Below are 53026 nucleotides of genomic sequence, written 5' to 3' on the forward strand. Positions count from 1 at the left end.
AACCCGATTTCGATAATCACCCCGGCGCTGTGAAATCGCCCATGGTCGGCACGGTCTATCTGCGCCCCAGTCCGGACGCGGACGTCTTTGTGAAAGAAGGCGACAGCGTCAATGAAGGCGACACCATCCTGCTGATCGAGGCGATGAAGACCTTCAATCCCATCGCCGCGGCCAAATCCGGCAAAGTCACCCGCCTGCTCGTCACCGATTCCCAGCCGGTAGAATTCGGCGAACCGCTGTTCACGATCGAATAGGCATGTTCGAGAAGATCCTTATCGCCAATCGCGGCGAGATCGCCCTGCGCATCCATCGCGCCTGCAAGGAAATGGGCATCGCCACGGTCGCCGTGCATTCAGAGGCCGACGCCAACGCCATGCATGTGCGCCTGGCCGATGAAAGCGTGTGCATCGGCCCCGCCCAGGCCGCGCAAAGCTATCTGAAAATCCCGAACATCATCGCCGCCGCGGAAATCACCGGCGCGCAGGCGATTCATCCGGGTTACGGCTTCCTCTCCGAAAACGCCAAATTCGCGGAAATCGTGGAGGCGCACGACCTCGTCTTTATCGGTCCGACGCCCGATCATATCCGCCTGATGGGCGACAAAATCGCCGCCAAGAAGGCTGTGGCCGAGGCGGGCATCCCTACCGTGCCGGGCTCCGATGGCGGCGTGGAAACCTTCGAGGATGCAAAGAAGGTCGCATCCACGATGGACTTCCCGGTGCTGATCAAGGCCGCCTCCGGCGGCGGCGGCCGCGGCATGAAGGTGGCGCAAACGCCGGACCAGTTGAAAGAGGCCTTTGATACGGCCCGCGCCGAGGCGATGGCCGCTTTCGGCGACGACGCCGTCTATATTGAGAAATATCTCGGCAAGCCGCGCCATATCGAGATCCAGATCATCGCGGATGAACATGGCAATGTGGCCCATCTGGGCGAGCGCGACTGCTCCCTGCAGCGCCGCCACCAGAAAGTGCTGGAAGAAGCCCCCTCGCCCGCGCTGAATAAAGAACAGCGCATGGAGATCGGGGAAATCACGCGCCAGGCCGTCGCCAAGCTGGGCTATCGCGGCGCCGGCACCGTGGAATATCTCTATGAGGACGGAAAATTCTACTTCATCGAGATGAATACCCGCCTACAGGTGGAGCATCCCGTCACCGAGGCAATCACCAATATCGACCTGGTGCGCGAACAGATCCGCATCGCCGCCGGCATGCCGCTCTCCTTCAAACAGGAGGACGTGCAGTTCAATGGCTGGTCCATTGAGTGCCGGATCAATGCCGAGGATCCGCGCACCTTCGCGCCCTCGCCCGGAGAGGTCACGGACTTCCACGCCCCTGGCGGCCTTGGCGTGCGTCTGGATTCCGGCCTTTACGCCGGCTACCGGATCCCGCCCTATTATGACAGCCTGATCGGCAAGCTGATCGTGCGCGGCGCGACGCGGGAAGAAGCCCTGATGCGGCTCCGGCGGGCGCTGGGCGAAATGGTCATCAATGGCGTGAAAACGACCGGGCCGCTGTTCGAGGAACTGTTGCACGAGCCCGATTTCATCAGCGGAGACTATAATATCCGCTGGCTGGAAAACTGGCTCAGCGAGACCGAGCCCAAGTCGTAACAGGATACCATGCGCGCTTTCGGACCCGACGCCCTGCTGAATTGCTACAGGCGCGGCGTGTTTCCCATGGCGGAAAACCGTGACGATCCGCGGCTTTTCATCATTGATCCGGATCAGCGCGGCGTCTTCCCGCTGGAGGCGTTTCACGTCCCCCGCCGGCTACGGAAGACGGTGCGCAATACCGATTGGCGCGTGGTCTGCGATGTCGATTTCCGCTCCACGATCGAGGCCTGCGCGGAAGAAACCGCAGAGCGCGACGCCACCTGGATCAATGACTGGATCGTCGATCTCTATTGCGAGCTGCACGAGCGCCAATGCGCGCACAGCATAGAGGTCTATGACGGCGGCAATCTTGTCGGCGGGCTTTACGGAGTCAGTCTCGGCGGGGCCTTTTTCGGCGAATCCATGTTCAGCCGCGCCACGGACGCCTCCAAGATAGCGCTGGTTCATCTGGTCGCCCGGCTGAAGCTGGGCGGTTACCGCCTGCTCGACGCGCAATTCATCAGCGACCACCTGCTTCAGTTCGGAGCAAAGGAGATCGGCCGCGCGGATTTTCTGGACAGGCTGGCCCCGGCCCTGGAAGCCGAAGCGGCGTTTTACTCGGCCTCGCCGGCCGGTTCCGGCATGACCGGACGCTCGGCGATCACGCACTCCACCGGCCAGACATCGAAAACCGGATGCTCCAGCCCGTGAAGACCGGGGCTGGAGCCCAGCATCCAGCCTGAGAAGATTTTCTCGCCATACTGCGTGGTTTCAAGACCATCCAGGCGGCGGTCGAAAATTTCCAGAAACACGAAGGTTTCCGGAATGAACTCCGGCGGACGCCGCGAACAATAGCGGGCGATAACCGTCAGCGAACCAAAGCGGATCGGCTGATCGAACTCGGCCTGAAAGTCCGTCACGCTGGCCGTCACCTTGTTCAGGCCGCGCATCTGCACGCGTTCGCCGGCGACCACGGATTCAAACGTCTCTTCGGTTTCGTCTTGCGGCAGGCCGAACAATTCCTCGATGGATTGCTCTTCCGCCGGGTCCGCGTCAGCTTCGCCTTGCTGTTCCTCGCCAATCGCAGGCTGATCGGACACGAAGCCCTGATCGCGTTCGGACTCTGGCGGCGCTTCCGGCGCGAATTCCGACTCGTCGGGCAATTCCTCGACATCCTGCGCAAGCGCGGGCGTGGCGAGCAGCATCAGGGCCGGAAGAACAAATCGAACCATGATCGTGAATTTCTGCTTCCAGTAGGGCGAACTTATGGCGCAACCGGTGCGCGGTCGCGGTCAGCCGGCTCCACCTCGCCCGCGTCCGGGTTCCAGGACTCGTAATCGCTGGATGTCGGCGCGCGGTCCTCCGACCGCCACAGGCTGCCGCGCGGACGGTAAGCCCACAGCGTTCCGGTCAGGTTCGGCTGATGCTCGGTTTCCCATTTCTGGCGGCGCAGCGGGGCCTCGCTGGGCGCTTCCGCGAACGTGTGGTGCAGCCAGCCGTGCCAGTCGGACGGCACGCGGGAGGCGTCGGCATAGCCGTTATAGACCACCCAGCGGCGCGGACGGCCGTTAAAGCTGGCGCCCTTCTTCTGTTCGAAATAGCGGTTGCCGTAATCGTCTTCGCCCACGAAGCGCTGCCCGCGGAGCGTCCAGAGCAACCCGATGGTCGCGCCTTCCCACCAGGCAAAAATGCGTTTGATGAAGAGCATGTCGTCCTGCGCCGTCTGATCGGATGGTGAGTGCATTGATTGCGCGCGAATATGGCCTCTCAGCGCGGCTTGGTCCAGCGCGGCGCGCGGTGAGAAAAGAACAGCGCAATTTCATCAAGATATAGCGCATTCGACATCAACAATACCTATATCTGTTGCGTGGAAGGCGCGGACCGCTAGGCTCGGGAATCTGGCGCGAAACGCAGAAAAATGGGACATTAGGGCATGCGCATAGACCGGGTTTTCACGAAGGACGTCGCCGACCCCTATCACGGGATCGCATTTGAACCGCGCCATTGCGAACTGCGTGACGCCGATGGCGAGGTCAATTTCGTCCTGGATGAGGCAATTTTCCCGGCCGGCTGGACCCAGACGGCCTGTGACGTCCTGGCGCGCAAATATTTCCGCAAGGCCGGCATTCCGGCCTTCACCAAGCCCGACCCGAAAGACGAATCGCCAGACTGGCTGAAGCGAAGCATCGCCGATCAGGCCAAGCTGGACGCCCTGCCCGAGTCAGAGCGGAAAACCGGCGAATCCGACGCCCGCGCGGTTTTTGACCGTCTCGCCGGCGCCTGGACATGGTGGGGCTGGAAGCTCGACTATTTCGATAGCGAGGACGACGCCCGCGCCTTTTTCGATGAGCTCCGCTTCATGCTGGCGCACCAGATGGCCGCGCCCAACAGCCCCCAATGGTTCAATACCGGCCTGAACTGGGCCTATGGCGTCACCGGCGACGCTCCCGGTCATTTCGCGCCTGATCCCGTCACAGGGGAAGTGCGCCCGGTCGAAACCGGGTTCGCCCGGCCACAGGTCCATGCCTGTTTCATTCAGGGGCTCAAGGACGATCTCGTCGGCGAAGGCGGGATCATGGACCTCTGGACGCGCGAGGCGCGCCTGTTCAAATACGGCTCCGGCGCCGGCACGAATTATTCGTCTCTGCGCGGCGAAGGTGAGCCGCTGTCGGGCGGCGGCGAATCCTCCGGCCTGATCAGCTTCCTGCGCGTGGGCGACCGCGCGGCGGGGGCCATCAAGTCCGGCGGCACCACCCGCCGCGCGGCCAAAATGGTGGTCGTGGACGTCGACCATCCGGACATCGAGGATTTCATCGACTGGAAGGTCAGCGAGGAATCCAAGGTCGCCGCGCTGGTCGCCGGCTCCAAGGTCCTACGCCGCCGTCTGCCCGCAATCCTGCGCGCCTGCATCAATTGCGATGGCGATGCAGCTGACTGTTTCGACCCGGCCAAGAACGCGGCCCTGAAGCGCGAAATCCGCGCCGCGCGCCGAGACGGCGTGCCGGAAGGCGCGATAGCGCGCACGTTGGAGCTGGCCCAGCAAGGCGTTGAAGATCTCGATCTGCCCGATTTGACGGTCGACTGGGACTCCGGGGCTTACGCAACAGTTGCCGGGCAAAATGCCAATAATTCCATACGAATAAGCGATGAATTTCTGGCGTCGGTCGGACATGATGAAACGTTCGATCTGATCCGGCGCACCGACGGGGCCGTGGCGAAATCGGTCCGCGCCCGCGATCTGTGGAATCGCATGGGCCGCGCCGCGTGGACTTGCGCCGATCCGGGCGTGCAGTTCTCCGACACCATCAATGCCTGGCACACCTGCCCGGAAGACGGTGCAATCCGCGCCTCCAATCCGTGTTCGGAATATCTCTTTCTCGACGATACGGCCTGTAACCTCGCCTCCCTCAACCTAGTGAAGTTTCTGGGCGAGGATGGCGGCTTCGATACGGCCGCATTCGAGCACGCCAGCCGGCTCTGGACGGCGGTGCTGGATATCTCGGTCTCCATGGCCTCCTACCCGTCGAAATCTATTGCGGAGCGGTCCTGGACCTATCGCACGCTGGGGCTGGGCTTTGCGAACCTCGGCGGCCTGCTGATGCGCTCCGCCCTGCCCTATGACAGCGACGAGGGCCGCGCCGCCGGCGCCGCGATCTCAGCTCTGATGGGCGCAGCGTCCGCCCGCGCCTCGGCAGAGATGGCCGAAACGCTCTCACCCTTCCCGGGCTTCAAGAAAAACCGCAAGGCCATGCTGCGCGTGATGAAAAATCACGCCCTCGCCGCCGCCGGTGAAGCAAACCTTGCCGCCTATGACGGCCTGAATATCGCGCCGCAGCCGCTGGACCATCAAAGCTGCCCGTTCGGCAATGTCAGCGCCCGCGCGGCGCAGCTCTGGGGCGAGGTGGTCGAAAAGGGCAAGAAGCACGGCTTCCGCAACGCCCAGTTCACCGCCATCGCGCCCACCGGCACGATCGGCCTGGTCATGGATTGCGATACGACCGGCGTCGAACCGGACTATGCGCTGGTCAAATACAAGACGCTGGCCGGCGGCGGGGCCTACAAGATCGTCAATGACGCCATCCCGGCGGCGCTCCAGCGCCTTGGCTATGACGACAGCGAAATCGCCGATATCTGCGCTTATGCCGTCGGGCGAGCCACGCTGAAAGGCGCGCCGACGATCAATCATGAATCCTTGCGGCGTAAGGGGTTCAGCGATCACGAGATCCAGATCGTCGAGAAGGCTCTCAAGAGCGCGTTCGATCTGCGTTTCGTCTTTACGCCCTGGCAGCTCGGCGACGGCTTCTGCAAGGACGTTCTGAGCCTCAACGACGAACAGATCGCCACGCCCGGCTTCGACCTTCTGAAAGCCATCGGCTATACGCGCGACGAAATCCAGCAGGCCAATGTCTGGGCGTGCGGCGCGATGACCGTGGAAGGCGCGCCCTTCCTGAAGGATGAGGACCTGCCGGTCTTCGATTGCGCCTCGCCCTGCGGGCGGCTCAGCCAGCGTTATCTGTCAACGGAGTCGCATATCCGCATGTGCGCGGCGGTTCAGCCCTATGTCTCGGGCGGCATTTCCAAGACGATCAATATGCCGCATTCCGCCACGATCGACGATTGTTCGGACGCCTACAGCCTGTCCTGGCGTCTCGGTCTGAAATCCAACGCCCTCTATCGCGACGGCTCCAAACTGTCCCAGCCGCTCAATACGGCGGTATTTGGCGACGCCGAACTGGACGATATCGAGGACGCGGCAGAAGAGAACGCCACCGAAAAAGCCGCCCGGACCGCCGAACGCATTGTCGAAAAAGTGGTGGAGCGGGTCGTGGAGCGGCCCGCCGAACGCCGGCGACTGCCCCACAGGCGTAAGGGCTATATCCAGAAAGCCACTGTCGGGGGCCACAAAGTCTATCTGCACACCGGCGAATTCGATGATGGCGAGCTGGGCGAAATCTTCATCGACATGCACAAGGAAGGCGCCGCTTTCCGCAGCCTGATGAACAATTTCGCCATCGCGATCTCTATCGGCCTGCAATATGGCGTGCCGCTGGAGGAGTATGTCGACGCCTTCGTGTTCACCCGTTTCGACCCCGCCGGGCCGGTTACGGGCAACGATTCGATCAAGCACGCGACCTCGATCCTCGACTATCTGTTCCGCGAACTGGCGGTTTCCTATCTTGGCCGGGACGATCTGGCCCATGTTCACCCCGGCGCGCATGACGGGCTGGGCGGCGGAGAACGCGAAAGCGCCATGCTGAAAGACGTCGACGAGACCGCGCAGCGTTATATTTCGCGCGGTTTCAGCCGCGGCCTGGCGCCCGCCAACCTCATTCAGCTGTCCGATCACACCGCGCGCCGCGGCAATGACCGCGACGATGAGGATGGCGAGGCCGGAATAGAGGCTGAAAACGACGCCGGGGAGAGCGAAATCGAAGCCAGCGGCGGCGGTTCCGGCGCATCCCGCGTGATCATCGGCGGCGATTCCGAATCCCGAAGCCGTGGCTATACGGGGGATCCCTGCCCCGATTGCGGGCATTTCACCCTTGTTCGCGCCGGGGCGTGCATGAAATGCGACACGTGTGGAGCTTCCACCGGCTGCTCATAAGGGCTCCGGCGTAAGGATTGCTATTCACTCTGCACGCGAATTTCATCGTGCAGGAGCGTAAGAAAATGACACGGTTTTCGGTTTTTCTGGCGGCATTGGTGACGGTTTCGGCCGGTTTCGGGGCGCATGCCCAGGATCCCGGACAGATTGAAAGCGTGCGCAACGGCGCGAAATCCTGCACTGGCTGCAATCTCTTCCAGGCCGATTTCGCCTATCAGTCCATTACGGACGCCAATCTGTCGGGCTCCCGCCTACGCCAGGGCGATATGACCGCGGCCACGATGGACCGCACCAATTTCAGCGGCGCAAACCTGTCGGTGGTCGAGGCGTTCGGCGGCCGGTTCACGCGCGCCAGTTTCGCAAACGCGGACCTTAGCGACGCCAGCTTTGTCGGGGCGTATCTTGGCTACGCGAATTTTGCCGGCGCCCGCATGAGCGGCGCGGTAATCTCGGGCGCAAACCTGGAAGGCGCGCGGGGCCTGACCCAGGCTCAACTGAACGAAGCGTGCGGTGATTCAGGCACGATACTGCCCAGCGGACTTCGTGTTCCCTATTGCGGATAACGCCTGAATTACAGCAATTTAAGTCGTCATTCCGGTACAGGCGGAATAAGTCTGATCTGACTGACTGGCTAAATTCGCATTCAAATCAGGCATGATGAAATTTTCGCTCTTCCTTTCCGCGCTTGTAGCGCTGACCGCCGCCCCGGCCATGGCCACCGGCGGCGACCCGCACAAGACGCTGAATCTGGGCGGCGTGTGCACCGGGTGCGATCTGTCAGGCAAGGACCTCAGCGGCGCGCGGCTGACGGGCAGCAATTTCTCCGGCGCGGATTTTTCCGGCGCCGATCTCAGCGGCGCCGTCCTGACCGGAAGCCTGTTCAGCGGCGCCATGTTCAAGCGCGCGGACCTGACAGGCACGCAGCTCAATGGCGCGGTATTCAGCAAGGCAAATTTCAACGGCGCCAGCCTTGCCGACGCCGAGGCTGTCGGCGTGAACCTCAGCTACACCGACATGACCAGCGCCGATTTCACAGATGCGCAGCTGCAAGGCACCAATTTCTACAAGGCCAAGCTGATCAACGCGGACTTCACGGACGCCAACGCGCCGGGCGCGAACTTCAAGGCGGCCTTGGTCAAGGACGCCGATTTCACGGACGCCCAGCTCGCCGGAGCGAATTTTCATGAAGCCGTTCTGGATGGCGCGGACCTGACGGATGCGAACCTCAAAGGCGCCAACCTGTCATCAGCCAGCCTGGCCAATGCGGTCATGGAAGACGCCAGCCTTCACCAGACGATCCTGAACGGCGCCAATCTCTCCCGCGCCAGCAACCTCACTCAGGAACAGCTGGATCAGGCCTGCGGAGATGACACGACGGCCCTGCCCCGCAATCTGACAGTGCCGCAATGCCCCGCGGTTACGCGTATCAGCGTCAATGGCGAAACATATGTCTACCAGTATGATCTGGGCGAACGCGACATGGATGAGTTGAACCAGAAGGTTCGCGAGGCCGTGGAGCGCGCCGCGCGGGAAAGCGCGCAGGCCAACTGGACCGTGCGCTTCAAGCAGCGCGCCGCGATGGACGAACTGGCCCGCGCGATGCGCGAACTGGACGCCGAATTCCGCATGCGCGAGCGGGAGTTACGCGGCCGCGAGGGCGAAGCGGAAGAGATCGAACGCGAAATGAAGATGCTGGAACGCGAGATGGAGCGCGCCGCGCACGCCATCGAGCGCCAGATCATTGTTGAGCGAGTCGCGCCCGAACCGCCGGAGCCCCCGGCGGCGCCGGAACTGGCCGGAGGCCGGGGAGACTAGCTCTCCCCGCCAGCCTTCTTCGGCGGCTCCACCACCCGGATATTCAGCTCTTTCAGCTGTTCCTTTGACACGTTGGAAGGCGCGCCCATCATCAGGTCTTCGGCCTGCTGGTTCATCGGGAACATGATGACCTCGCGCAGATTCTCCACGCCGGCCAGCAGCATGACGATGCGGTCGATGCCCGGCGCGATGCCGCCATGCGGCGGGGCGCCATAGCGGAAGGCGTTCAGCATGCCGCCAAAGGCTTCCTCGACATCGTCCGCGCCGTAGCCGGCGATCTCGAAGGCTTTCAGCATGATTTCCGGGCGATGGTTCCGGATGGCGCCCGAAGACAGCTCCACGCCGTTACAGACGATGTCGTACTGATAGGCGAGGATATCCAGCGGGTCCTGCGTCTCCAGCGCCTCCATCCCGCCCTGCGGCATGGAGAACGGGTTGTGCGAGAAGTCCACGACCTTGCGGTCCTCGTCCCACTCATACATCGGGAAATCGACGATCCAGCAGAAGCGGAAAACGTCTTTCTCGAACAGGTCCAGCTCGCGGCCGACCTGGTTGCGGGCACGGCCGGCGAAGGCCATGAAGTCTTTCGGCTTGCCGGCGACGAAGAACACGGCGTCGCCATCGCCAAGGCCCAGCTGGTCGCGCACCTGCGCAGTGCGCTCCTCGCCGATATTCTTGGCGACCGGTCCGGCTCCCTCGCCTTCGCGGAAGAAGATATAACCCAGACCCGGCTGGCCTTCCTTCTGCGCCCAGCCATTCATGCGGTCACAGAAGGCGCGGCTGCCGCCGGTCTTGGCCGGGATCGCCCAGACCTCCACCTTCGGGTCTTTCTCGATCATGCCGGCGAACACCTTGAAGCCGGAATCGCGGAACACCTCGGTGACGTTTTCCATCACGATCGGGTTACGCAGGTCCGGCTTGTCGGAGCCGTATTTGCGCATGGCTTCGGCGTAGGGAATACGCGGGAACGGCTTGTCGGCCGCCTTGCCCTCGCCGAACTCGTCGAACACCCCGGCCAGCACCGGCTCGATGGCCTGGAAGACGTCTTCCTGCTCGACGAAGCTCATCTCCATGTCGAGCTGGTAGAATTCGCCCGGCGAACGGTCGGCGCGGGCGTCCTCGTCGCGGAAACACGGGGCGATCTGGAAGTATTTGTCGAACCCGGCGACCATGATCAGCTGTTTGAACTGCTGCGGCGCCTGGGGCAGCGCGTAGAACTTGCCCGGATGCAGGCGGGACGGGACCAGGAAGTCCCGCGCGCCTTCGGGAGACGACGCGGTCAGGATCGGCGTCTGGATTTCCAGGAAGCCGGAATCGGTCATGCGGCGGCGGATCGAAGCGATGATCTGGGAGCGCAGGACCAGGTTCTGGTGCAGCGTGTCGCGGCGCAGATCGAGGAAGCGGTACTTCAGACGCGTGTCTTCCGGATAATCCGGCTCGCCAAAGACCGGCAGCGGCAGCTCGCCGGCCTCAGACAGAATTTCCATCGTATCGACGCGCAGCTCGATCCCGCCGGTCGGCAGGTTCGGGTTTACCGTCTCGTCGCTGCGGGCCAGCACTTCACCGGTGACCTGGATCACGCTTTCCACGCGCAGACGCTCCAGCGTCTCGAAGAACTTGTTCTCCGGCTCCAGCACGCACTGCGTCAGACCGTAATGGTCGCGCAGGTCGACAAACAGCAGACCGCCATGGTCTCGCTTGCGGTGAATCCAGCCGGAGAGACGAACGGTTTGACCAACGTCTGACGGGCGGAGTTCGCCGCACGTTTTCGTACGATAGGCGTGCATGAGCGCTAAATCCCGATTTCTTTAAAGCGGTATGGAGTTGCGCGGCAAAAAGCGCAGCGCGGGGCCGCCTGTCAAGCAGAGGCCGCCGCGACAAGACAAGCATGATCGGCTATAGCGCCAGACATGAACCTGATTTCCTCGACCGACGCGCTCCGCAAAGCCTGCGAGAACCTCGCAAAATCCGAATACATCGCTATCGATACCGAATTTATGCGGGAATCGACCTATTGGCCGGAACTGTGCCTGATTCAGGCCGCGGGCGGCGATGAGGAGGTGGTGATCGACCCGCTGGCCGAGGGCATCGACCTCTCCCCCTTCTGGGACCTGTTGAAGAACGAATCGATTCTGAAAGTGCTGCACGCGCCGCGTCAGGACATGGAAATTTTCGTGCAGCGTCTGGACACGGTTCCTGCGCCCATCTTCGACACCCAGACGGCGGCCATGGCGCTCGGCCTCGGCGACCAGATCGCCTATGACGCTCTGGTCCGCGAATTTCTGGATATTCATATCGACAAGGGCTCGCGCTTTACCGACTGGTCGCGCCGCCCCTTGAGCGACAAGCAGCTCTCCTACGCCTTGTCCGACGTCACCCATCTGCGTGATCTGTTCCCGCAGCTTATGGCGCGACTGGAAAAGCAGGGCCGCACAGCCTGGGCGGAAGCCGAGATGCAGGCCTTCTATGACGCCGGTCTCTACGACACGAAGCCCGAGGACGCCTGGCGGCGCCTGAAACTGCGCAAGATGAAGCCGAGCTGGCTGGCGGCGCTCAAGACCGCCGCGCATTGGCGGGAGGCCGAGGCGCGCGAGCGGAACACGCCCCGCAACCGCATCATGAAGGACGAGGCCCTCTACGCCATCGCCCAGTCCGGCCCGACATCCGAAGACGGTCTGGCGCAGATCCGCGGCGTGCCAAAAGGCTTTGAACGCTCAAGGGCGGGCAAGTCCCTGATCGAGGCGCTGAAGACCGCGATGTCCGACCCCAAGGCGCACGCGCCCGAGGTCGAAAAGCGCAAGCCGCTGCCGGCCGGAATCGGCCCCACAGTGGAGCTTCTGAAAGTGCTGCTGCGTCATGTCAGCGAAGCGCGGGGCGTATCGCCGCGCATGATCGCCACCGTCTCCGACCTGGAACAGATCGCGGCCTGGGACGAACCGGACGTGCAGGCCCTGAAGGGCTGGCGCCGCGAAGTGTTCGGCGAGGAAGCCCTGAAGCTGAAACGCGGCGAGACGGCCTTGCTGATCGAAAACGGCGAAGTGGTGACGCGTCCCGTCTAGCGGTCGCCGATCACGATCTCGTTTTTGACGCCCAGCGCATCGGCCAGCTGTCCAAGCCGCTTTTCGCTGGTGTCCGCCGCCAGTTCCCGTGCGCTCTGGCTCAATTCCAGACGCAGCGTGCCGTCTTCCAGCGTCAGGGTGGTCCGCGCCAGCAGGTTCTTGGTCCGCGCCGACAGGACCGCCCCCAGCCGCAGCGCCAGTCCCAGCTTCAAGGCCGCATCCAGCTGTTCCTGCGTCAGCAGGCGGGCAATGGTGGAATCCGGCGCAAGGCTGGTCTTTCCGGCGTATCGGTGGTGCAGCGCCGCGGCCAGAAAACTGCGCTCGTAATGATCCAGCCCGGCGAACGGCGCATAGAGCACCTGGTCGGCGACAAGGGCGGCGCGGTGATCGGGATGCATGGCCGCGCCGATATCGGCCAGTGAGGCCGCCGCGGCCAGCAGAACCGTATCGCGTTCCCGCGAGAACGCGCTGGCCTGTGCGGTAAAGACCGGCTCCACCCAGTCCGCCAGTTCGGCGCCGAAATAGGGCGTCCCGCTCAGCCGGCGCGCCAGCGCCACGGTGCTCGCCAGAAGCGGCTCCAGCTTACGGACCTTGCGCGGAAGCCGGTTGAAAAGCGCGCCCTCCCGCACCCCGTAGGCCGACACGAAAACGGTTTCCAGCCCGGCGCGTTCAATCAGCGCCTTCAGAAGATAGGCGGCATAGGGAAGGGTCGGCGCGCGCCGCGAAGACGCGCCGGGAATTTCGCTGAGCGAGGCCGGGCTCTGGCTGATCGCGAAGTCCGTCATCTTGAGAGCTTCGGCGCGCGGCATTTCGTAGTGATGCAGCACGTTCAGCGGATAATCGCGCAGCATCATGTCGATGCGCGCCAGGTTTCGCCATGCCCCGCCCACGGCGTAAAAAACCGGCGGCGCGCCGTCCAGAAGGTCCGAAATGTGGTCGAACTCCGCATCAATCGCCTTGCGGGCCGCCTTCTCGTCAAAGGACTCGTCCATCATCAGCGCCAGCGGTCCCAGCGGCAGGCTGACGCCCTGGCCGGGCTTTTGGTCCGCCACATCGGTCAGCTCAAGGCTGGATCCGCCCAGATCCCCGACCAGAAAGCGCTCCTCCGCCCCGCCCGCGATCACGCCAAGGGCCGTCAACCGGGCCTCATCGGTCCCTGAAAGCACCTTTATGGAAAAGCCGCACTCTTCGCGAACCTGGTTCCGGAACGCCTCGCCGTCTTCCGCATAGCGAACGGCCGCCGTGGCGAACGCCGTCACCTGCTGGACTTCACGTGCGTCAATGATCTGGCGAAAGCGCCGCAATGTGGCCAGGGCGGAGCGGACGCCGTCCTCGTTCAGGCGCCCTGTTTCGGACACCCCGCGCCCCAGACCCGCCAGGGTCTTCTCGTTGAAAATCGGCCAGGAAGCGCGGCCGTCCCGCCAATAGATGACCAGGCGGACCGAGTTGGACCCGATATCGATTACCGCGGCCTGTGAAACAGTCTTGTCCGGTTCCGGGGACTGAGCCGCGGCGAGACTGGGACCGAGCAGCGTTTCGCTCATGCCTCGCGCCTGTTCTCCCGGGGCTCCGCCACGCTGAGCACGGGCGGCGGATCATAGGCCAGCGCCTCGCCGCGCCCGGACAGGCTGGGATTGTTCATGAAATAGCGGTGGGCGCTGAACGGGCGCTCCAGCTCGCTGCAATCGACGCGGATATAGGTTCCGTCCGGCTGCATGATCCAGCTCTGCTCTTCGTCATTCAGATTCGACACCATGATCTGGTTCAGGATCTGGCGGTGGACGGTCGGATTGTCGACCGGCACGAACTGTTCGATCCGCCGGTCCAGATTGCGCGGCATCCAGTCGGCCGAAGAAATATAGACCCGCGCGGCCGGTGACGGCATCGGCTCTCCCCGGCCGAAACAGGCAATGCGCGAATGTTCCAGAAAGCGGCCGACAATGGATTTGACCATGATGTTGTCGCTCATCCCCGGAACGCCCGGCCGCAGCGAACAGATGCCCCGCACCACTAGGTCAATCCGCACGCCGGCATTGGACGCCTCATAGAGCTTGTCGATGATCACCGGGTCCAGCAGCGAATTCATCTTGGCCCAGATCGTGGCCGGTTTGCCCGCGCGGGCATAATCCATCTCGTCGTCGATCAGCTCCAGAAGGGTCTTCTTCAGGGTGATCGGCGCCAGTTCGATCTTTTCCAGCTTCTGGGGCTGGGCGTAGCCGGTGACGTAATTGAATACCCGCCCGGCGTCCCGGCCCAGCTCTGGGTCGGCGCTGAACAGCGACAAATCGGTATAAATCTTCGCCGTTACAGGGTGATAATTGCCCGTGCCGTAATGGGTGTAGGTGCGCAGCTCCCCGCCTTCGCGGCGGACCACCAGACTGACCTTGGCGTGCGTCTTGTAATCGACGAAGCCATAGACGACCTGCACGCCCGCGCTCTCAAGGCTGCGCGCCAGTTTCAGGTTCGCTTCCTCGTCAAAGCGCGCCTTCAGCTCCACCAGCGCGGTAACATTCTTGCCGCCCTCCGCCGCCTCGATAAGGGCGCGGACGATGGGGGAGTCCTTGCTGGTGCGGTAGAGCGACTGCTTGATCGCCACGACGCTCGGGTCGCTGGCCGCCTGCCGCAGGAAGCGCACCACCACGTCGAACGACTCATAGGGGTGATGAACAAGGATGTCCTTGGCGCGGATGGCGGAGAAGCAATCCCCGTCATGGTCGCGGATCCGTTCCGGGAAACGCGGCTCATAGGGTTTGAAGGTCAGGTCCGGGCGCTGGTCCAGTATCAGCTGCGCCACCTGCCCGAGGCCCAGCAGGCCGTTGGTCGGGATAACGTCCCGCGGTTCGGCGTTCAGCTCCTCGGCGATGAAATCCTGCAATTGCTGCGGCGTGCGGGAATCGATCTTCAGGCGGACCAGCACCCCCCGGCGGCGCTGTTTCAGCGCGGACTCAAACTCGCGGACCAGATCCTCCGCCTCTTCCTCGATCTCGATATCGGAATCGCGAATGATCCGGAATGCGCCCTGCGCGTCCACCTGATAGCCGGGGAACAACACGTCGACGAACAGGCCGATCGCATCCTCCAGCGCGATGAATCGGCGGACCTCGCGGCCGTCATGCTCGCCGGTCGAAGCCGGCAGCTCCACGAAACGCTCCACTCCGCTCGGGATCGGGATCAGGCCGTTCATATGGCCGCGCTCGCCGGGACGGATCAGCTTCAGCGCCAGCGCAAACCCCAGATTCGGAATGAACGGGAACGGATGCGCCGGGTCCACCGCCAGCGGCGTGATCACCGGCAGAATGCTCATCAGATAGTCTTCGCGCAGCCATTCGAGTTCGGAAGCGCCCAGGTCCCCACCCTCGACCACCTCGATCCCGGCGTCCGCCATTTCAGTTTTCAGGACCCGCCAGCGTTCCTGCTGCTTGTCCATCAGTTCATTGGCGACGATGGAAATTTCGTCCAGCTGCTGTTGCGGGGTCAGGCCGTCCTGGCTGGGCACAATCACGCCCGCCCTCACCTGCGCCCGCAGGCCGGCGACGCGCACCATGTAGAATTCATCCAGATTGCTGGCGGAGATAGACAGGAAGCGCAGCCGTTCCAATACCGGGTGCGCCGGGTTCTCCGACTCCTCCAGAACGCGGAGATTGAATTGCAGCCAGGAGAGCTCGCGATTGATGAACCGCTCGGGCGAGTTCAGCAGGCTGGACGGCTCAACTTTCCGCGGCGCGCCGTGCTGTGCCTGAGGGCTGTCCATCATTGCGTCGTTCATTCCGCGTCCGCTTTCTCGCCGTCTGAAAAATAATCCCGGGCCAGCGCCATATTGATGCGTTCCCCGCGCGCCGCGGCGGCGCGGTCAAGCCGCTCCACCAGATCACGCGCGCCGCCGGGAGATCGTTCCATACGGCGCAACAGATAATCGATCAGGCGTTGTCGCGGACGCACATGACGATCACGTAACAGCTTGCTGAGGATTTGCGCCAGCTCCGCCTCGCCCGGCGCCTCGATCTCCACGAAAGACAGCGCCCGCAAGCGCGAATCCAGGTCCGGCAGGCGTGAGGGCCAGGTCACCGGGCGCGTGCGCGCCGTGAACAGCACCGCCTCCATGCCGCCATTCATGGCGTTGTTGATCAGCGAGAACGCCAGCTCATCGTCCAGATTGCGGTCCGCGTCTTCATACAGCGCCACGCCCTGCCCCGGCAGGCTGTCGCCCGGACTCACGGCGCGCGCGCCGGCGGCATCCGCCCAGATATGCGCCAGATGGGTCTTCCCCGCGCCAGAGGGACCAATCAGCGCGAAGGCCCCGTTTGGCCAGCCGCGCCACGCGGACAGGGCCGACTCGGCCGGGGCGCTGGACGGGCTGGCGACAAAGCTGGTCGCGCTCAAATCCGCCCGCGCCGGCCATTCGAGTCGAAGCTGGCCCGTCATAGGCCTCTGTCGAAGCGTTCTTCGCGCTGGCCGGAGGCGTCGCCGAAACGGTCGTCCCGCCGGTTATCCATCATGCCGTCATCATCCTCGCCAAACCGCTCATCCTCGAACGGCCGCCAGGTCAGGGCGTGAACCACCTCTCCCAGCTCATGGCTGCTCTGCATGCGCGCGCCGCGCTTGTAGAGGTCGCCCATCAGCTGTTCGCGCAGACCGCGATAGGTCACGGTCATCAGCGCGCCGTCACGGGAAATGCCGTCCAGCCGCGCATCGGCGATGAACGGCGAAGCGCCGATCGCCGACCGCAGCTCCAGCCATTCGGAGATATTGCGGTACATGACGGTCAGCTGCACTTCCGTCTTCTGCTTGGCCCGAACGATGGCGGTCTGTTTCCAAAGCTCGGCGAGCTGGATTTGCGAGCGATCGGCCGCGATCTCCAGAATATTATCGCCTTCGTCGCGATTGACCCGCACGGGATCCAGCGGCGTCACGACAGGCTCAAAATCATCGCCGAAGGCGCTTTTCTCACCGTCCTGATCCATGTCGCCGGTTCCGGGCTCATCCATCAAATCATCATCGAAGGAGGGCTCCTGCCGGCGCAGTTTCTCCTCGCGCAGCCGCTCAATTTCCTCGAACTCCGGCTCGGTGCGGATAAAGGTCAGATCAACGCGCGCATTACCCTGATCCGGCCGCGCGACAGCGACCAGGACCCGCTCGACATTGTAGAGCCGGGCCAGGGCGCGGATCGCGTCCGTGTCCAGATCACGCGCCTTTTGCGCGGTCAGAATGTCGTTGTCGGTATCGAAGCCGTCGGCCAGCATGACCGGCGTGAAGGTCGCTGCATAACGGTCCTCGTCCCAGGCATCGCCCCAGGGATTGGCCTCCCACAGCCGCGCCCGGCCGCCGGCGTCCAGAACCGGCAGGACCAGCGTCGGCGGGGCGGCGGACTCCACGAAGGCGATGCCGCGATTGCGCAGATATTGCGAAACGCCCACCGGGTCGAAAGACACGGTCAGCAAGCCGCGATAGCGCGTCGGGGAGCGCAATTCGTTATCAATCTGGAAGCCCGTCGCCAGCGATGTCGCCGTGGACGGCGCAACGCCGGGCAGCGATCCGTGATCCTCGCGCAGGGTCAGCCGCTCGAACAGCTTGCGCATGGCCTTGGCGGAACCTTCCGCGATGGCCGCCTGCCGCGCTTCCGTAGCGGTTTCGCCCGAAGCATCGATCTTCACGCCGGAGATCGTGAACATGTCGATATCGTCCTGGGCCTGCGCCGATACAGCGGCAAATCCGGCCAGGATCAGTATGCAAATGGCTCGAAGCACGGCGGTTCCCCTTTGATTTGCGTCTTCTGCGAAACTATAGCGGCGGTGAAGCGCGGGATCGATATCTTGCGCAGCCATTCTCTTTTAAGCTCCGCTCTTAGCCGATTCAGCACCAGAGACGATCCCCGATGGCCGAAGACAAGAAAACGCCTCTCACCTACAAGGATTCCGGGGTCGATATCGACGCCGGCGACAAGCTTGTCGACCTGATCAAGCCGCTGGCCAAGGCCACCCGCCGGCCCGGCGCGGAAGGCGACCTGGGCGGTTTCGGCGGCGCGTTCGACCTGAAGGCCGCCGGTTATCAGGATCCCGTCCTGATCTCCGGCACGGACGGCGTCGGCACGAAGCTGAAAGTCGCCATCGACAGCGGCCGCTTCGACGGGCTGGGCGCGGACCTCGTGGCCATGTGCGTCAATGACGTTCTGGTTCAGGGGGCCGAACCGCTCTTTTTCCTGGATTATTTCGCGACCGGGGAGCTGGACCCGACGCACGCCGCCGAAGTCATTGCCGGAATCGCGTCCGGCTGCCGCGATGCGGGTTGCGCCCTGATCGGCGGCGAAACGGCGGAAATGCCGGGCATCTATGGCAAGGGCGAATTTGACCTGGCCGGCTTCGTGGTCGGCGCGGTGGAGCGCCACGCCATCCTGCCGCGCGAAAAGGACATGGCGGCCGGCGACGTTCTGATCGGCATCGCCTCGTCCGGCGCCCATTCCAACGGCTATTCGCTGATCCGCCGCGTGGTGGAGCGTGAAGGCCTCGCCGTCTCCGACCCCGCCCCGTTTACCCAGGGCTCCACGCTGGGCGATGCGCTGCTGGCCCCGACGCGCATCTATGTCCGCTCCGTCCTGCCTCTGCTGAAGGCCGGCAAGGTGAAGGGCGCGGCCCACATCACCGGCGGCGGCCTAACAGAGAACCTGCCGCGCATGCTGCCCAAATCCCTGAACGCCGAAATCGATTATGACGCCTGGCCGCGGCCGGCCCTGTTCAGCTGGCTGCAGGAGGCCGGGGGCATTGAGGAAGCTGAAATGCGCCGCACCTTCAATCTGGGCGTCGGCATGGTGCTGTGCGTGGCCGCCGAAGACGCCGACAGCACGATTCAGGCGCTGGAAGACGCCGATGAATGCGTCTGGAAAATCGGCAAGCTGGCCGCTGCAAAATGACCGCCCGCATCGCCATCCTGATATCGGGGCGCGGATCGAACATGCGCGCATTGCTTCAGGCCTGCCAGGATCCGGATTTTCCGGCAGAAGTCGCTCTGGTCCTGTCGAACAAGGCTGGCGCAAAGGGGCTGGAAATCGCGCGGGATATGGGCGCGCCGACCGCCGTGCTCGGTCACGCCGACTATCCGGACCGCGCCGCGTTCGAAAACGCGCTGGACACGCGCCTGAAGCAGGAAAAAATCGACTTTATTTGCCTCGCCGGCTTCATGCGCCTGCTGGGCGAGGAATTCGTCAAGGAATGGCGCGACCAGATCCTGAACGTGCACCCCTCGCTCCTGCCCGCCTTCCGCGGCCTGAACACGCATGAGCGCGCCATCGACGCGGGCGTCCGCATCCATGGCTGTACGGTTCATTTCGTCAGGGAAGACATGGATGACGGCCCCATCGTGGGACAGGCCGCCGTGCCGGTTTTCGAGGAAGACGAGCCCGCTGACCTCGCCGAACGGGTTCTGGCGGCGGAGCATCTGCTCTATCCGGAATGCGTCCGCCTGGTGGCGGAGGGCCGCGCCAGCGTGCGCCGGGAGCGCGTGGTGCTGGAGCTGGAAAACGGCAAGCCCGGCGCCGGGCCTTTATTCTACCCGGCGCCGCACAAGCTACAGGCCGGCGATTAGCCGACGATCTCTTCGTCCTTGAAGAAGAACGGAATTTCGTTCGCCGCGGTTTCCGGGGCGTCCGAACCGTGGACGGAGTTTTCACCGATGGATTCGGCATGCTCCGCGCGGATCGTGCCCGGCGCCGCTTCGGACGGGTTGGTGGCGCCCATCACTTCACGATAGCGGGCAATGGCGTTTTCGCCTTCCAGAACCTGGACCACGACCGGGCCGGAAATCATGAAGTCGACCAGTTCGCCGAAGAAGGGGCGTTCCTTGTGGACTTCATAGAAGCCTTCCGCCTGCTCGCGGCTCATCTGAATCCGCTTCTGGGCAATGATACGCAGACCGGCTTCCTCGATCAGGGCGTTGATACGTCCCGTCAGGTTCCGCTTGGTCGCGTCGGGCTTGATGATGGACAGGGTGCGCTCGACCGCCATCGCTTCTCTCCTCTTGAGATAAAGTATTTGGGAAATGTCGTCGCGGCCTCTAGCAACGGCCCCTGACCCTGTAAAGCAGTCCGCTGCCGAACCCCAACAGTCCGACTCGATAAAATGCTGCACATCAACGATCTGGAATTCACGCTGGAGGGGCGAAAACTCTTTGACGGGGCCAGCGCGCACATCCCCGCGTCGGGCCATGTCGGTCTTGTCGGGCGCAACGGCACGGGCAAGACCACCCTTCTCCGCCTGATCCGCGGCACGCTCGCCCCCGATGGCGGCTCTGTGCGCGTGCGTCAGCGCGCGCGCCTTGGCTGGGTCGATCAGGAAGCGCCGGCCGGCGAGGTTCCGGTCATGGACTTCGTGCTGTCGCAGGACACCGAGCGCGCTTCGCTGCTGGAAGAAGCGGAAACCGCCACCGAGCCCAACCGCATCGCCGAAATTCAGACGCGCCTTGCCGATATCGAGGCCTATTCCGCCGAAGCGCGCGCCGGCGCGATCCTGAACGGCCTTGGCTTCTCGCACGAACAGCAATCGGCGCCGTGCAAGACCTTCTCGGGCGGCTGGCGGATGCGCGTGGCGCTGGCGGGCGCTCTGTTCGCGCGGCCCGACCTGCTGCTGCTGGACGAACCGACCAACTATCTGGACCTGGAAGGCGCGGTCTGGCTGGAGCGCCACCTGTCGCGCTTCGAGGGCGCGGCCCTGATCATCTCCCATGACCGAAGCCTTCTGAACAATGCGTGCGACCGCATCCTGCACCTGATGGACGGCAAGCTGACCGCCTATGAGGGCGGCTATGACGATTTCGAACGCCAGCTGGAGGAACGCCAGCGCCTCGACCTGAAGCTGCGTGACAAGCAGGAGGAGGAGAAGCGCCGCCTGGGCGAGCTGATCGACCGCTTCCGCTACAAGGCCAGCAAGGCGCGGCAGGCGCAGAGCTGGATCAAGCGCATGGAGCGCATGAAGCCGGTCGCCACCTCCATCGCCCACCCGGTCGCGCCCTTCTTCATTCCTGAAAGCACGCGCCGCATGTCGCCGCCTCTGGTGCGCTTCGATCATGCAACGCTGGGGTACGAGCCGGGAAAACCCGTGCTCAGGGACATCAGCCTGCTCATCAATGGCGATGACCGTATCGGACTGCTGGGCCGCAACGGGTCAGGCAAATCCACCCTGATCAAGGCGCTGACCAGCTTGCTGCCGCCGCAGGAAGGGCGCGTCGGCTCTCACAAGAAGTTGCAGATCGCCTATTTCGCCCAGCATGCGCTGGACGCCCTGAACCCGAAAAAATCCGCTTACGAGCACGTTGTCGAACTGATGCCGGAAGCCACGGAGGCTCAGCGCCGCGCGAAGCTCGGCTCGGTCGGCCTGCCGCAAGCCAAAGGCGAGACGCCGGCGGGCGAACTCTCAGGCGGCGAGAAAACCCGCCTGCTGATGTTTCTGGCGACTTTTGAGGGCGCGCATTTTCTGGTTTTCGACGAACCGACCAACCATCTGGATATCGATTCCCGCGCCGCGCTGGCCGACGCCATCAATAATTTCCCGGGCGCGGCGATCATCATCAGCCACGATTTCCATTTCCTCGCCTCGGTCTCCGATCGTCTCTGGCTGGTGGAGAATGGCGGCGTCGAAGCTTTCGATGGCGATCTGGACGATTACCGCCGCTATGTCCTGAGAGGCGAAGACAACCCGGACGGCCCGGCAAAGCCGCAGAAATCCGAAGACGCGCGCTCTGTCCGCCGACGCGACGCCGCCGCCCGCCGGGCCGAAATCGCGCCTCTCAAGAAACGCACGCAGGACATTGAAAAAAAAACTGGAAAAACTGCGCGCCGAGATCGAGGAACTGGACAGCTTGCTGGCCGCGCCGGACCTCTATGAGAAACAGCCAGCAGCCGCCGCGAAGCTCTCACAGTCGCGCGGGCAGACCGTCAAGAAGCTCGAAGAGCTGGAAACCGAATGGCTGGAAGCGGCCGAGACCTATGAACAGGCCAAGGCCGAAATCGAGGCCTAGCCGCAGCGCACGCTTTTCACGCGATCATCGCCATCCAGATAGATGTTCAGGCGATCCGGACGATGGTCCTGCGTGATCATGTCGTCCGGGCCGATGATGCGGTAAGGCGTCGGCAGGCTCGGCTCATGGATCTCGCCTTCCGGCTGGCCCACCATGCTCTGGAACATGGCCGCGCCGCAGGAACCCCGATCAGACGGCGGAGGCGGCGTCTTTCCGGTATTCATATCACCGTCCATGGCCGTGCAGCCATACAACACCGCGATCATGGCCGCGCCCGCAATTATCCCGCCTTTGTCCATCGTCCGTCCTCCGATTGCCGCCAGTAGCTGACGGCCGCATCTTTTGACCGGGCCTCTTTCCATCGCTCGCGCGCGGCGGCGACCGAGTCCTGATCGTTTCCGTCGAACACAAGCGCCACGCGCTCGAATTGTTCCACATCGAACGCGGCGGAGGGGTCTGTGAGGAAAAGAATCTGGGCCGAATTGGCGTTGTCGGCGTCCAGCGTCAGCAGGATCGGCTGACGCTCGGCATCCTCGGAATCAAACCGGCCATGCGGCAGGAACGATTCATCACGATAGGTCCAGAGCAGGCCGTCGAGGGAATCCAGCCGCTCCTGAGAGCCGACGCGCACCAGGGCGCGCCAGCCCTTCTGGAGTGTCTTCTCAAGCAGCGAGGGGAGCGTCTCGTTCAGCGAGGCGCGCTCAAGATGGTAGAACCAGACCTCCCCCATCGCCTCAGCCTATTTCTCCCGGGACGCGGCGAAGCGGTCCAGGATGCGCACGCCCCAGCCGGTGCCCCAGACGGGCTCCCGCGGGTCGTCGCGCTTGTCCTTCATCGCCACGCCCGCGATGTCGATATGCGCCCAGTCGCGGTCCTTGTCGATGAAACGGCCAAGGAACTGCGCCGCGGTGATCGAACCGGCCGCCCGGCCGCCGATATTCTTCATGTCGGCATAGTCAGAATCCAGCAGACGGTCATAGCCATCGGCCAGCGGCAGACGCCAGACCTGCTCCGATCCGTTCTTGCCGGCTTCTTCCAGACCGCTCCACAGCGTGTCGGAATTGGTGAAGACGCCCGCATATTCCTGCCCCAGCGAAATCACCATCGCGCCGGTCAGCGTCGCCATGTCGATCACGCAGGCCGGATCGAAATGCGTCTGGCCGTACCAGAGCGCGTCGCTGAGCACGAGACGGCCTTCGGCGTCGGTATTCTGAACCTCGATCGTCTGACCGCTGGCCGATTTCACGATGTCGCTCGGGCGCGTGGCGTCGCCGTCGGGCATGTTCTCGACCAGTCCGACAATGCCTATCACGTTGACCTTGGCCTTGCGCCCCGCGATGGCGCGCATCGCGCCTGTGACGCCCGCGGCGCCGCCCATGTCAGCCTTCATGTCCCACATGCGGTCGCCGGGCTTCAGCGAGATGCCGCCCGCGTCGAAACAGACGCCCTTGCCGACCAGAAGGATCGGCTTCTCGTCATTGTCGCCGCCCATCCATTTCATAATGGCCAGCTTGGATTCCTTGCGGCTGCCCTGTCCCACGCACAGCAGGGCGTTCATGCCCAGCTCCGCCATCTTCTTCTCGTCCAGGACTTCAACTTCGACGCCCTGCGCCTCAAGCGCCTGACAACGCTCGGCAAAGGCGGCGGGGAACAGCACGTTCGGCGGTTCGCCAACCAGATCGCGGGCCAGCGACACGCCTTCGGCGATATGCTGGTAGCGGCTCCAGGCGTCCTCGCCCGCCGCCGCGTCATCGACAGCAATCTGGAAGGATTCCAGGGACGGTTTTTTGTCGGCGTCCAGATTGGTGCGGTAATGATCGAACCGGTAGGCGGCCATGTGCGCGGCCACCCCGGCGGCCGCCGCATCGTCTGCGCTGACCTTCACGCCGTCCAGACGCAGCGTCAGGGATTTCTCGCCGGAGGCCAGAACGCGTTTCACCGCGCTGGCGGCGATCCGCTCCAGCGCGTCACGGTCCAGCTTGTCCGCCTTGCCGGCGCCGACCACCAGGACCCGGTCCGCTTCAACCCCGCCCGGGGCCAGGATTTCGGCGATCTGGCCGACCTTGCCGCGGAAACGCGAAGCGCCGGTCGCGCGCATCGCCGCGCCGCCGGTCGAATCATTCACGGCGCTTGCAGCAGAGCTCAGGCCGTCGTCTTCAAATGAAAGAACCGCCAGCGAACCTTTGGCGTCAGAGGGATCAACGAAACTTATTTTCATGGCGTCCTCACAATATCGCTTTATTTCGGCGCAGTATGAATTTTCAGCGCCGCATCATTCATATGGGCGTTATGCGCTGTGGTATCCGATCCGGGGCTAGGTTAGAACCCCGCCAACCCGCCTCTGTCAGCCCCGCCCGATGAAGCACCTGCAAGCCTATTTCTTCCGCCAGATCCTTTGGCCTTTCATCGTGGCGCTCGCCGCGCTGACCGGCCTTGCGATTCTGACCCAGAGTCTGGCGAGCATATCCCTGCTCGTGGAGGAGCAGCGGGGCCTTTATATCTTCGTCTATGTGACGGTTCTGGCGATGCCACAGCTGCTTTCGCTGGTCATTCCCATCGCCCTGTTCATCTCGGTCACATACGCCCTGCACAGGCTGCACACGGAGAGCGAGCTGGTGGTCGCCTCCGCTTCCGGCATGTCGCGCTGGGGCGTGGTTACGCCGGCGCTCAGACTGGCCCTGCTGGCCGCGGCGGCGCATCTGGCGATCATGCTGTGGGCGCAGCCCTTCTCCTACCGAGAAATGCGGCGCACTCTGTACGACGCGCAGGCCGATCTCGCCGCCACGCTGGTCAAGCCGGGCGAATTCGTGAAGCCCAGCGACGACCTCACCCTTTATCTTCAGGACGTGCAGCCGGGAGGTCAGCTGACCGGCCTGATGATCGAGGACGCGCGCGACCCGTCCAAGCCGGTGGTCTACATGGCCAAGACCGGGCGGCTGGTGCAGAGCGCGGTGTCGCCGCAGATCATCCTGCAACAGGGCAGCATCCAGCAGATCGAGGATGACGGCCGCCTCTCCTATCTCGATTTCGACACCTACCCGTTCGACCTCACCCGCTTTGTCGAGCCGCAGGGGGAGCTGGTCTACAAACTTTCCGACCGATACCTGCACGAGCTTCTGTTCCCGGACCCCACCGATCACTGGGAAGCGGCGAACCGTGACGAGATGCTGGCTGAAGGCCATTCGAGGATCGCCACGCCCATCCACGACATTGCCGTGGTCCTGATCGCCATTCTGGCCCTGATAGGCGGTGATTTCAGCCGGGTCGGCTATGCCCGGCGAATATGGATCGCCACGGGCGCTGCGCTGGCGGTCCGGTTACTGGGCTTTGCGGCGCAGTCAGCCGCCAATGACGACCCGCTGCTGAATATCCTGCAATACGCCGTGCCGCTGGCCGGCGGCGGCGTCGCCATCGTCATGCTGCTCAACCCCAAAAGACGGGCGCCGCACCGCAACCTGTTCAAGAGGGCGACCGCGTGATCCTGCTCTTCTCCAAGCTGGGGCGTTACCTCTACTCGCAGACGCTGCAGGGGCTCAGCCTCGTGCTGGGCATCGTCCTGACGCTGATTCTGCTGGTCGATTTTGTGGAGCAGACCCGCACCGTCGGAGCGCGGGCGGAGAACGCCAACCCGTTCGCGCTGGGTCAGCTGACCCTGCTCAAGACCCCGATGCTGGTCGAGACCACCCTGCCCTTCATCATCCTGTTCGGCACCATGTACGCCCTGTTCCGGCTGAACCGGCGGTCGGAGCTGATCGTGATGCGCGCCGCGGGCCTGTCCGCCTGGCGCTTCCTGACGCCGCCGCTGGCGCTCGCCATCATTATCGGCCTGCTCGCCCCGGTCGCGCTGAACCCGATCGCGGCCGAGATGAACGCAGAGTTCGAGCAGCGCCGCGCCGAAATGGTGCGCGGCGAAACCCAGACCCAGGTGGTCAGCCAGGGGCGGCTCTGGCTGCTGGGCGGCTCGCCGGGGCAGAAAACCATTATCCGCGCGACCGCGGTCGATCAGGGCAATGACGAACTGATCAACGCCACTTTCTTCTTTTACGAGCCCGATATCGACGGCCAGATGAGCTTTGTCGAACGCATCGACGCGGAGCGCGCCGCCCTGCGCGCCGGGTTCTGGCAACTGGAAAACGCGGTCGAATCATCGCCGGGCGCGCAGCCGCGCGCTCTGGAGGCGGTGTCTTTTCCCTCAAATATTGATTCTGAAACCGTCTTCGATCGGGAGGAACAGGCCAAGTCCCTGTCCTTCTGGCGCCTGCGGGACGCCATGCGCACGGCCGAATCCTCCGGCGCGTCTAGCCGCAATTACGAAATCCGCTTTTTCAGCCTTGCGGCGATGCCCCTGATGCTGGCCGCCATGGCGATGATCGGGGCGGCGGTTTCCCTGCGCCTGGCCCGTCTTGGCGGGGCGCTTCCCCTTGCCGTGCTGGGCGGGGCGGGCGGTTTCCTGCTGTTTTTCACCGACGATCTTCTGGCCGCTATCGCCGAAAGCGGCAGCCTGCCTCCCGCCCTTGCGGCCTCCGCGGCGCCGCTGGCGGCGCTGTTCCTGGCCACCGCCTTTATCGCTCAGATGGAAGACGGATAAGTGTCTGGCCCGTGGACGCGCGCGCCGAGGTCGGCTAACGATCAGGTCTGGCTTAAATACCGTGCGTCGCGGGGAGGATGATCGCCAAATCATGCGGCTGAAATCTACGCTGAAATACGCCGTCGCCGCGACCGCGCTCGCGATTGGCGCTTTCCAGGCCGCGCCGGCCCTCGCACAAGCTGACAGTTCGTTCTTCGCGGAAGGCGGCGTCTATCTGGAAGCCGACTCCGTCACCTATGAGCGGGAGAACGGCCGCTACATCGCGGAGGGCAATGTCGAGGCGCGCTACGAGGAACGCGTGGTCCGCGCCGGACGCGTCGAATACCTGCCCGCGACCGGACAGGTATTCGCCAGCGGCGGCGTCACGATTATCGAGGCGAACGGAACCGTCGAATACGCCCAGGATGTCGAGCTGACGGACGATCTCAGCACCGGCCTGGCTGAAAGCTTCTCCATCCGCCTGCCCAATGACGGCAAGGCCATGGCGTCCTACGCCTCGCGCGAGGGCGAGAAGAACCAGCTGACCAACGCGGTCTATACCGCCTGCCCGATCCCCGAGGACATCTCCGCCAAGCCGACCTGGCGCCTGCGCGCCCGCAAGGTCGTGCAGGATAACGAAGAGGAGATGATCTATTACCGCGACGCGGTGTTCGAGGTGAAAGGCGTCCCGGTCTTCTACACGCCCTTCTTCGCCCACCCCGACCCGGCGGTGGAGCGCAAATCCGGCCTGCTGATGCCGACCTTCGGCCTGTCGTCCAAGACCGGCGCCTGGTACCAGCAGCCGGTCTACTGGGCCGTCACGCCCAGCCAGGACCTCACCGTCACGCCGCGCGTGATGACCAACGTGAATCCGCTGATCGGTTTTGAGTACACCAAGCGATTCTTCTCCGGCATCGTGGAAATGGAAGGCAGCGGCACCTACGAGCAGCTTTTCGATTCCCAGGGCGACAAGTTCGGCGACGAAAAACTGCGCGGCCATATTTTCGGCAGCGGCCTGTTCAGCATCAATGAGGACTGGTCCTGGGGCTTTGGCGTCGAGCGCGTTTCCGATGACCTCTATCTCGACCGGTACGACCTCAATGAAAGCGACACGCGCCGCGGCATCTACGCCGCAGAGCGCAAGCGCCTGATCAGCCAGCTCTTCGTGGCCGGCCAGGACGAAAATTCCTACAACACCGCCGCCGTCGTGGATTTCCAGGGCCTGCGCGCGAACGAGGATGACGACACGCTTCCGCAGGTTCTGCCGATTGTGGAATCCCGCCATTTCTTCGATCTGGATTCTTTCGGCCGGGTCGAGACCGTTTTTGACGGCGTCGCCCTCACCCGCTCGGACGGGGTGGATTACCGCCGGGCGACCGGAGAGCTGGACTGGAAGGCGCGCTGGGTCAGCAGCGGCGGCTTCGTGGCCGAACCGTTCGCATTCGGGCGTGTCGATTTTTACGATATCTCCGATGCGATCGACCCGATCACGCGCGACGAAACCGATGACGATTTCAGCCGCTTGCTCGGCCTTGCCGGGGTCGACCTGACCTATCCGTTCTACCGCCCCGGCGAGTCGGTGGACTGGATGATCGAGCCGCGGGTGCAGCTGATCGCCGCGGCCGGCGACAATGACGATTTCCTCAGCCTGGCGAGCGGCATAACCGCCGGCACCGCAAATCTGGTCAATCAGGACAGCCTGACGCTGGATCTGGGCGAGTCGAACCTGTTCCAGCTGAACAAGTTCACCGGCTTCGACCGCTGGGAAGAAGGTCTGCGGGCCAATTACGGCGCCCGGGTCAGCGCGCTGTGGGGCCGCGACGCCAAGGCGACCCTCTTCCTGGGCCAGAGCCTGCGCGACAACACCGATTTCCTGCCCGAGGAATCGGGGCTGGCCAGCAAGCGTTCCGATTATGTGGTGGAAGCCAGCTATGAGCCGGATCGCCGCTGGAAGCTCGGCACCCAGGTTCGTCTGGACGAAGATGATTTCGAAACCCAGCGTCTGGCGGTCAACGCCCAGTATCGCGGCGAATTTATCCGCGCCTCCGCTGAATACATCAACTTCTCCAATGACTTCTCCCGCCGCGGCCCGCAGGAAGAAATGGACGCCTCGCTGGAATGGTGGGTGCGGGAGAACTGGTCCATCGGCTATGGCGCGAAGATCGACATGGATGAGGGCGAATTCCGCCGGCAATATCTCTCCCTGGGATACGAGGATTGCTGCACGGCCGTCCGGCTGGTCTATCAGGACAACAATGTCTCCGACCGCGCGCTGGGCCCCTCTGAATCGATTGTCCTGCGGTTTTCGCTTAAGAGCCTTGGCGCGTTCGGCACAAGATAAAGCCGCCCCGCAGGGCGCCCGCAAACATTGCGTGAAGCTATGCTTTGGCTATGTTTTCGCGCCGATCACGGTATTTGAATTTCTCTGAACGAAGCGTGTTCCGACCATGAAGCCTATCTGCCTGATTATTGCTTTGGTTCTGTCGCTCGGCGGCGTCGCCGGCGCACACGCTCAAACCGGCGAGGCCGTTGCCGCGGTCGTCAATGACGAGCCGATCTCCACTTTCGACGTGCGCCAGCGCATGTTGCTGATGATCGCCACGACCGGCGCCCAGCCGGACGAGGAAACCCTCACCCGGATGGAGGATCAGGCCCTCCGCTCTCTGGTCGATGAGAAACTCCAGCTTCAGGAGGCCCGCCGTTACGAGGTGGAGGTCACCGAAGAGGAAGTGGACGGCGCTCTTGGCCGTCTCGCACAGCAGAACAATGTCACGGTTGACGACATCCTGGCCGATCTGCGCGCCTCGGGAATCTACCCAAATACGCTGCGCGACCAGATCAAGTCGGAACTGGCGTGGCAGTATCTGGTGGACGGGCGTTATGGCGGCCGGGTTCGCGTTTCCGACGACCAGATCGCGGAAACCCGCGAACGCATCATCAATTCACTGTCCAAGCCGCGCTACCTGATCGCCGAAATTTTCCTGCCGATCCAGAATGTCGGGGAAGAACAGGAAGTCCGCCAGCTGGCCAATTCACTGATCCAGCAAATGGTCGATGGCGCGGAATTTCCGGTTCTGGCGCGTGAATATTCTGCCTCGGCCACGGCTGAGTCTGGCGGCGATGCGGGCTGGGTTCTCTCCGGCGAATTGCGCCCGGAAGTGGAATCGGTGCTGCGCGAGATGCCGGCCGGACGGGTCAGCCCGCCGATCCGTGTGCCGGGCGGCGTCTATCTGATCGCCCTGCGCGCCAAGAATGAAGGCGGCGTGGTCAATCAGCTGCGCCTGCAGTCGATCACCCTGCCGGTGCCGGAAGACGCCACGGCGGAGGAACGTCAGCAAGCTCGCCAGGCGCTGGCGGAAGTCGCCGCCGGCATTGACAGCTGCGACGCCGTGGAAGACGCCGCCGGACAACTGGACGGCGCATTCCCGACCAATCTGGGCTCGCTGTCCGACAACGCCCTGCAGCCGGAAATCAAACAGGCGGTCAGCGGCCTGCAGCCAGTCTCCGCGACCGCCCCGCTGGACACCGCCCTGGGCCTCCAGAGCTTTGTCCTGTGCGACCGTCAGCAATCGGCTGACGGCGTGCCCAGCGACGAGGAAATCGCCAGCCAGCTTCGCGGTCAGCGCCAGTCGCTTCTGGCGCGCGGCTATCTGCGCGATGTTCGCCGCGAATCCACTGTCGACGTCCGGTGACCGCCTCTGGCGACCTGATTGCCCTGACCATGGGCGACCCGGCCGGTATCGGCCCCGAAATCACATTGTCCGCCTGGCGCGCCTTGCGCGAAACCGGCCCCGCCTTTGTCCTGATCGGCGACCCCGAAACGGCGCGCGCGGCGGCAAGGTCCGCCGGCATGGACGCGCCGCGCCTGATTGAAACCGTTAGCGAGGCGGCTGATGTCTTTTCGGACGCCCTCCCCGTTCTGGCCTGTCCGGCCGCGCGGCCTGTGACGCCCGGCAAACCGGACCCCGATAATGCGCCGGCCGTTCTGGACTCCATCCGCCGCGCCGTGCGCCTGACGCTGGATGGGGAAACCGTGGCGGTCGCCACAAACCCCATCGCCAAGTCCGTTCTTTACGCCCACGGTTTCGCGTTTCCCGGCCACACGGAATATCTCGCCCACCTGACCGAAGGCGCCGCCTGGGATGGTCCACGCGGCCCGGTGATGATGCTGTCCGGCGGCGGCCTGCGCACCGCGCTGGTAACCATCCATGTCGGACTGGCCGAAGCCGCGCGCACCATCACCCAAAGCCGTATCAAGGCCGTGGCCCGCGTGGTCCATGACGCCTTGAAGCGGGATTTCGGCATTGCGGCCCCGCGCATCGCCCTGGCCGGCCTCAACCCCCATGCCGGCGAAGGCGGGCGGATCGGCGTCGAGGAAAAATCCATCATCAACCCCGCCGCCGCCGCCCTGCGAAGCGAGGGGATCGACATTTCCGACGCCCGTCCCGCGGACACGATGTTCCATGAGGAGGCCCGCGCGAGCTATGACGCGGCCATCTGCATGTATCACGATCAGGGCCTGATCCCGGTGAAAACGCTGGATTTCCACGGCGGGGTGAACCTGACCCTCGGCCTGCCCATCGCCCGCACCTCCCCCGACCACGGCACGGCCTTCGATATTGCCGGACAGGGAAAGGCGCGCGCGGACAGCCTGATAGCGGCGCTCAGACTGGCGGGCGAGACGGGCGCGCGGCGGCGCGCGGCATGAGTCTGGATACGCTGCCCGGCGTCCGCGACATGGCCGACGCGCACGGTCTGCTGGCCCGCAAATCACTGGGTCAGCACTTCCTCTACGACCTGAACGTCACCCGCAAGATTACCCGTCTTGCCGGGCCGCTTGATGGCGCGCGGGTGATGGAGGTCGGCCCCGGTCCCGGCGGCCTGACCCGCGCCCTGCTGGAAAGCGGCGCGGAAAAGGTCTTTGCCGTAGAAACGGATGAGCGTTTTCTACCGCTGCTGGAAGACATAAACCGCGCCTCCGGCGGGCGGCTGGACGTGATTCACGCGGACGCTTTGACAGTGAATCCGCGCGATTATCTGGGGGACGGGCCATCCGCAATCGTCGCGAACCTGCCCTATAATGTCGGAACTCCGCTGCTGACCGGGTGGCTGACGGCCGATCCGCCGCCCGCGCCATCCATGTCCCTGATGTTCCAGAAGGAGGTCGCGGACCGGATCGCGGCCTCGCCGGGCGGAAAAGACTTCGGAAGGCTGGCTGTTCTGGCGCAGTCGCGGTGCCAGGTTCGGCTTGAAATGACTATCCCCGCACGCGCCTTTACGCCTCCGCCCAAGATCGATTCTGCGGTCGTCCGGCTCGATTTCCTGCCGGAATCAGAGCGTTTTTCGGACATTTCCGCACTGGAAACGGTCACGAAAGCGGCGTTTACGCAGCGTAGAAAGATGCTCCGCAAATCACTTTCAACGCTGGGCGACGCCCATAAACTGCTTGAAATGGCAGAGATTTCCCCTGAGACGCGTCCGGAAACGGTGTCTGTGCAGGCGTTTCAGAGGCTCGCGAAAGTCTGGCGCGAATCTATTTCTGGCTGAGAAGCTGGCCGACAAACTCCGTCAGCCATGTCTGCCGGAAGCGTTTCAGGCGTTCGGCGCGCAGGATCGTGTCCATCTTGGCGGCTGTCGCGTCAAAATCACCGTTCAGCAGGACGTAATCATATTCCGCCCAGTGCGTAATTTCGTCCGCGGCGCCTTCCAGACGCCCCTGAATCACCGCGTCCGTGTCCTGTGCGCGCTTTCGCAGACGCGATTCCAGCTCCGTCATGGACGGCGGAAGGATGAAAATGGAGACGACATCCTTGTCGCGATGCTGGTGAAGTTGCTGTGCGCCCTGCCAGTCTATGTCCAGCAGCACGTCGCAACCGCGCTCCAGTATCTCGATAACCGCCTGTTTCGGCGTGCCGTAATAATTGCCGTGGACCTTCGCCCACTCATAAAACCAACCCGCATCCTTGCGCTTTTCAAACTCGGATTCGGACAGGAAATGATAGTGAACCCCGTCCTTTTCACCCTCGCGCGGGGGCCGTGTAGTGGCCGAAACGGACAGGGTGAGCTCCGGATGACGGCTCATCAGCTCCGATGACAGGGATGATTTCCCGGCCCCGCTGGGGCTGGAAACAACCAGAAGCAGGCCGCGGCGGGTCCGGATCTCGTCCTTATTCGACATTGGCCGTCTGCTCTTTCATCTGATCCACCACCGCTTTGAGGTCCAGCCCGATGCGCGTGAGCTCCATATCGGCGGATTTGGAGCACAGCGTATTGGCTTCACGCATCAATTCCTGGATCTGGAAGTCCAGCTTGCGGCCGCAGGGGGAGCCCTTTTCGATCAACGCCCGAGCCGCTTCAACATGGGCGGTGAGGCGATCCAGCTCCTCCCGGACATCCGCTTTCAGGGCCAGCATGGCTGATTCCGTTGCCAGACGCTCCTCCGGCAGGTCGCCTTCCAGCAGATCGGCCAGCGCGGTTTTGATACGGTCCCGGATCGCAGCGGGTTGCGCCCCGGCGCTGCGGGCGGCCTTTTCCGCCAGCGTTTCGACCGAGGAAAGGTGGTCAAGCAGAACGGTTTTCAGCGCCGCGCCTTCGCCTGCGCGCCCTTCCGCCAGCTCCGACAACGCGGTTTTCAGACCATCAAGCAACGTGGAATCGAGCGCCTTCAGAGCCTCTTCGTCATCGCTTTCCTCAGCGGAGAGCAACATTCCCGGCAGGCCCAGCAAGCCATCCAGCCGCGGTTTGGCGACCTTTCCGCTCTCGATCAGCGGGCCGGCGGCGTCCAGAAGGGCGTTTAGCGCGTCTTCATTGACCGCGGGCTGCGCCTGGGACGCGTCCTGACGAAGCTGCAGATTGGCCTGGATGGAGCCGCGCGCGAAGGTTTTGCGGATCATTTCCCGCGCGGCCGGCTCCAGTCTTTCATGGCCGCCGGGCAGGCGCAGGCGCGCATCCAGCCCCTTGCCGTTGACGCTGCGGACCTCCCAGCGCCAGACCAGCGCGCCGGCCACGCCATCGGCGCGCCCAAAACCGGTCATTCCGTTCAGGCTCACCGGCGGCGCTCCCGTTCAATCTGGCGCCACCGCGCGACATTGCGTTGATGTTCGCGATAGCTGGACGCGAAAACATGCCCGCCCGTGCCGTCTGCCACAAAAAACAGATCATCGGTTTCCGGCGGATTGAGAACCGCCCGGATCGCATCCGCGCCGGGATTGGCGATCGGCGTCTTGGGAAGGCCGGTAATCTGGTAGGTATTCCAGTCTGTTACGGCATCAATTTCCGAACGCCGGATGCCCCGGCCGAGGGGGCGTCCCTGCGTTACGCCGTAAATGATCGTGGGGTCGCTTTCCAGCTTCATGCCGCGCTTGAGGCGGTTCACGAAAACGCCGGCCACGTGGGGCCGTTCAGCCGCGATTCCGGTCTCTTTCTCGACAACCGAGGCCAGAATGATGGCCTCTTCCTGTGTCTGGAAGGGCAAGTCCGGGTCACGGGCGGCCCATAAATCGGCCAGAAGCCGGTCCTGAGCGGCCCGCATCTTGTCCAGCAAAGCCGCACGGTCCGTCCCGCGCTGGACCATATAGGTCTCGGGCAGGATCGTGCCCTCTGCCGGCGGCTCCACCGGATCGCCGCTCAGCACGTCGGCTTCATTGATGATGTCGGCGACCATGACGCTGGGCCAGCCTTCCGGAATGGTTACCGGATGCTGCAACACCCGCCCCTCGCGGATCTGGCGGTAGAGATCGTTTATGCTGGCGCCGGACGGGAAGGCGTATTCGCCGGCTTTCAGGGCGTTTTCACCGCCATCGATTCGCACCGCCCATTCGAAGAATCGCGCATCGGTAACCGCGCCCTCCGCTTCCAGCGTATCGGCAATACGGCCAAGGTGGGAGCCGCGCTCCAGCACCACGATCCGGGGCTGGTTATCGGGCGTTTGCGGCCCGTTTTCAGCAATCTTGTTGTTGAACCAGGCGTAGCCGGCAAGGCCCGCGCCCGCGATGGCGACAGCCAGCACAATCGCCGTGACCAGGAAGGTCAGGAAAATCCGGAAACCGCCCCGGCCGCGCTTGGGCTTTTCGCTCACGACGGAGCGACTAGCACCACCGAGGCGTTGGTGCCGCCGAACCCGAAGGAGTTCGAAAGCGCCGCCTTGACGGGCTTCTCAACCTTTTTATTCGGGGCCAGATTGATCCGCGACTCAACGGACGGATTGTCCAGATTGATGGTCGGCGGACAGACGCCGTCACGGATCGCCAGCGCGCAGAACGCGCCTTCCACAGCCCCCGCAGCGCCCAGCAAGTGGCCGATGGAGGACTTTGTGGAGGACATAACCAGATCGGCGCTGGCGGCTTCGCCGAACAGTCGCTCGACAGCCCGCAATTCGATCTCGTCGCCCAGCGGGGTCGAGGTGCCGTGCGCATTGATGTAATCGATGTCGCCCGGAGCCAGCCCGGCGTCCTCCAGGGCCGCCTTCATGGAGCGGTACCCGCCATCGCCATCCTCGGCCGGGGCCGTGATGTGATGGGCGTCGCCCGAAAGGCCGTAACCCACTACTTCGGCGTAGATCTTCGCGCCGCGCGCCTTGGCGTGCTCCATTTCTTCAAGCACGAGAATGCCGGCGCCTTCGCCCATCACGAAACCGTCGCGGTCCTTGTCATAGGGACGCGAGGCCTCCGTCGGGCGGTCGTTGAAATGCGTGGACAGCGCGCGGCAGCCCACGAACGAGGCGATGCCCAGACGGCAAATCGCCGCCTCCGCGCCGCCTGTAATCATCACGTCCGCATCGCCCCGCTGAATGAAGCGGCTGGCGTCGCCAATGGCGTGCGCGCCCGTGGAACAGGCCGTCACCACGGCGTGGTTCGGACCCTTGAAGCCGTAACGGATGGAAACCTGACCGGAGGCCAGATTGATCAGGAGCGAGGGAATCACGAACGGGCCGATCCGGCGCGGTCCGCTTTTCTCCAGCTCCAGCGCCGCGTCATTGATGGTCTGGAGACCGCCAATGCCGGAGCCGATCAGAACACCGGTGCGCAAACGCGATTCTTCATCCTCTGGCGTCCAGTTCGCGTCCTTGACCGCCTGATCGGCGGCCGCGATGGCGTAGAGGATAAATTCATCGACCCGGCGTTGCTCTTTCGAGGAAAGAGTCTGTTCCGGGTCGAAAACGCCGGCCATGTCAGCCGCGCCGCCGCCGCGCCCGTCAACGCGCGGCACCTGGGCCGCGATCTGACAGGCGAGGTCGGACGCTTCGAAATTTTCGATTTTGTTGGCCCCGGACCGCCCTTCAAGAAGGCGCGACCAAGTCTCTTCGACGCCCGTTGCGAGCGGCGTGACAAGGCCCAGTCCGGTAACCGCAACGCGGCGTTTCATGATCGAGGCTAACGCGTCTGCTTATTTCTTTTCTTCGATGTATTTAACGGCGTCGCCGACCGTCTGGATGTGCTCGGCTGCGTCGTCCGGGATCTCGATGTCGAATTCTTCCTCGAACGCCATGACCAGTTCGACATTGTCGAGCGAGTCCGCGCCGAGGTCGTCGATGAAGCTGGCTTCCGGCTTCACCTTGTCTTCTTCAACGTCGAGATGCTCGACAACAATCTTCTTAACGCGCTCCTGAACGTCAGACATATCAAACCTCTGCTGTGTTTATTGAAGACGCCGGTCTAGGCCGGCCTTTTCCCTGAGGCGACCGCGCGGACTGCAATCCTGTGACCGCGTGATCTGTGTTTCGATTTGTGGCTTACCATGCCTTTTCCAGCTTGACCAGCAAGCCCGAATGGCGCCTCGCAAGGCGCTTTATATCATCGCCATGCCGCCATTCACATGCAGTGTCTGGCCCGTGACATAGCCCGCCTCCTCGCTGGCCAGATAAACGGCGGCGGAGGCGATCTCGTCTCCCGTGCCCAAACGGCCCGAGGGGATTTTCTGCAGGATGGCGTCGCGCTGCGTCTCGTTCAGCTCGTCGGTCATGGGCGATGCAATAAAGCCCGGCGCGATGCAGTTCACCGTCACGCCGCGGCTGGCGACTTCCTGCGCCAGCGATTTCGAGAAGCCGATCATGCCGGCCTTGGAGGCCGCATAATTGGCCTGTCCCGGATTTCCCGTGACGCCGACAATGGAGGTGATTCCGATGATCCGGCCCCAGCGCCCCTTCATCATGCCGCGCATGGCGGCCTTGGAGAGACGGTAATAGGCCTCGAGATTCACCTTGATGACCGTCTCCCAGTCATCGTCCTTCATCCGCATCAGCAGCTGGTCGCGGGTGACGCCGGCATTGGAGATCAGAATATCCAGCCCGCCCATCATTTCGGACGCCTGCCCCGGCAGAGCATCCACGGAGGCGGGATCGGAGAGATTGCATGGCGCGACATGGGTGCGCTCGCCCAGATCCTTCGCCACGTCCTGCAGCTTTTCCTCGCGCGTGCCGGACAGCGCGACCTCGGCGCCCGCGGCGTGAAGCGCCCTGGCGATAGAGCCGCCAAGGCCGCCGGTCGCGCCGGTGACCAGCGCGAGTTTTCCAGTCAGGTCAAACATGTTGTTGCTCCGATTTTTTTCGGGTTCTAGAGCGATTCAGCGAAAGCCTCGAGTTCCTCGGGCTTGTTGATCGTGGTCAGGGTGGCCGACGGCGCGATGCGCTTCACCATGCCGGTCAGCACCTTGCCGGCCCCGACCTCGATGAACTGGTCCACGCCCGATTCCGACATCCATTCCACGCTTTCGCGCCAGCGAACCCGGCCGGTGACCTGTTCGACCAGCAGCTTGGCGATCCGTTCCGGATCGTCTTCCGAGTGCGCGCTGACATTGGACACAATCGGCGCTTTCAACATGCGGAAGCGCACGCTGTTCAGGGCCGCCTGCATTTCCTCCGCCGCGGGGCGCATCAGGGCGCAGTGGAAAGGCGCGGAAACCGGCAGCAGCATCGCCTTCTTCACGCCCAGGCTCTTGGCCGCGTCCAGCGCGCGCTCGACCGCCGGCTTGGAGCCGGAAATCACGATCTGGCCCGGCGCGTTGTCATTGGCGATTTCGCAAACGCCCATATTGGAGCCGGCGGCGCAGGCCCGGTTGGCCTGATCGTAATCGGCGCCCAGCAGGGCCGCCATGGCGCCCTCGCCCACCGGCGCGGCGCGTTGCATGGCCTCGCCCCGGCGTTTGAGCAGCTGGGCGGTTTCGCCGATCGACAGGGCGTCGGCCGCGGCCAGCGCGGAATATTCGCCCAGGGAATGGCCGGCCAGATAGTCAAAGCGCTGGGCGCGGACATGGAATTCCTTGTGCAAGGCGTTGATGGCCGCGAGGCTGACCGCCATCAGGGCGGGCTGGGCGTTTTCGGTGAGGCGCAGCTCGTCCTCGGGGCCTTCGCTGATCAGCTTGAAAAGCTTCTGGTCCAGGGCGTCGTCGACCTCGTCAAAGACCTCCCGGGCGGACTTGAAGCTGTTGGCCAGATCCACGCCCATGCCGACGTGTTGACTGCCCTGCCCCGGAAAAATCAAAGCCATGCCCATAATCGCCGTCTCGCCTCGCTGTTTCGTATTGTTGGAAAAGGGTTCTAGCACGCGCCGGGCGGGCGGCTAAAGCACAGTTCATACGCCTTGAAATAGATTCGGCGACATGTATAACCCCGCGCTTCACAAAGGAAACCGTGGTCTGCCTCCATTGGTCAAAGTCCGTCGCGTGGTGCGGCGGCGGGATGCGCAGAGCCAACGCGGGATTTCAGGCTTTCCCTGGCCTGCCTGCGCCACGGTTCAATGAAAGGGTGAAGCATGCCGCTTTACGAGCATGTCCTGATCGCGCGTCAGGATATTTCTCCCCAACAGGTCGACGAGATCGTTGAGGGACTGAAGTCCGACATCGAAGGCGCTGGCGGCTCGGTCAAGAAGACCGAGTACTGGGGTCTCCGCAGCCTGGCTTTCCGCATCAACAAGAACCGCAAGGGCCACTACGCCTTGATCGGCATGGAAGCGCCGACAGACTTCATCGAGGAAATGGAGCGCAAGCTGCGCATCCACGATGACGTGCTGCGCTACATGACCGTCAAGGTGGACGAGATCGACGAGGAAGAGCCCTCCGCGATCCTGTCCAAGCGCGACACCGGCAAGAAACGCCGCGACTAGGAAAGGCTAGAAAATCATGGCGAAATCAGACGTCAGCATTGAAAACCTTCCCGCGCGCCGCTCGTTCCAGCGCCGCCGGAAAGTGTGCCCGTTCTCCGGCGAGAACGCGCCGAAGATCGACTATAAAGACCCGAAACTGCTGGGCCGCTATGTGTCCGAGCGCGGCAAGATCGTGCCCGCGCGCATCACCGCGGTTTCGGCGAAGCCTCAACGTGAGCTGGCCCGCGCCATCAAGCGCGCGCGCTATCTGGCGCTGATGCCGTACTCCAGCCAGTAGGGAAGGACAAAGACCATGGAAGTCGTACTTCTCGAACGCGTGGAAAACCTCGGCGGCATGGGCGAAGTCGTCCGCGTCAAGCCGGGTTACGCCCGCAACTTCCTGCTGCCGCAGAACAAGGCGCTGCGCGCGACCAAGGCCAATATCGAGCGGTTCGAGCGTGAACGCGACGCCCTCGAAAAGCTGAACGACGAGCGCAAGGCCGAAGCCCAGACCGACGCCGACAAGATCGACGGCAAGGACTTCATCCTGATCCGTCAGGCCGGCGACACGGGCCAGCTTTATGGCTCCGTTTCTTCCCGCGACATCGCCGATGCGGTGACCGGGGAAGGCCACAAGGTCGCCCGTTCGCAGGTCAAGCTGGACATCCCGATCAAGACCATCGGCGTCTACGAGATCGAGATCCGCCTGCATCCGGAAGTCTCCGCGACGATCCGCATCAATGTGGCGCGCACGGCTGACGAAGCCGAGCGTCAGGCCGAAGGCGAGGACATCATCGCCGCCGAGCGTGACGAAGACCGCGCCGCGGCCATCGCCGAGAAGACCGGCCTTTCCGAAGAGGAAGCGGCCGAAATCTTCGAGGAAGGCGCCGAGCCTGAAGAACTCACCGCCGCCGAAGGCGACGTTGAGGGCGAAGGCGAGGAAGCCGAGGCGGAAACCGCCGAGGCCGACGCTGAAGATGCTGACGAAGTTGAGGACAAATCCTGAGTTAGGGATTTGCCAGCAGCTTTAAGACGTTAAGGCGGGTCCCTAACCGGGCCCGCCTTTTCTCTTTGCAGAACAATCCACAGGCTCTCTGCGCGCGGAATTTTCCGTGACGCGGGAAAGGCGTCATAACAAGTCCATGTCCGACGTTGCATTCAAAACAGAGCCGCCAGCTGAAATGGCAGCCAAGAGCGATCGCGCCCCGCACAATCTGGATGCGGAACAGGCCCTCTTGGGCGCGCTGTTGCTGGACAACGAAGTCTACAACCGTATCGGCGACTATCTGCAGGCGCGGCATTTTTATGATCCCGTGCACGGGCGCATCTTTGCCGTGGCCTCGGAAATGGTCGGCAAGGGCGCGCTGGCCGACCCGATTACGCTGCGCGAGCGTTTCTCGGCCGATGAGGGCCTGTCGGAAATCGGCGGCGTGGAATACCTGGTCAGCCTGGCCGACGCCCCCTACCCGTCCACCGCCGCCCCCGAATATGCCCGCCTGATCTATGACCTCGCCCTGAAGCGGGAACTGATCCGCATCGGGCAGGAAATCTCCGAAGACGCGGCCGACCCCGACATGGAAGACGGCGCGCGCGGCATGATCGAAAGTGCGGAGAAGAAACTCTACGCGCTGGCCGAGACCGGGGCCGCGACCGGCGGGTTTCAGGATTTTTCGCTGGCGCTGGAGCAGTCGGTCACGATGGCGGCCGCGGCCTATGAGCGCGATGGCGGCCTTTCCGGCATTTCCTCCGGCCTGCGCGATCTGGACCGCAAGCTGGGCGGTTTGCATCCGTCGGATCTGGTCATCCTCGCCGGGCGTCCGTCGATGGGTAAAACCTCGCTGGCGACCAATATCGCTTTCTATATCGCCCGCCAGTACCAGTACGAACTCTTGCCCGAGGGCGGCCGCAAGACGGTCGATGGCGGGGTTGTGGGGTTCTTCTCCCTCGAAATGTCGTCAGAGCAGCTGGCGACCCGCCTGCTGGCGGAATATTCCGGCGTGCCGTCCGACCTGATCCGCCGCGGCGAAATCCGCGCCGACCAGTTCGAACAATTGCGCGAAGCGGCGCTGGAGCTGCAATCCATCCCGCTGCACATTGACGATACCGGCGGCATCTCCATCGGCGCGCTGGCCGCGCGTGCGCGCCGGTTGAAGCGTATTCACGGCCTGGACCTGATCGTGGTCGACTATCTGCAGCTGGTCACCGCCTCGTCCGGGCGCAGCGAAGGCCGGGTGCAGGAGGTCAGCCAGATCACGCAGGGGCTGAAAGCGCTGGCCAAGGAACTGAACGTGCCGGTGCTGGCCCTGTCCCAGCTTTCCCGGCAGGTGGAGCAGCGCGACGACAAGAAGCCGCAGCTTTCGGACCTGCGCGAATCCGGCTCCATCGAACAGGACGCCGACGTTGTGATGTTCGTGTACCGGGAGGCCTATTACAAATCCCGCATGGAGCCGCGCGAAGGGTCCGCGGAACATCTGGAATGGCAGGAAGAGATGAGTCAGATCGGCAATGTCGCCGAAGTGATCATCGGCAAGCAGCGTCACGGTCCCATCGGCACCGTGAAACTGTCCTTCCACGAGGCGCTCACCAAGTTCGGCAATCTGGACACGACCGGACGCTACGAGGACGAGTACCGTTAAGCCGCCCGCCGTTTCCCGCCCGCGCCTGAATATCGATCTGGACGCGGTTGCGCGGAATTACCGCTTCCTGGCCGAACAATCGGGCCGCGCCGAGACCGGCGCGACGATCAAGGCCGACGCCTACGGGCTGGGCGCGGAGCGGATTGCCCCGGTGCTTGAGGACGCGGGCTGCCGCACGTTTTTCGTGGCCCACGCGCAGGAAGGCGCCGCGCTGCGGACCTTCCTGAAACAGCCCGACAGCGTCATCTATGTCTATAACGGCCTGTTCGAGAGCGAGGAGGATTACTTCTTCGCCCACCGGCTGCGTCCCGTGCTCAATTCCCTGGACCAGATTGATCTCTGGCGCGCGGTGTCGGCCCGCGCCGCAGGCGGCCCGCCCGCCGCGCTGCACATTGATACAGGGATGAACCGGCTGGGGCTGTCGCCGGAGGAAACGCGGGCGCTGGCCGCTGAGCCGCAACGGCTGGAGGATGTGCGGCTTTCCTTGCTGATGAGCCATCTGGCCTGCGCCGACGAAGCGGCTCATTCGATGAACCCGCGTCAGCTGAAGACCTTCAGAGAGGCCGCGCGCGCCTTGCCCGAGACGCCGCGTCTGAGTCTCGCCAATTCGGCCGGCTGTTTTCTGGGGGAGGATTATGGTTTCGACCTGACCCGCCCGGGCATCGCGCTTTATGGCGGCAATCCGGTTTCCGGAGAGACGCCGGCGCTTTCGCCTGTGGTCAGCGTGGCGGCGCCTATTCTCCAGACGCGGCGCCTGAAAGCGGGCGATCCGGTGGGATATGGCGCGGAGTTCACCGCGCCGGGCGACATGCTCGCCGTTACCGTGGCGCTGGGCTATGCGGACGGGTTCCTGCGCGCCGGGGCGCATGGCGGTTACGGGACGCTTGAGGGCGCGCGCCTGCCGATCATCGGCCGCGTATCCATGGACTTGATCGTTCTGGATGCGTCCTCATGCGCCGGCATCGCCGAGCCGGGGCGCCGGGTTCGCTTCTTCGGCGGCGATCTGGAAGCGCAGGCGGACGCGGCGGGGACAATATCCTATGAGCTTCTCACCCGGCTGGGCGAACGCTTCGACCGTGTTTATGAGGGCGGCTGACGCTTGTTCGGACAGCCCCGAAACCCGATGCTGCGCCCCCCTGACATGACCTGATTCGAATTTTATGGCCCGTTCTGCTGTCCAATTTGTCTGCCAGAGCTGCGGCGGCGCGCACCCCAAATGGTCCGGGAAGTGCGAGGCCTGCGGCGAATGGAATACGCTGGTCGAGGAGTCCGTCTCCGCGCCCGTCGGAACCCAGGCGACCAAACCCAAAACCCGCAAACCGGGACGCGGAATCGAATTCGTAGATCTGGGCGCCGAAACCGAGGATGCGCCGCGCTTCTCGACCGGCGTGTCGGAGCTGGACCGCGTGCTGGGCGGCGGACTTGTGCCCGGCTCCGCCGTGCTGATCGGCGGTGATCCCGGCATCGGAAAATCCACCCTGCTTCTTCAGGCCATGGCCTCTCTGGCCAGCGACGGCGTGCGGACAGCCTATATTTCCGGTGAGGAAGCCGTGGACCAGGTGCGCCGCCGCGCCAAGCGGCTGGGGCTGTCGGATTCGCCTGTGGCGCTGGCTTCCGAGACTGCGCTTGAACCGACTCTGGACGCCCTGAAACGCGACAAGCCGCAGGTCGTTGTGGTCGATTCCATCCAGACGCTCTGGACCGACCAGCTGGCCGCCGCGCCCGGAACCGTGGCGCAGGTGCGCGCCTGCTCGCAGGAGCTGGTGCGCTTTGCCAAGCGCCGCAACGCCGCGGTGATTCTGGTCGGCCACGTGACCAAGGAAGGCCAGATCGCCGGGCCGCGCGTGGTCGAGCACATGGTCGACGCCGTGATTTATTTCGAGGGCGAGCGCGCGCACCAGTTCCGCCTGTTGCGCTCGGTCAAGAACCGCTTCGGGCCGACCGACGAGATCGGCGTGTTCGAAATGTCCGAACAGGGCCTGACCGTGGTGGAGAACCCGTCCGCGCTGTTTCTGGACGGCCGGGGGGAACCTGCCCCCGGCTCAGCCGTCTTTGCAGGCATGGAAGGCGCGCGTCCCGTTCTGGTGGAAATACAGGCGCTGGTCGCCTCCGCCGCGTTCGGCACGCCGCGGCGCGCGGTCGTCGGGTGGGATTCCGGGCGGCTGGCCATGGTGCTGGCCGTGCTGGAGGCCCGATGCGGCCTTGGCTTCGGACAGCGCGACGTTTATCTGAACGTCGCGGGCGGGTTGAAGATATCCGAACCCGCGGCTGACCTGGCCGTAGCGGCGGCGCTGGCCAGTTCGGTGTTCGACGTGGCGCTGCCCGCCGATTGCGCGGCGTTCGGGGAAATCAGCCTGTCGGGCGAGGTTCGCCCGGTGGGCCGCGCGGACGCGCGAATGAAGGAAGCCGCGAAGCTGGGGTTTCAGAGGGCGATTGCCCCGGTATCGCCGGACTCCGGCGCCAATTTGTCGGTTCTGGGCGTGAAGACGCTGGCGGACCTTGTTGCTATGGTTGAAGCGGGACAGTTCGGGGAGGACTAGATGGAGCAGCCCATTACGGCATTCGACTGGGCGATCCTCGCCGTTCTCATGGCGTCGGGCCTGCTGGCCCTGACGCGGGGCTTTATCCGCGAACTCCTGTCGGTTTCGGCCTTTGTGGCGGCCGCCTTTGTCTCCCTTTTCATGTTTCCGGTGCTGCGCGAACCCGCGCGCGCCATGATCCCCGCCGGATGGGCGGCCGACCTGGCCGCTATCGGCGTGGTCTTCCTGCTGGTCTATCTGGCGGTCACGCTGGTCACCTCCAGCCTCTCCAAACGGATGCGCGGCGAAGAAGAGCCCGGCCTGATCGACCGGCTGGCCGGATTTGCCTTTGGTCTGGTGCGCGGCGTCGTGGTTCTGGCCCTGTTCGTGATCGTGGTTCTGGCGATCAGCCCGCCGGACCGCCCGCCGGGCTGGATGGTTGAAGCCCGCCTCTACCCCATGTTGAATTCCACCGCCGTTGCGCTGCAGGATCTTGCGCCGGAGGGGTCGAAAGTTGCCGAAGGGCGCTTATCTAACCCGTCACAAAAGCGTAATGAGCCGCAGCCCGAAGCTGCGCAAACGACTGCAGAGACGGAAGACTCCGATGGCGAGCCCGGCTATGAGCAGCGCCAACGGCAGAGCCTGGACCAGCTGATTACCACCAAGTCCGATGGCGACAAGGAGGACGAGCGTTGACCCTTCCCCCCGCTGATGGCGCAAGCGCCTTCTTCGATCCTGACGAGGACCGGCTGCGCGAGGAGTGCGGCGTATTCGGAGTTTTCAACGCGGACGACGCCGCCGTCCTGACGGCGCTGGGGCTTCACGCCCTTCAGCATCGCGGTCAGGAAGCCTGCGGCATCACCGCCTTCGACGGGCGGCGCTTCCACAATGAGCGCCATCTGGGTCTGGTCGGCGATAATTTCACCGGACAGGACCTGACCGCCCGCCTGCCGGGCCAGTCAGCCATCGGCCATGTACGCTATTCCACACAGGGCGCGACGGTTCTTCGCAATGTCCAGCCGCTGTTTGCCGACCTGAACGCCGGCGGTTTTTCCCTCGCCCATAACGGCAACCTGACGAATTCCCGCGTCCTGCGCGAAGAGCTGGTCCGCGACGGCGCGATCTTCCAGTCGACCTCCGACAGCGAAGTGATCCTGCAACTGGTCGCGCGCTCGCGCGCCGGCAAGACAATCGACCGCTTCATCGACGCGATCCGTCAGATCGAAGGCGCCTACGCCATGGTCGCCCTGACCAACAAGAAGCTGATCGGCGTGCGGGATCCACTGGGCATCCGCCCGCTGGTTCTGGGCGATCTGCAGGGCGCGCCGGTAATGGCGTCCGAGACCTGCGCGCTGGACATGATCGGCGCGAAATTCGTCCGCGATGTCGAGCCCGGCGAAGTCGTCGTTGCGACCGAGGACGGTATCCAGAGCATCAAGCCCTTCCCGCCGCACCGCCCTCGCCCCTGTATTTTCGAATTTGTCTATTTCGCGCGCCCCGACTCCATCGTGGACGGCCGCTCCGTCTATGAAGTGCGCAAGGAAATGGGCCGCAAGCTGGCGGCGGAATGGCCGGCGGAGGCAGACGTGGTCATCCCGGTGCCGGACTCCGGCGTGCCGGCCGCGCTGGGCTTTGCGCAGGCCAGCGGCATTCCCTTCGAGCACGGCATTGTCCGCAACCACTATGTCGGCCGCACCTTCATCCAACCGAGTCAGCAGATTCGCGACATGGGCGTGCGCCTGAAACATTCCGCCAATCGCGGCCAGATCGCCGGCAAGCGCGTGGTGCTGATCGACGATTCGGTGGTGCGCGGCACCACCTCCCGCAAGATCGTGCGCATGGTGCGCGAGGCCGGCGCCAGCGAGGTTCATTTCCGCTCGGCCAGTCCGATGATCCAGTGGCCGGACTATTACGGCATCGATACGCCGATCCGCGACAAGCTGATCGCCGCGACCCACACGCTCGAAGAGATGCGTGAGGAATTGAACGCCGACAGCCTCGGCTTCCTGTCTGTCGATGGCCTTTACGAGGCCATGGGCGAGGAAAAGGGCCGCGACAGCGAGCACCCGCAATTCACCGATCACTGCTTTACGGGCGACTATCCGACCGGTCTGACCGACCGCACGAACGCCCTGGAAGACAAGGATCGCCAGCTTTCCTTCCTGCACGAGGTCGCCTGACCTTCCATGACTGACAAACTGACCCAGAAGGGGCGCGTGACCCTGGTCACCGGCGCTTCCCGCGGCATTGGCTATGAGACGGCGCTGGAAATCGCCCGGCGCGGCGGCGAGGTCATCGCCCTGGCGCGGACGCAAGGCGCGCTTGAGGAACTCGACGACGCGGTAGCGGACCTTCCCGGCGCGACCATTCTGGTGCCGCTGGATCTGCGTCAGCCGGAGAACGTGGAGCAGCTGGCGAAAGTCGTGAAAGACCGCTGGGGCCGCCTGGACGGTCTGGTCGGAAACGCCGGCCTGCTGGGCCAGCTTACCCCGGTCTCTCAGATCGAGCCGAAAGTCTGGGGCGAGACATTTACGGTGAACTTCCACGCCAACTGGGCGCTGATCCGGGCCTTTGAGGGCCTTCTGAAGCAGTCAGAGGCCGGGCGCGCGGTTTTCGTGACCTCCGGCGCGGCGCGCAAGCATCGCGCATACTGGAGCGCCTATGCGGCCTCCAAGGCCGCGCTGGACGCCATGGTCAGCTGTTGGGCGAAAGAGCTTGAGCCGAGCAATGCGAAGGCCAACCTGCTGAACCCCGGCCCGACAAAGACCGCAATGCGGGCGCAGGCCATGCCGGGCGAAGACCCGGATTCCAATCCGTCGCCGGACGCGGTGGCGCGCCTGATCGCGGACATGATCGAAGCCGATTACCGCAAGAATGACGCCCTGATCGAATTCAAGGACGTCGCCAAGCATTATTCCGCGTAAGGGTTTTTCCCCGAGCGGACATGCAGGCGGATAGGCGTGCCTTTCAGGTCGAACGCCTCGCGAAGTCCGTTGACCAAGTATCGCTTGTAGCTCTCCGGCATTTTCTCCGCGCGCGACGCCATCAACACGAAGGTTGGCGGGCGGGCCTTGGTCTGTGACATGTAACGCGGCTTGATGCGGCGGCCATTGATGGCGGGCGGCGGGTGCCGCTCCGTCATCTCGTGCAGCCAGTCATTCAGGTCCCGCGTCTTCACCTTGACGCTCCAGTCCTTGCGCAACTGCGCGACCGCCGGCATCAGCCGGTCGAGGCCTTTCCCCGTCTTGCCGGACAGATAGACGATGGGCGCGCCTTTGACCTGCGGCAGATAGGTCCCGATCCGGTCCTCGATCGCTTCGCGCCAGCTCTTCTTGTCCGGCACCAGATCCCATTTGGTGACAGCGAACACCACCGCCCGGCCCTCACGGATAGCCAGATCAGCGATCTGGAGATCCTGTTTTTCGAGCGGCGCCATGGCGTCCATCACCATGACCACGATCTGGGCAAAGCGTATGGCGCGCACGGTGTCGCCGACGCTCATCTTCTCCAGCGACTCGTTCACGCGCGCCTTCTTGCGCATCCCCGCGGTGTCATGCAGGCGCACCGCCTGACCGTTCCATTCCCACGGGATGGTGATGGAGTCGCGTGTGATCCCGGCTTCCGGTCCGGTCAGCAGCCGTTCCTTGCCCAGCATGGAATTGAGCAGAGTTGACTTCCCGGCGTTCGGCCGGCCCACGACCGCCATGCGGATCGGGTCGTCGCCGTCTTCAAGCTCGTCGTCAGCTGCTTCCTCGCCCGCCGCTTCAAACGCCGCCTTCAGCGCGTCAAAAAGCTCGCTCATGCCTTCGCCATGGGCGGCGGACAAGGCAATCGGTTCACCCAGCCCCAGCGAGAATGCCTCGAGATACCCGGACTCGCCCGCCTTGCCTTCCGCCTTGTTGGCGGCCAGCACGACCGGTTTGCCGCGGCGGCGCAGCAGTTCGGCAAACGCCTCGTCCACCGGCGTGATGCCGGCGCGGGCGTCGATCAGGAACAGCGCGGCGTCGGCTTCGTCCACGGCGATTTCGGTCTGTATCCGCATGCGCGCTTCAAGGCTGTCATCGTCGACATCCTCGAACCCGGCCGTGTCGATCAGGACAAAGTCCAGCGTGCCGAAATGAACGTCCGCTTCCTTGCGGTCGCGCGTAACGCCCGGCGCGTCATGGACAAGCGCCAGCGTCTTCCCCGCCATCCGATTGAACAGGGTGGATTTGCCGACATTGGGCCGGCCAACGATTGCAAGTTTTCGCGCCATAAGGCCTAGCGATAGGCGATTAGCTCGGCTTCGTCATTCAGGATGTACACGGTGCCGTTCGCGACGATCGGCGGCACATAGACATCGCCCTTCGTATCGAAGTCCGAGGTGATCCGCCCGCTGATCGGGTCGACAACACGGCCGCCATCCACCGACGAGGCCAGGATCAGCTGGTTTCCGGCCAGAATCGGCCCGGCCCAGGAAATCCGGTCCTTGCGCTTCTTCTGGTTCTCGAACACCGGCAGGCTGGTCAGCCAGACAATGCCGCCATCTTCGCGCGACATGGCCAGAAGCTCGCCCTCGCCGGTAATGGCGAAGATGAAGTCGCCAGCCAGCCACGGCATGTTGGAGCCGCCCGCCGGCTTGGACCAGACGCGCTCGCCGGTCTGCAGATTGATGGCGACCAGAACGCCCGAATGGCTCATCGCGTAGACAATGCCGTTCGAGACGACCGGCGGCGCCGGAATATCGTTCAGCGAAGACATCGGCGTCAGCTGGCTGCCGCGGGACAGCACGTCCTGCCAGATCGGGCGGCCATTCTCGACGCGCAGGGCCACCAGCTCGCCGGAGGCAAACGGCGCGACGACGATGTCATCAACAATCGCGGGCGCCGGGGCGGTCAGAAGGCGGGCCGATTCAGCGATGCTCTGATAGGTCCAGAGCAGATCGCCGGTCGCCGAATCCAGCACATAGAGTTCGTTGTCATCGGTGATCGCGAACACGCGGCCGTCAGCGATGGCCGGGGCGGACTGCATCGGGGACGTGGTGTCGCGCCGCCACACTTCATTGCCGGTCTGAGCGTTCAGCGCGACCACGGCGCCATAGCCGGAGCTGACATAAACACGCCCCTCGCCGACCGCGACACCGCCGCCGAAGGCTTCCTTGTCGCGCTTGTTTTCGGACTTGATCGTGGTGTCCCAGCGTTTCTGGCCGGTTTCGGCGTCCAGCGCCGTGACCTGATTGTCGCCGTCCATGGCGTAGATCATGCCGCCGCTGACCACGGGCTGCGCGATCACGCGCGAGGTCCGGCTGGATCCCTGGCCGACATCCGTGCTCCAGGCGACCGACAGGCCGCCGGCCTGCGGGTGCTCGATGGCGTGGGTGGCGTAACCGCCCGCCATCGGCCAGGCGTCATTGCGATACGATGTCGGCAGATAGACCTGAACGTCGGACTTGTCCGGATCGACGGTCAGGGATTCCTCAAGCGTCAGGATCGACATCCGGGCTTCTTCGTCCGGCGCGTCGCCCTGATCAGCTTCGTCGTCGCCGCCGAAGGGCCAGAGGAAGCCGCCAACATCAGAGGCCGTATCCGAAACGGTCGAGCAACCGCCCAGAAGCGCAAGCGCGGCCGCAAGGCCGATGATACGATGAGAGATCATTCTTCTGACTGTTCCTCGTTCGGTGTTGATCCGCCGGGCTGCATACGATTCAGCGCGGCCATGCCCTCCTGCGCGCGGCGGCGAACGCCGGGCGGGGTTTCAGGGGCCAGATTCAGGAAACGGTATTCTTCACGCGCCCGGTCATAATCGCCCTCTTTCAGCGCGCCGGCCGCGATCAGCTCACGCGCGGAAAAGCGGAAAGGATTGTCGCTGGCGGCCATCGGCTCCGCCCGGTCCAGAAGCTCGGCATAGCTCAATTCATCCGCGATCACATACAGCGCCTTAATCCGGGCGAAATTGCGGAGCGCGGATTCATCCGCCATGTCGCCAGCCTGTTCATAAAGCGCGGCCGCGCGCGGGGCATCGCCCTCGTCCGCCGCAATGGCGGCGCGCTGCATCAGGGCCAGCACGGCGTATCCGCCATGGCTGTCCGCAATGATTTCCTCGAACTCCGCATCGGCGGCTTCGATATTGCCCGCTTCCTGCTGTTCCAGCGCCGCCTGATAGGCGGTGGAGGCGCGGTCGACCTTGTCCGCCTGCCAGGGCGTCCAGATCAGTTCGTACCCGGCCACAGCCAGGACGACCAGGAAGGCCGCGCCGGCAATCCACAGGCCATACCTGCGGAGCAATACGTTGTATTTATCGCGCCGAAGTTCTTCTTCGACCTCAGAAAAGATGTCAGCCACGTAAAATCAGGCTCCCTGCACGCCTTTCGAGGCGCGGAATTTTGCCGCCGGACCCTAGCCGCGCCGGATAGGCGCTTCAAGCGATGCGGCGCCGATTAGGTCTTGTTGAACTTGTATACGTGTTCGGGCCCCGGAAAAGCCCGGCTGCGAACATCGTCTGCATAGGCTTTCGCCGCCTCGCCGATCCGGTCGCCCAGCTGGTCATAGCGTTTCACGAATTTCGGCGCCCAGTCGAACATGCCCAGCATGTCCTGCGTCACCAGAACCTGCCCGTCGCAGGCGGCGGAGGCGCCGATGCCGATAGTGGGCGCGCTGATGGCCTGCGTGATTTCACCGGCCAGATCCTCCGCCACGCCCTCCACCACAACGGCGAATGCGCCGGCGTCGCTGGCGGTCCTGGCCGAGTCCATGATCTCCTTGCGCTGCGCCTCGTCGCGACCCTGGGCGCGGAAGCCGCCCAGTATATTCATCGCCTGCGGGCGCAGGCCGACATGGGCGACCACCGGAATGCCGCGCTCCACCAGAAAACGCGTGGTTTCCCCGGCATAGGGGCCGCTTTCCAGCTTCACGGCCTGACAGCCGGTTTCGGACATGATGCGCGCGGCGTTGCGGAAAGCGACTTCCGGGCTTTCCTCATAACTGCCGAATGGCATGTCGACGACCACCAGCGCGGTCTTCGCGCCCCGCATGACTGCTTTCCCGTGCATGATCATCATGTCCACGGTGACGCCGACCGTGGTGGACAGGCCATGCACCACCATGCCGACGGAATCGCCGACCAGAATCAGGTCGCAATGCTCGTCCAGGAGCGCCGCCATCGGGGCGTCATAGGCGGTCAGGCAGACAATGGGATCGCCGCCCTTTCGGTCGGCGATCTCGCGCGCGGTCATGCGCTTGGTTCGGGATTGGGCAGACATGGCCAACGCCTATACACGGCGCGCCAGACGCGATCAAAGAATGGAGTGTGTTGCGCCTAGCTGACGCTGACTTTCGGGGCCAGGAACGCCACCGCGGCAATGGCCAGCGCCATCACGCCCGCGGCCATGGTTTCGGGGCCGGCATAGGTCTGCAATTCGCCCAGCCATCCCGTGGCGTGCGGCATGCTGGAGAACAGCCCCTCCAGCTGGGTGCCGGAGAACGCCGCGCCCGTGGACCCCACGCCGCCCAGAATCAGGAAGCGCCGACGGTCAGGGCGCGCGGCGTGACGGATCACGCGTTCGCTGAAGCCGTCATCGCGGGTTTCATCGGCCGCCTTCTGGAAGGTGGCGCGCAGCTGGTCGTCGAAATCGAAAGGATCGCTCATCGGTCCACCATCACGCGGGCACATCCTGCCCCAGCCTTTCCTTCAATTTGTCCCGCCCCCGGTTCACCCAGCTTTTCACCGTGCCCAGCGGCGCATTCAGGGTCTCCGCCGCCTCGGCATGCGAGAAGCCGCAAGCATAACACAGCACCACGGCCGAGCGTTCCTCTTCGTTCAGGGTCTTCAGCGCCCTGTCGAGGTCAACGATGGAGCCGGCGTCCCGCGGCGGGGCGCTGTCCTCTGTCTGTTCGCGCATCAGGCGGTCCAGCGCCTTGTCCGCCGCTTCCCGCTTGCGCCGCGCCATCAGGAATTCGCGATAGGCGATCGAGCACAGCCAGGACTTGAACGTCCCCTTGCCCGTGAAGCTTCCGATCTTGGTGAAGGCGCGAATGAACGCGTCCTGCGCCAGATCATCGCCCAGCGCCGCGTTTCCGCACATGCGGGTCAGCATGGACCGGACAAGCCCCTGGTGGCGCCGGACCAGTTCGCCAAAGGCGTTCCGGTCCTTCGTCGCGATGACAAGCGCCACCAGTTCCTGGTCAGACGCGGAAACGGACAAAGGTGCGAAGCTCCCCTAGGCCGCGTCGCGGTCCTGGCGGGGCGTAAGGAAGTGGAAGCCCAGATAGGCCAGGCCCACCAGCCCCGGGAACGCCGCGATGCCCAGCATGGCCATCATGCCTTCATCGTCATAATAGCTGACGGACCAGCCAAACAGCGCAATCGCAACTGCTATGGCGATCAGGATGATGCCGCGCCGCAGATCGGTATTGTGCGGCATCTTCGGCGCGCCGATGGAGCGCACCAGGTCCGGGGTCAGCTGGGATCCATTTTCCACGGCCTTGCGGATGGTCTGCTGGACCTCGGCCTGTTTCCGCTGCCCGAAATAGAACGCGAAGATAAAGATCAGCGCGACCGAGCAGAAAAGTGCAAGCGGGACGGCAATTTCAACGCCCATTTGTTTTCTCCTTCATCAGAACAGGCAGTCCGCGCCCGTCTTCTGATCATAAGATGCGCGGCGCGCGCGATTTGGATGCGTGGACCATCTATCCGGCAAGCACCGGTCCGAACAAGACGCCATGGAACCGGAAGACGGCAAAATAAGCCACGGCCCCGACAAGCACCGCAAATGCATCCCACCGCCACGCGCCGGCGAGCGGCGGCAGATAGCCGCGCCGCTCCGCCAGCCAGACCGAGGCCGGCACGTAAAGGGCAAAAGACCCGAACAGCAGGATGGAGGCCGCGTCGCCATTGGCCAGAAGGTGCAGAACCGACCAGATCAGAATGGCCAGCAGCATGGGATGCCGCAAGCTGCGCCGCAGCCGGCCCGGAACATAAGTCATCGCCAGGATGACAAAAGCCACCGGCATGGCATGCATGGCAATCGCCCGTCCCGCCAGCGGCAGGTCATAGACCGGGCTGAACGGCGCTATCGCCTTGCCCCAGATGATCAGGCCAAGACCGATAAAGGCAAACACGGTCACGAACAGCTTGCGGCCGCTCTCGCCCAGCCGCCCGGTCAGCGCGGCGCGCGCCGG

General features: G+C 64.0%; 52 protein-coding genes. 26 read left to right on the forward strand and 26 right to left on the reverse strand.

From position 1 onward, the window contains the following. From L338_RS13750 to aat, 3 genes are all read left to right on the forward strand, one after another. A partial coding sequence (locus tag L338_RS13750; protein ID WP_022698972.1) for an acetyl-CoA carboxylase biotin carboxyl carrier protein occupies nt 1-254 on the forward strand: 254 nt, incomplete at its 5' end. Nucleotides 255-256: 2 nt separating this feature from the next. Continuing rightward, complete coding sequence (gene accC / locus L338_RS13755) at nt 257-1609, forward strand: acetyl-CoA carboxylase biotin carboxylase subunit (RefSeq protein WP_022698973.1); 1353 nt, start codon at nt 257-259, stop codon at nt 1607-1609. A 9-nt stretch (nt 1610-1618) separates the two neighbouring features. Beyond that, nucleotides 1619-2302 (forward strand): leucyl/phenylalanyl-tRNA--protein transferase, encoded by a 684-nt coding sequence (aat, locus tag L338_RS13760; RefSeq protein ID WP_022698974.1) that lies wholly within the window; start codon nt 1619-1621, stop codon nt 2300-2302. Here aat and L338_RS16730 read toward each other — a convergent pair. Together L338_RS16730 and L338_RS13770 are read right to left on the reverse strand one after the other, a co-directional pair. Further along, nucleotides 2206-2823 (reverse strand): DUF2155 domain-containing protein, encoded by a 618-nt coding sequence (locus L338_RS16730; protein ID WP_022698975.1) that lies wholly within the window; start codon nt 2821-2823, stop codon nt 2206-2208. The two genes, aat and L338_RS16730, sit on opposite strands and share 97 nt — an antisense overlap. Nucleotides 2824-2855: 32 nt before the next feature. Next, on the reverse strand, nt 2856-3335 hold the full coding sequence (locus L338_RS13770; protein ID WP_241762267.1) for an NADH:ubiquinone oxidoreductase subunit NDUFA12: 480 nt from the start codon (nt 3333-3335) through the stop codon (nt 2856-2858). Between the two features lie 189 nt (nt 3336-3524). Here L338_RS13770 and L338_RS13775 point away from each other — a divergent pair, with 189 nt between their 5' ends. The 3 genes from L338_RS13775 (at nt 3525) to L338_RS16735 (ending at nt 9011) form a co-directional block, all read left to right on the forward strand. Further along, nucleotides 3525-7196 (forward strand): vitamin B12-dependent ribonucleotide reductase, encoded by a 3672-nt coding sequence (locus tag L338_RS13775; protein ID WP_022698977.1) that lies wholly within the window; start codon nt 3525-3527, stop codon nt 7194-7196. A 65-nt stretch (nt 7197-7261) separates the two neighbouring features. Beyond that, a complete protein-coding gene (locus L338_RS13780; protein WP_027068561.1) occupies nt 7262-7759 on the forward strand; it encodes a pentapeptide repeat-containing protein in 498 nt (165 codons plus the stop codon). Between the two features lie 91 nt (nt 7760-7850). Continuing rightward, complete coding sequence (locus L338_RS16735) at nt 7851-9011, forward strand: pentapeptide repeat-containing protein (protein ID WP_051122803.1); 1161 nt, start codon at nt 7851-7853, stop codon at nt 9009-9011. Here L338_RS16735 and aspS read toward each other — a convergent pair. Further along, a complete protein-coding gene (aspS, locus tag L338_RS13790; protein WP_022698980.1) occupies nt 9008-10798 on the reverse strand; it encodes an aspartate--tRNA ligase in 1791 nt (596 codons plus the stop codon). The genes L338_RS16735 and aspS overlap by 4 nt on opposite strands. 123 nt (nt 10799-10921) lie before the next feature. Between aspS and rnd the strand changes: the two genes are divergently transcribed. Then, the gene (rnd, locus tag L338_RS13795; protein ID WP_022698981.1) at nt 10922-12070 is read left to right on the forward strand and encodes a ribonuclease D; all 1149 of its coding nucleotides are present in this window, start codon (nt 10922-10924) and stop codon (nt 12068-12070) included. Here the strand turns inward: rnd and L338_RS13800 are convergent. From L338_RS13800 to L338_RS13815, 4 genes are read right to left on the reverse strand one after another with little or no spacing between them, the layout of a single operon-like run. Next, nucleotides 12067-13614 (reverse strand): Ppx/GppA family phosphatase, encoded by a 1548-nt coding sequence (locus tag L338_RS13800; RefSeq protein ID WP_022698982.1) that lies wholly within the window; start codon nt 13612-13614, stop codon nt 12067-12069. The genes rnd and L338_RS13800 overlap by 4 nt on opposite strands. Further along, nucleotides 13611-15836, reverse strand: a complete 2226-nt coding sequence (locus L338_RS13805) for an RNA degradosome polyphosphate kinase (protein ID WP_022698983.1) — start codon at nt 15834-15836, stop codon at nt 13611-13613. The genes L338_RS13800 and L338_RS13805 overlap by 4 nt, the downstream gene beginning before the upstream one ends. Continuing rightward, the gene (locus L338_RS13810; RefSeq protein WP_161624634.1) at nt 15833-16450 is read right to left on the reverse strand and encodes a P-loop NTPase family protein; all 618 of its coding nucleotides are present in this window, start codon (nt 16448-16450) and stop codon (nt 15833-15835) included. Before L338_RS13810 ends, L338_RS13805 begins: the two co-directional genes overlap by 4 nt. A 38-nt stretch (nt 16451-16488) precedes the next feature. Beyond that, nucleotides 16489-17814 (reverse strand): DUF2066 domain-containing protein, encoded by a 1326-nt coding sequence (locus L338_RS13815; protein ID WP_161624635.1) that lies wholly within the window; start codon nt 17812-17814, stop codon nt 16489-16491. Nucleotides 17815-17942: 128 nt separating this feature from the next. Between L338_RS13815 and purM the strand changes: the two genes are divergently transcribed. Further along, nucleotides 17943-18974 carry a phosphoribosylformylglycinamidine cyclo-ligase gene (gene purM, locus L338_RS13820; RefSeq protein ID WP_022698986.1) on the forward strand — a complete coding sequence of 344 codons (1032 nt, stop codon included), beginning with the start codon at nt 17943-17945 and terminating at the stop codon, nt 18972-18974. After that, the gene (gene purN / locus L338_RS13825; RefSeq protein WP_022698987.1) at nt 18971-19645 is read left to right on the forward strand and encodes a phosphoribosylglycinamide formyltransferase; all 675 of its coding nucleotides are present in this window, start codon (nt 18971-18973) and stop codon (nt 19643-19645) included. Before purM ends, purN begins: the two co-directional genes overlap by 4 nt. Here purN and ndk read toward each other — a convergent pair. Next, the gene (gene ndk / locus L338_RS13830) at nt 19642-20064 is read right to left on the reverse strand and encodes a nucleoside-diphosphate kinase (RefSeq protein ID WP_022698988.1); all 423 of its coding nucleotides are present in this window, start codon (nt 20062-20064) and stop codon (nt 19642-19644) included. The genes purN and ndk overlap by 4 nt on opposite strands. A gap of 114 nt (nt 20065-20178) precedes the next feature. Here ndk and L338_RS13835 point away from each other — a divergent pair, with 114 nt between their 5' ends. Beyond that, entirely contained in the window at nt 20179-21939 is a 1761-nt protein-coding gene (locus tag L338_RS13835; RefSeq protein WP_241762268.1) for an ABC-F family ATP-binding cassette domain-containing protein, read from the forward strand. Continuing rightward, a complete protein-coding gene (locus tag L338_RS18030) occupies nt 21863-22072 on the forward strand; it encodes a hypothetical protein (RefSeq protein WP_241762269.1) in 210 nt (69 codons plus the stop codon). The genes L338_RS13835 and L338_RS18030 overlap by 77 nt, the downstream gene beginning before the upstream one ends. On the opposite strand, the gene L338_RS13840 is transcribed toward L338_RS18030, so the two are convergent. From L338_RS13840 to L338_RS13850, 3 genes are read right to left on the reverse strand one after another with little or no spacing between them, the layout of a single operon-like run. After that, nucleotides 22069-22338 carry an I78 family peptidase inhibitor gene (locus L338_RS13840; RefSeq protein ID WP_161624636.1) on the reverse strand — a complete coding sequence of 90 codons (270 nt, stop codon included), beginning with the start codon at nt 22336-22338 and terminating at the stop codon, nt 22069-22071. The two genes, L338_RS18030 and L338_RS13840, sit on opposite strands and share 4 nt — an antisense overlap. Nucleotides 22339-22352: 14 nt before the next feature. Continuing rightward, the gene (locus L338_RS13845; protein ID WP_022698990.1) at nt 22353-22802 is read right to left on the reverse strand and encodes a DNA polymerase III subunit chi; all 450 of its coding nucleotides are present in this window, start codon (nt 22800-22802) and stop codon (nt 22353-22355) included. Nucleotides 22803-22811: 9 nt separating this feature from the next. Beyond that, a complete protein-coding gene (locus L338_RS13850; RefSeq protein ID WP_022698991.1) occupies nt 22812-24290 on the reverse strand; it encodes a leucyl aminopeptidase in 1479 nt (492 codons plus the stop codon). A 139-nt stretch (nt 24291-24429) separates the two neighbouring features. Between L338_RS13850 and L338_RS13855 the strand changes: the two genes are divergently transcribed. From L338_RS13855 to rsmA, 6 genes are all read left to right on the forward strand, one after another. Further along, entirely contained in the window at nt 24430-25551 is a 1122-nt protein-coding gene (locus tag L338_RS13855) for an LptF/LptG family permease (RefSeq protein ID WP_022698992.1), read from the forward strand. Further along, entirely contained in the window at nt 25548-26660 is a 1113-nt protein-coding gene (locus tag L338_RS13860; protein ID WP_022698993.1) for an LptF/LptG family permease, read from the forward strand. Before L338_RS13855 ends, L338_RS13860 begins: the two co-directional genes overlap by 4 nt. A 91-nt stretch (nt 26661-26751) precedes the next feature. Then, nucleotides 26752-28980 (forward strand): LPS-assembly protein LptD, encoded by a 2229-nt coding sequence (locus tag L338_RS13865; protein WP_022698994.1) that lies wholly within the window; start codon nt 26752-26754, stop codon nt 28978-28980. A gap of 106 nt (nt 28981-29086) precedes the next feature. Further along, nucleotides 29087-30331 (forward strand): peptidylprolyl isomerase, encoded by a 1245-nt coding sequence (locus L338_RS13870; protein WP_022698995.1) that lies wholly within the window; start codon nt 29087-29089, stop codon nt 30329-30331. A 29-nt stretch (nt 30332-30360) separates the two neighbouring features. Continuing rightward, complete coding sequence (pdxA, locus tag L338_RS13875) at nt 30361-31347, forward strand: 4-hydroxythreonine-4-phosphate dehydrogenase PdxA (RefSeq protein WP_033311480.1); 987 nt, start codon at nt 30361-30363, stop codon at nt 31345-31347. After that, nucleotides 31344-32186 (forward strand): 16S rRNA (adenine(1518)-N(6)/adenine(1519)-N(6))-dimethyltransferase RsmA, encoded by an 843-nt coding sequence (gene rsmA / locus L338_RS13880; RefSeq protein ID WP_022698997.1) that lies wholly within the window; start codon nt 31344-31346, stop codon nt 32184-32186. Before pdxA ends, rsmA begins: the two co-directional genes overlap by 4 nt. On the opposite strand, the gene gmk is transcribed toward rsmA, so the two are convergent. From gmk to fabD, 7 genes are all read right to left on the reverse strand, one after another. Continuing rightward, the gene (gene gmk / locus L338_RS13885; protein ID WP_022698998.1) at nt 32173-32817 is read right to left on the reverse strand and encodes a guanylate kinase; all 645 of its coding nucleotides are present in this window, start codon (nt 32815-32817) and stop codon (nt 32173-32175) included. The two genes, rsmA and gmk, sit on opposite strands and share 14 nt — an antisense overlap. Continuing rightward, nucleotides 32807-33688, reverse strand: a complete 882-nt coding sequence (locus tag L338_RS13890) for a YicC/YloC family endoribonuclease (RefSeq protein WP_022698999.1) — start codon at nt 33686-33688, stop codon at nt 32807-32809. Before L338_RS13890 ends, gmk begins: the two co-directional genes overlap by 11 nt. Beyond that, nucleotides 33685-34716 (reverse strand): endolytic transglycosylase MltG, encoded by a 1032-nt coding sequence (mltG, locus tag L338_RS13895; RefSeq protein ID WP_022699000.1) that lies wholly within the window; start codon nt 34714-34716, stop codon nt 33685-33687. The genes L338_RS13890 and mltG overlap by 4 nt, the downstream gene beginning before the upstream one ends. After that, the gene (fabF, locus tag L338_RS13900) at nt 34713-36002 is read right to left on the reverse strand and encodes a beta-ketoacyl-ACP synthase II (protein ID WP_022699001.1); all 1290 of its coding nucleotides are present in this window, start codon (nt 36000-36002) and stop codon (nt 34713-34715) included. The genes mltG and fabF overlap by 4 nt, the downstream gene beginning before the upstream one ends. Nucleotides 36003-36023: 21 nt before the next feature. Beyond that, nucleotides 36024-36257: an acyl carrier protein gene (locus L338_RS13905; RefSeq protein ID WP_022699002.1), complete on the reverse strand. Its 234-nt coding sequence runs from the start codon at nt 36255-36257 to the stop codon at nt 36024-36026. Nucleotides 36258-36425: 168 nt separating this feature from the next. Beyond that, the gene (gene fabG, locus L338_RS13910; RefSeq protein ID WP_022699003.1) at nt 36426-37163 is read right to left on the reverse strand and encodes a 3-oxoacyl-[acyl-carrier-protein] reductase; all 738 of its coding nucleotides are present in this window, start codon (nt 37161-37163) and stop codon (nt 36426-36428) included. A gap of 26 nt (nt 37164-37189) precedes the next feature. Next, nucleotides 37190-38128 (reverse strand): ACP S-malonyltransferase, encoded by a 939-nt coding sequence (gene fabD / locus L338_RS13915; RefSeq protein ID WP_022699004.1) that lies wholly within the window; start codon nt 38126-38128, stop codon nt 37190-37192. 258 nt (nt 38129-38386) lie between these two features. On the opposite strand from fabD, the gene rpsF reads away from it, so the two are divergent. The 9 genes from rpsF to L338_RS13960 all read left to right on the forward strand — a co-directional run bounded on the left by rpsF (nt 38387) and on the right by L338_RS13960 (nt 46795). Next, nucleotides 38387-38737: a 30S ribosomal protein S6 gene (gene rpsF / locus L338_RS13920; RefSeq protein WP_022699005.1), complete on the forward strand. Its 351-nt coding sequence runs from the start codon at nt 38387-38389 to the stop codon at nt 38735-38737. A 16-nt stretch (nt 38738-38753) separates the two neighbouring features. Then, a complete protein-coding gene (gene rpsR / locus L338_RS13925) occupies nt 38754-39014 on the forward strand; it encodes a 30S ribosomal protein S18 (protein ID WP_022699006.1) in 261 nt (86 codons plus the stop codon). Nucleotides 39015-39029: 15 nt separating this feature from the next. Continuing rightward, nucleotides 39030-39722 (forward strand): 50S ribosomal protein L9, encoded by a 693-nt coding sequence (gene rplI, locus L338_RS13930; RefSeq protein ID WP_022699007.1) that lies wholly within the window; start codon nt 39030-39032, stop codon nt 39720-39722. Between the two features lie 136 nt (nt 39723-39858). After that, the gene (locus L338_RS13935; RefSeq protein WP_022699008.1) at nt 39859-41352 is read left to right on the forward strand and encodes a replicative DNA helicase; all 1494 of its coding nucleotides are present in this window, start codon (nt 39859-39861) and stop codon (nt 41350-41352) included. After that, complete coding sequence (gene alr, locus L338_RS13940) at nt 41312-42448, forward strand: alanine racemase (protein ID WP_152485908.1); 1137 nt, start codon at nt 41312-41314, stop codon at nt 42446-42448. Before L338_RS13935 ends, alr begins: the two co-directional genes overlap by 41 nt. Before the next feature lie 64 nt (nt 42449-42512). Then, nucleotides 42513-43892: a DNA repair protein RadA gene (gene radA / locus L338_RS13945; protein WP_022699010.1), complete on the forward strand. Its 1380-nt coding sequence runs from the start codon at nt 42513-42515 to the stop codon at nt 43890-43892. After that, the gene (locus tag L338_RS13950) at nt 43893-44567 is read left to right on the forward strand and encodes a CvpA family protein (protein WP_022699011.1); all 675 of its coding nucleotides are present in this window, start codon (nt 43893-43895) and stop codon (nt 44565-44567) included. Further along, on the forward strand, nt 44564-46051 hold the full coding sequence (gene purF / locus L338_RS13955; protein WP_022699012.1) for an amidophosphoribosyltransferase: 1488 nt from the start codon (nt 44564-44566) through the stop codon (nt 46049-46051). Before L338_RS13950 ends, purF begins: the two co-directional genes overlap by 4 nt. 6 nt (nt 46052-46057) lie before the next feature. Further along, nucleotides 46058-46795 (forward strand): SDR family NAD(P)-dependent oxidoreductase, encoded by a 738-nt coding sequence (locus tag L338_RS13960; protein WP_022699013.1) that lies wholly within the window; start codon nt 46058-46060, stop codon nt 46793-46795. On the opposite strand, the gene der is transcribed toward L338_RS13960, so the two are convergent. The 8 genes from der to L338_RS14000 all read right to left on the reverse strand — a co-directional run. Beyond that, nucleotides 46783-48126, reverse strand: a complete 1344-nt coding sequence (gene der, locus L338_RS13965) for a ribosome biogenesis GTPase Der (protein ID WP_022699014.1) — start codon at nt 48124-48126, stop codon at nt 46783-46785. The genes L338_RS13960 and der overlap by 13 nt on opposite strands. A gap of 5 nt (nt 48127-48131) precedes the next feature. Then, a complete protein-coding gene (locus L338_RS13970) occupies nt 48132-49505 on the reverse strand; it encodes an outer membrane protein assembly factor BamB family protein (protein WP_022699015.1) in 1374 nt (457 codons plus the stop codon). Then, complete coding sequence (locus tag L338_RS13975; protein WP_022699016.1) at nt 49502-50191, reverse strand: tetratricopeptide repeat protein; 690 nt, start codon at nt 50189-50191, stop codon at nt 49502-49504. Before L338_RS13975 ends, L338_RS13970 begins: the two co-directional genes overlap by 4 nt. A 95-nt stretch (nt 50192-50286) precedes the next feature. Continuing rightward, nucleotides 50287-51108, reverse strand: a complete 822-nt coding sequence (gene panB / locus L338_RS13980) for a 3-methyl-2-oxobutanoate hydroxymethyltransferase (RefSeq protein WP_022699017.1) — start codon at nt 51106-51108, stop codon at nt 50287-50289. Between the two features lie 56 nt (nt 51109-51164). After that, the gene (locus tag L338_RS13985) at nt 51165-51494 is read right to left on the reverse strand and encodes a hypothetical protein (RefSeq protein ID WP_022699018.1); all 330 of its coding nucleotides are present in this window, start codon (nt 51492-51494) and stop codon (nt 51165-51167) included. A 10-nt stretch (nt 51495-51504) separates the two neighbouring features. Next, a complete protein-coding gene (locus tag L338_RS13990) occupies nt 51505-52050 on the reverse strand; it encodes an RNA polymerase sigma factor (RefSeq protein WP_022699019.1) in 546 nt (181 codons plus the stop codon). Between the two features lie 15 nt (nt 52051-52065). Beyond that, entirely contained in the window at nt 52066-52446 is a 381-nt protein-coding gene (locus L338_RS13995; RefSeq protein WP_022699020.1) for a DUF6249 domain-containing protein, read from the reverse strand. An 88-nt stretch (nt 52447-52534) separates the two neighbouring features. Then, nucleotides 52535-53026: NnrU family protein (locus tag L338_RS14000; RefSeq protein WP_022699021.1), on the reverse strand; the 492-nt coding region annotated here is incomplete at its 5' end.

The organism is Euryhalocaulis caribicus, assembly GCF_000412185.1.
In the GTDB taxonomy this organism is placed as follows: Bacteria; Pseudomonadota; Alphaproteobacteria; order Caulobacterales; family Maricaulaceae; genus Euryhalocaulis; species Euryhalocaulis caribicus.

Bases quoted from the DNA above. Each gene is read 5' to 3' on its own strand.
- accC (WP_022698973.1), top strand. From the start codon at position 257: ATGTTCGAGAAGATCCTTATCGCCAATCGCGGCGAGATCGCCCTGCGC.
- aat (WP_022698974.1), top strand. From the start codon at position 1,619: ATGCGCGCTTTCGGACCCGACGCCCTGCTGAATTGCTACAGGCGCGGC.
- L338_RS16730 (WP_022698975.1), bottom strand. From the start codon at position 2,823: ATGGTTCGATTTGTTCTTCCGGCCCTGATGCTGCTCGCCACGCCCGCG.
- L338_RS13770 (WP_241762267.1), bottom strand. From the start codon at position 3,335: ATGCACTCACCATCCGATCAGACGGCGCAGGACGACATGCTCTTCATC.
- L338_RS13775 (WP_022698977.1), top strand. From the start codon at position 3,525: ATGCGCATAGACCGGGTTTTCACGAAGGACGTCGCCGACCCCTATCAC.
- L338_RS13780 (WP_027068561.1), top strand. From the start codon at position 7,262: ATGACACGGTTTTCGGTTTTTCTGGCGGCATTGGTGACGGTTTCGGCC.
- L338_RS16735 (WP_051122803.1), top strand. From the start codon at position 7,851: ATGATGAAATTTTCGCTCTTCCTTTCCGCGCTTGTAGCGCTGACCGCC.
- aspS (WP_022698980.1), bottom strand. From the start codon at position 10,798: ATGCACGCCTATCGTACGAAAACGTGCGGCGAACTCCGCCCGTCAGAC.
- rnd (WP_022698981.1), top strand. From the start codon at position 10,922: ATGAACCTGATTTCCTCGACCGACGCGCTCCGCAAAGCCTGCGAGAAC.
- L338_RS13800 (WP_022698982.1), bottom strand. From the start codon at position 13,614: ATGAGCGAAACGCTGCTCGGTCCCAGTCTCGCCGCGGCTCAGTCCCCG.
- L338_RS13805 (WP_022698983.1), bottom strand. From the start codon at position 15,836: ATGAACGACGCAATGATGGACAGCCCTCAGGCACAGCACGGCGCGCCG.
- purM (WP_022698986.1), top strand. From the start codon at position 17,943: ATGGCCGAAGACAAGAAAACGCCTCTCACCTACAAGGATTCCGGGGTC.
- purN (WP_022698987.1), top strand. From the start codon at position 18,971: ATGACCGCCCGCATCGCCATCCTGATATCGGGGCGCGGATCGAACATG.
- ndk (WP_022698988.1), bottom strand. From the start codon at position 20,064: ATGGCGGTCGAGCGCACCCTGTCCATCATCAAGCCCGACGCGACCAAG.
- L338_RS13835 (WP_241762268.1), top strand. From the start codon at position 20,179: ATGCTGCACATCAACGATCTGGAATTCACGCTGGAGGGGCGAAAACTC.
- L338_RS13840 (WP_161624636.1), bottom strand. From the start codon at position 22,338: ATGATCGCGGTGTTGTATGGCTGCACGGCCATGGACGGTGATATGAAT.
- L338_RS13845 (WP_022698990.1), bottom strand. From the start codon at position 22,802: ATGGGGGAGGTCTGGTTCTACCATCTTGAGCGCGCCTCGCTGAACGAG.
- L338_RS13850 (WP_022698991.1), bottom strand. From the start codon at position 24,290: ATGAAAATAAGTTTCGTTGATCCCTCTGACGCCAAAGGTTCGCTGGCG.
- L338_RS13855 (WP_022698992.1), top strand. From the start codon at position 24,430: ATGAAGCACCTGCAAGCCTATTTCTTCCGCCAGATCCTTTGGCCTTTC.
- L338_RS13865 (WP_022698994.1), top strand. From the start codon at position 26,752: ATGCGGCTGAAATCTACGCTGAAATACGCCGTCGCCGCGACCGCGCTC.
- L338_RS13870 (WP_022698995.1), top strand. From the start codon at position 29,087: ATGAAGCCTATCTGCCTGATTATTGCTTTGGTTCTGTCGCTCGGCGGC.
- pdxA (WP_033311480.1), top strand. From the start codon at position 30,361: ATGGGCGACCCGGCCGGTATCGGCCCCGAAATCACATTGTCCGCCTGG.
- rsmA (WP_022698997.1), top strand. From the start codon at position 31,344: ATGAGTCTGGATACGCTGCCCGGCGTCCGCGACATGGCCGACGCGCAC.
- gmk (WP_022698998.1), bottom strand. From the start codon at position 32,817: ATGTCGAATAAGGACGAGATCCGGACCCGCCGCGGCCTGCTTCTGGTT.
- fabF (WP_022699001.1), bottom strand. From the start codon at position 36,002: ATGAAACGCCGCGTTGCGGTTACCGGACTGGGCCTTGTCACGCCGCTC.
- L338_RS13905 (WP_022699002.1), bottom strand. From the start codon at position 36,257: ATGTCTGACGTTCAGGAGCGCGTTAAGAAGATTGTTGTCGAGCATCTC.
- fabG (WP_022699003.1), bottom strand. From the start codon at position 37,163: ATGTTTGACCTGACTGGAAAACTCGCGCTGGTCACCGGCGCGACCGGC.
- fabD (WP_022699004.1), bottom strand. From the start codon at position 38,128: ATGGGCATGGCTTTGATTTTTCCGGGGCAGGGCAGTCAACACGTCGGC.
- rpsF (WP_022699005.1), top strand. From the start codon at position 38,387: ATGCCGCTTTACGAGCATGTCCTGATCGCGCGTCAGGATATTTCTCCC.
- rpsR (WP_022699006.1), top strand. From the start codon at position 38,754: ATGGCGAAATCAGACGTCAGCATTGAAAACCTTCCCGCGCGCCGCTCG.
- rplI (WP_022699007.1), top strand. From the start codon at position 39,030: ATGGAAGTCGTACTTCTCGAACGCGTGGAAAACCTCGGCGGCATGGGC.
- L338_RS13935 (WP_022699008.1), top strand. From the start codon at position 39,859: ATGTCCGACGTTGCATTCAAAACAGAGCCGCCAGCTGAAATGGCAGCC.
- radA (WP_022699010.1), top strand. From the start codon at position 42,513: ATGGCCCGTTCTGCTGTCCAATTTGTCTGCCAGAGCTGCGGCGGCGCG.
- L338_RS13950 (WP_022699011.1), top strand. From the start codon at position 43,893: ATGGAGCAGCCCATTACGGCATTCGACTGGGCGATCCTCGCCGTTCTC.
- L338_RS13960 (WP_022699013.1), top strand. From the start codon at position 46,058: ATGACTGACAAACTGACCCAGAAGGGGCGCGTGACCCTGGTCACCGGC.
- der (WP_022699014.1), bottom strand. From the start codon at position 48,126: ATGGCGCGAAAACTTGCAATCGTTGGCCGGCCCAATGTCGGCAAATCC.
- L338_RS13970 (WP_022699015.1), bottom strand. From the start codon at position 49,505: ATGATCTCTCATCGTATCATCGGCCTTGCGGCCGCGCTTGCGCTTCTG.
- panB (WP_022699017.1), bottom strand. From the start codon at position 51,108: ATGTCTGCCCAATCCCGAACCAAGCGCATGACCGCGCGCGAGATCGCC.
- L338_RS13985 (WP_022699018.1), bottom strand. From the start codon at position 51,494: ATGAGCGATCCTTTCGATTTCGACGACCAGCTGCGCGCCACCTTCCAG.
- L338_RS13995 (WP_022699020.1), bottom strand. From the start codon at position 52,446: ATGGGCGTTGAAATTGCCGTCCCGCTTGCACTTTTCTGCTCGGTCGCG.